The following is a 54,781-nucleotide window of genomic DNA, read 5'->3' as shown; positions in this document are numbered from 1 at the left end:
ATGATCGACGTCGATCGGGTGGACGCCCTGGTGGATGTGCTGGCGGCGCGGCGCCGTACCGGGACGCAGATCGTCCTGGTCTCCTCGGGCGCGATCGCGGCGGGCCTCGGCCCGCTCGGGTTGTCCGCGCGACCGCGCGACCTGGCCACCCAGCAGGCGGCGGCGTCCGTCGGTCAGGGTGTGCTGGTCGCCCGCTACACCTCCTCCTTCGCCCGGTACGGCCTGCGCGTCGGCCAGGTGCTGCTGACCGCCGACGACATGATGCGGCGTGCCCACCACGCCAACGCAGAGCGCACCCTGGCCAGGCTGCTCGACCTGGGCATCGTGCCCATCGTCAACGAAAACGACACCGTGGCCACCGACGAGATCCGCTTCGGCGACAACGACCGGCTGGCGGCGCTGGTGTCGCACCTGATCAGGGCCGACGCCCTGGTGCTGCTGTCGGACGTGGACGCGCTCTACGACGGCCCGCCGAGCCGCAGCGGCTCGCGGCGGCTGGCGGAGATCCGCGGGCCCGAGGACCTGGTCGGCGTGGAGCTGGGCAAGAACGGCGCGGCGGTCGGCACCGGCGGCATGGTGACCAAGGTGCAGGCCGCCAGGATCGCGACCGGGGCCGGGGTGCCCGTCGTGCTCACCGCGGCCGCTCACGCGGCCCACGCGCTCAGCGGAGCCGACGTGGGTACCTACTTCCACCCCGGCGGCCGCCATCCCGGCACGCGCCTGCTGTGGCTCGCGCACGCCACCACCGGGCGCGGCCGCCTCCACCTGGACCAGGGCGCGGTCGAGGCCATCGTGACGCGGCGCAAGTCGCTGCTGCCGGCCGGGGTGACCTCCGTGGAGGGCGAGTTCGCGGCGGGCGATCCCGTGGACCTGTGCGAGCCGCAGGGGCTCGTGGTGGCCCGCGGCCTGGTGAACTTCGACGCCACCGAGATCCCCGGCCTGCTCGGCCGCTCCACCAGGGAGCTGGCGAGCGCCTTGGGTCCGGAATATGAACGCGAGCTGATCCACCGTGACGACATCGTCATACTGGAGGCCGGGCTTCTGGGAACGGCAGGGAGCGGAGTGAAGCGATGAGTACAGAGTTCCTGAAGATCGCCCGTGCGGCGCGAGAGGCCGCCGCCGAGCTGGCCCCGCTGCCGCGGGCGCCGAAGGATCAGGCACTGCGCGCCGTCGCCGACGCCCTGGTCGCGCGTGCGGCGGAGATCGTCGAGGCCAACGCCAAGGACGTCGAGCAGGCCAGGGCGCAGGGCACCTCCGAGACGATGATCGACCGGCTGCGGCTCGACGAGGCCAGAATCCGGGCCATCGCCGAGGCCGTGCGCGACGTGGCCGATCTGCCCGACCCGGTCGGTGAGGTCGTACGCGGGAGCACCCTGCCCAACGGGCTGGAGCTGCGCCAGCTCAGGGTGCCGCTGGGCGTGATCGGCATCATCTACGAGGGCCGTCCCAACGTCACCGTCGACGCCGCCGCCCTGTGCCTCAAGAGCGGCAACGCGGTGCTGCTGCGGGGCTCGTCCAGCGCCTACTCCTCCAACACCGCCCTGGTGCGGGTCATGCAGGACGCGCTCGAAGGCACCGAGGTCCCGGCCGGCGCCGTGCAGCTCGTGCCCGGGCAGACGCGCGACTCGGTCAAGGAGCTCATGCGCGCCCGCGGCCTGGTCGACGTGCTGATCCCGCGCGGCGGCGCATCGCTGATCAACTCGGTGGTCGAGGAGTCGTCGGTGCCGGTGATCGAGACCGGCGTCGGCAACTGCCACGTCTACGTCGATGCCGAGGCCGACGTGGAGCTGGCCGTGCAGATCCTGGTCAACGCCAAGGCGCAGCGGCCGTCGGTGTGCAACTCCGCCGAGACGTTCCTCGTACACGAGGACATCGCGGACGCGTTCGTGCCGGTGGCGCTGCGCGCGCTGGCCGAGGCGGGTGTGACCGTGCACGGCGATGCGGCGATCGCCCGCTACGGCGAGGTCGTGCCCGTCACCGAAGACGACTTCTACACCGAATACCTCTCGCTCGACATCGCCGCCGCCGTCGTCGGCTCGCTGGAGGAGGCGGTGGCGCACATCAGGAAGTACGGCTCCGCGCACACCGAGGCCATCGTCACCAGGTCGCAGCGGGCCGCCCGCAGGTTCGTGTCGCTGGTCGACTCGGCGGCGGTGGCGGTGAACGCCTCGACGAGGTTCACCGACGGAGGCGAGTTCGGGTTCGGGGCGGAGATCGGCATCTCCACGCAGAAGCTGCACGCGCGCGGGCCGATGGGGCTGCCCGAGCTCACCTCGACCAAGTGGGTCTTTACCGGTGAAGGGCATTTGCGCACGTCAGAGGGCACGGTGGTGGCCGGTTAGTCGGCGTGTCGGCCTGACCGGGGCCGCACCCCGTGGGTTGACTGGGAGGCATGGAAATTGTCGTCGCCCTCGTCTTTTCCGCCGTGGTGTTGTTCGGCGCCGACCGGCTGCTGCTCTGGCTGGAGCGCCGGGGCCACGTCAACTGGCGCAGGAAGGGCCGCAGGCAACTGTCCGAGGAGCCCACGACCGAGCTCGACAGCATGCTCTCCGACCACACACGCCGATAAACCTTCGGCGTGCCTCAAGCGTCGACTCGCGTCCCGGCGCTAGGGTTGTGTCCCTTATGGGCGCGCCCGGCGGGGAGGGACGGTGAGCAAGCTCGGCAAGGTCGGGCCGTACACCCTGGTCGAGCGGCTCGGCCGAGGCGGTATGGGTGAGGTCTACCTCGCCGCCACTCGCCGTGGTGAGCATGTCGCGCTCAAGGTCCTGCACGACCTGGCCGAGGACGAGACCTCCCGCATCAGGCTCGAGCGCGAGGTCCGCGCGCTGCGCAGGGTCGAGAGCCCGTACGTCGCCAAGGTGCTCGACGCCGACCTGAACTGCGCCCGCCCCTACCTGGTCATGGAGCACATCGAGGGCGCCACGCTGCTCGACCGTGTCCGCCAGAGCGGTCCCCTCGACGTGTCCCAGCTCGTGGACCTGGCCCAGGGCATCGCCACCGCCCTGGCGATCATCCACGCGGCCGGGGTCGTGCACCGCGACCTCAAACCGGGCAACATCATCATGGGCGCGGATGGCCCGGTGCTGATCGACTTCGGCATCGCGCAGGTGCTCGACGCGACCCGGCTCACCATGACGGGCACGTTCCTCGGCACGCCCGGCTACACGGCGCCGGAGATCTTCGCCGACGAACACGTCGACTCGTCCGCCGACGTGCACGCCTGGGCGGCCACGGTGGCGTTCGCGGCGACCGGGCGGCCGACGTTCGGGCGGGGGACAGCCGAGGCGCAGATGTACGCGGTGCTGAACGGGCAGGCGGACCTCAAGGGCGTGCCGGTGCAGTTGTTGCCGCTGGTTCGGGCCGCACTCAACCGGGAGCCGGGCAAGCGGCCCACCGCGGCGTTGCTGGCCGATCGGCTGTCCCGGCTGGCCAGGGCGGCCACCAGTGCCCCCGAGCCCGAGCCGGCCGCTGGGCGTTCCGCCGCCGCGGTGGAGGAGGGCAAGGGTACGGCGGTGCGCAGCCGTACCGCCGAGGAGGCCGCCAGGAGCCGGTCGAACACCCCGAATCCGGAAGGGAAGGCGCCCGCGCGAAGCCGGGCGAACGTCGCCAATCCGGACGGTAAGGTGCCTGCGCCGCGTTCTCGGACGAACGCGGAGGGTAAGGCCGCCGCGCGCGGGAAGGTGCCCGCGCCGCGTTCGCGGATGAATGCGGAGGGAAAGAGCACCGCGCCGCGCCAGCGTACGGCGGCGGCCGTCAGGAGCAGGGCGGCGGCCAAGCCGCAGGACAGAAGGAAGGCCGGGTTCAGAGCCGAGTCGTCCACCACGCTGCCGGCGGGCAACGGCGCCCTGCTGCTGCTCGCCGTGCTGGCCGTGCCGTGCGTGGTGACCTCGGTGATCTGGCCGATCGCCTCCATCGCCATCACGACGGTGTTCGTGGTGCTGACCAGGACGCTCTGGATGAGCCACTGGCTGGTCAGGAAACGCAGCGCGCGGCGTACGCGGGTGACGCTACGCGTGTTGCTCTTTCCGCTCGCCCTCACCGGGGCGGCGGCGACCGCCGTCGTGTGGCCGGGCGTGCCCGTCGCGGTGGCGTCGGGCGGAGCGCTCTGGGTGGCCGGTGGCGGTCAGATCGACTCCGACTGGTGGCAGCAGCCGGCGCCCGTGACCGTGGCGGGCGTGGTGTTCGGGATGTTGTGCGGCGGCATCACCGGGCGCGAGATCGAGCGGATCGGCCATCGGCTGCCGGACCTGCGCCGGGAAGGATTGCGCGCACTGGCCGTGCTGGGCGGGTTCGTCGCCCTGTGCGCGGCCGCCGTGCGCGCCATCGCTCTTCTGATCTGATCCGCTGCCCGTCTCCGCAGCGGACCAACGCGGCTGATCAAGCGGATCGGTCGCGTATAAGCTGGTCCGGCTAGCCCTGGCCGCCGTCGCGGCGGGAGAAGCGGTTGAAGATGCGCTCGCCCGCGTTGACCGCGCCCTCGGCCACGTCGCGCAGCACGCCGATGAACGGGTCCTGCGACTGCGACCAGGACGCGCGGTAGGACTCGGCCGCCGCCTTGATCTCGTCGGTCACTCGTGCGTTGGAGTCATCCTCCCTGCGGGGGTAGTCCCCGCCGAGGATCCGCTCGTATTCGCCGCTGCGCTGCCACTTGTCCAGCTCTGCCACCCGCACCACCGCGAACGGGTGGGTGGTGCCGAGCAGGTTGAGCACCTTGAGGAAGCCGTCGCGAAGGTCGCCGGCGGTGTCGTATTCCTGGTATTGCTCCAGGAACGCCTCGATGTTCATCTCGTGGGTGTAGTCGCCGCCGGCCAGCTTCATCAGCGCGCGCTTGGCCGCCTCAGGGTCCTGGCCGGTGAGCAGGCCGCCGCGGTCGGAGGACAGCTCGGACTTGCGGTACCACTCCTCCAGGCCCGCGACGATCGCGCGCAGGCCGATGTAGCCGAGCGGGATCCAGGCGACGCGGGTGGCGAGGCGGGTGAGGATGTCGAGCATCGTCCGGTAGACCGCGTGCCCCGACAGGATGTGCGAGGTCTCGTGGCCGATGACGAAGCGCTGCTCCTCCTCGTTCATGAGGTTGAGCAGGCCGGTGGTCACGACGATGAACGGGTCGTCGAAGCCGATGGCCTTGGCCTGGACCTGCGAATCCTGCTGGATGTAGATCTCGGGGATCCGGTGCAGGTCAAGGGTGTAGGCGGCGTCGCGGCCCATGTCGTAGATGGAGCGGAACTGGGTCTCGCTCACGCGCACGGCCGACGCCAGGTACATCAGGCGCAGTCGGCGCTCGCTGATGAGGCCGGACATCTGCTTGAGAACCGTGTCGAACCCACTCAACTTGCGCAGAGCGACCAGGGCGGACCGGTCTGCGGGGTGTTCGTAGGCTCGGGACGAGATGCCGGGCAGTTGGACGCGGTTGCGGTCCGGGGTGGTCGTCATGCCCGGCATGCTACGTCCGCAACGGAAGTGATGCGCGGTCATCACCAAGGGGGGTCCCATCATGTTGTGGTACGCCGTCCGCGTAAGGTCCGTTTCATGATGAACGCGCCTGGTATGCAGGGGAAGCGCAGAGTGGGAGTGATGGGTGGGACGTTTGATCCCATCCACCACGGTCACCTCGTCGCCGCCAGCGAGGTGGCTCACCATTTCGATCTGGACGAGGTCGTCTTCGTGCCGACCGGACGGCCGTACCAGAAGTCGGGGCGCGAGGTCTCCGCGGCCGAGGACCGTTATCTGATGACGGTCATCGCGACCGCGTCGAATCCCCGTTTCTCCGTCAGCAGGGTGGACGTGGATCGGCCGGGGCCGACGTTCACGATCGATACTTTGCGGGATATTTCGGAAATTTACGGTCCTGAGGTTGAGCTGTACTTCATCACCGGGGCCGACGCGCTCGGCGCCATTCTCGGCTGGCAGGACGCGGACGAGCTGTTCGAGCTGGCCCATTTCGTCGGCTGCACGCGACCTGGGCACACGTTGCACGACCCCGGGCTGCCGGAGGGCAGGGTGACGTTGCTGGAAATTCCCGCGCTGGCCATTTCGTCGTCGGAGTGCCGGCAGCGCGTGGCCAAGGGGGAGCCGATCTGGTACCTGGTGCCGGACGGGATCGTCCAGTACATCAACAAGCGGGGGCTTTATCACGGCGAAGGATGATGGTTGTCGTGCCGGAGGTGCGCGGTAGATGTCGTGCCGGAGGCGCGCGTTAGATGTCGTGCCGTGCGTGAGGGGTTTCGGGCTGGAAGGGTACCCTCAACATATGGGCATGCTGCCGACACAGGAGGACAGACCCGCATCGTGACCGCATCCGACAGATCCGTCCAGCTCGTGCGCATTGCCGCGGAGGCCGCGGCCGACAAGCTGGCCGATGACATCCTCGCCTATGACGTGAGCGACCAGCTCGTCATCACCGACGCCTTCCTGCTCTGCTCCGCAACCAACGACCGCCAGGTACGCGCCATCGTCGACGAGATCGAAGACCGGCTGCGCACCGAGGCCGACGCCAAGCCCGTGCGCCGCGAGGGCGAACGCGAGGGCCGCTGGGTGCTGCTCGACTACATCGACATCGTCGTGCACGTGCAGCACGAGGAAGACCGCACGTTCTACGCGCTCGAGCGCCTGTGGAAGGACTGCCCGGCCATCTCACTGCCGGAGAGCGTCATGCAGGCCAATCTCCAGCGGGCGCGCGCGTGAGCGAACCGACTCCCGATATTCCGGCTGGTTCCGAGCGTGCCAGCGAGGAAACTGCATGAGCAAGAGGATCGTCTGCCTTCGTCATGGGCAGACCCTTTGGAACGTCGAGCAGCGGTTCCAGGGGCACTCCGACATCGCCCTCGACGAGACCGGAGTGGCGCAGGCCGCCAGGGCCGCGTCACTGCTGGCTTCGCTGCGACCCACCCTGATCGTCTCGTCCGACCTCCAGCGCGCCAACGACACCGCGCTGGCGCTCGCTCGCGTGGTCGGGCTCGACGTGGCGGTCGACAAGGACCTCCGCGAGCGCGGCGGCGGGCAGTGGGAGGGGCTGACGCGGGAGGAGATCGCCGCGCGCTGGCCCGAGGAATACGCCGCCTGGGAAGCCCCCGACGGCGAGCCGGTCGGCGACGTGGCCGTCAGGGTGGCGGCCGCCATGCGCCGGTGGGCGGCCCGGCTCGAGGACGACGGGCTGCTGGTCGTGGCCTCGCACGGGGCCGCGCTGCGGCTCGGGATCTGCGAGCTGCTCGGGCTGCCCGAGCCGTTGTGGCCGGCGTTGGGCGGGCTGGGCAACTGCTCCTGGTCCGTGTTGCAGGAAGGGCGTCGAGGGTGGCGGCTGCTGGAGCACAACGCCGGGACCCTGCCGGAGCCCGTCCACAGTGACGACAAACCCGACAACGAGATTTAGACAGCGCGTACGGCTCGGGGGCCGTACGTCGCGATTAGGCGAATAGGCGCGGATGGCTATATGCTCTCGGAGCGCCGCAACGGGTGGACTCGGAGCGGTGACCAGGGGCTATAGCGCAGTTGGTAGCGCGCCTCCATGGCATGGAGGAGGTCTGGGGTTCGAATCCCCATAGCTCCACTGGCATTCCGTCTTCGATCATGCGGAACAGATCGTCGAAGGGCGGTAGGTAGGCGACATCGCTGACCGGCCGCCCTTGATCTCTATGGGATGCCGAGATGGCGATTCCCCCGGATTACCGCCACGGGCCTAACAGGACCCTCTCGTACCGGGGAGCGGTGAGGGGGAGTTTGGTGAGCGAGCCGGTTCTGATATCCGCGGCGTAGTAGCCGTTGTCGGTCCTGGCCAGGAGATGATCGGCATCGAGCCATTGCTTGGTTGCCGGGATCGGGAAGTTTCGCACCGCCTCACCGGTCGCGAAGTCGATGAGCGTGAAGCCTCGAACCGCGATGAACTTGCCGTCAGGCGAGAGCGAAGGCCCGTCGTTGCGGTTGAGATACTCGAAGACGCGCGGTTTCTTGCCTGGAGAGACCCAGCGCAGGTCACTGTCGCCCTCGCAGTGTCGTGTCCCGAGTACTCCGGAAGAGGTCACGCCGTAGAGGCGGCAGACGTTCTTGATGATCCTGGTTTCGCCGGTGGCAAAGTTGGTGATCGTGGTTTCCGCGACCGCCTCTGGCGAGGTGGCGAAGAGCGTGCCGTCGCCCGAGACGGCCAGGTGCGGCTCATCCTCGCGGACCCGGCCTGCCGGTTTCGCGTTGAGCTGCCGGATCTGGCCGGTACGCACATCGAGCGCGACGTAGTGGTCAGAGGCGTCGTCGACGTAGGCGATGCGGTGGCCGTCGCGGCTCACGCCCACGATCTTCTTGACATTCTAGATCGCCATGTCCTGGCCGGATGCGAGACGGGCGATACCTGATTCGCTGATCCAGCGGACGGGGGACTGAGTGGGCGCGAACGGGCGCGGCCCCTCGGGAGCGGGGGAGGAGCAAGCCGTCAGCAGGAGTGCCGCCAGGGCGAGTGGGACCTTCATACCGCTCCGATCGTGATGTCGTCCCCGGCTACCTCCGGAGCGTACGGCACCGGCCGGGTCGCACCGCTGAGCACGTTCATGAGGTAGACGGCGGCTGAACGGTACCCAGGCGCGTACAGCAGCACCTCGCCAGGCCCCGTCCACCGGTAGATGCGCCTGAGCTCTGCGGTCGGTGGCAACTGCGCGTCGACCTTGCGCAGCACCCCGCCGTTCTGGCCCAGGACCAGGACACGCCCGCCGGAGGCTACGGCGATCTCCTTGCCGTCCGGCGATACGGCCGGCCGCCGGTCGGATTCCAGTTCCGCGGCCTGTGCCTTGGCGATCACTGAGCCGTCCAACGCCACGATCTTGACCCCGTTGTAGGAGTGGCTCATCACCAGATGGCCGCCCGCCCATCCCAGGAGAGACTCGTCGTCCTCGATGCGTATGACGGTGCCCGACCGCGTGTCGGTGACGACCACTTCCTCTGTTTGTTCCATGGCCAGATAGCGGCTGTCGGGAGAGAAGGACAGGCGGACCTCGTAGAAGGCGGTCGGAACGGGAAGGATCGCACCGGTCGTGACGTCGTGGATCACCACCTGCATCCGGGCGAAGCTGTAGTAGGCGAGTTTGCGGCCATCCGGGCTCACCTGCACGTCGGTTTCCGGCAGCGCGTCCGGTAGCCGCCAGCGCCATCCCGACGTGTCGACCACGAGCCATCCTTCGGACGGACCTGCTGAGGCGAACGGCTCGATCCGATCGGGAAACAGCTCCTCCACCCCTGCCACCTATTTCCGGATGTTTCGCCGCTTCCTGTCTCCGCTGCGCGTCTGGGATGCGCCCGCCTGGGGTCGGGGATTGTCCCGGCGGCAGCGGGCAGTGCTGGTGGCGACGCTGCATGAGGGATGGGACGAGCAGGACACGGCCGAGTTGTGCGGGTTGAGCCAGGCCCAGGTCCGAGCGCTTGCCGTACCGGAGCAGGAAAGGGCGGCACTCGCCGCCCGGCTTCGGGAGGCAGCCACGACACCGGGACCGGCGCCGACGCGTTTCCCGAAACTCGTCGCCTGCCTCTGCCTGCTCGGCGTGGCCGGCTCGGCTGCCGTGGTCCCGCTCACAGCTCGAAAGCCACCGCTGCTGCCGGTTCTGCCTGCTGCGGCAGCCGAGCCCATCCGGTACGGCATGCGTGTGCGGCCGCTGCCCTTGGCGAGTCTCGCCGCCGATTGACCGGCGAGCAGGGAAGCGGCCCGTGCCTGCCGTTCAGCCCAGCCAGTCATTACCCGCTCCGGGCCACGCGATGTAAGGGATCCATTCGTCTGGCAACGCCGGGTCGGGGCGCGTGTCGCCCGTCCTCACGTCAACGAGCTGGTACGGCGATGTCTCGACGATGACCTCGTGATCGTTGAACCAGGCGATGATGTTGGGATTCTCTCTCCTGATCAATTTGATCTTCGTACCGGACGTGGCTTCGCTGATGAGGACTCCGTCGATGTCGTATGAGGCCACAAGCCGAAGATCGGGCGAAACCAGCCCGCCGGTCAGTTTGCCGACGAACGCGCCCGTACCATCGCGCCGAACGGTCAGGAGCCGGGCTTCCTCCCCATGGCGTGCGCAGCCGGGCACACCCCAAACGACGGTGTCGGACAGTCCGTACACCTTGCAGATATCGGTGATCGTGCGCCGCTCGCCGGTCCGGAGGTTCGCGATCAGCGTGCGATCCCGATAGGAGACCGTGACGTCCCGGCCGTCGAAGGAGGTGTGCAGGCTGGTGATCCGGCCCGCGTCGGCGAGGTCGTGCACCGTTTCGTCCCGCAGGTCGCGTGCCCGAACACGGCCGTCCTGAACGTAGACGATCGTGTGACCGTCGCCGCTGACGATGAGGGGGTCGTCTGCCTGGATCTCGTCGAGCATGAGCGTCTGTCCGGATCGCAGGCGAAGCGCCCAACCCTGGTCGTCGATGGGATCCCCGTACAGGATCGGCTCAGTCGTGAGGGCCTGCGGCCACAGGATGTAGACGCCGTAGCCGACGATGAGCAGGAAGGCCGCGGCGAGGCGGCCGGTTCGGTCGCGACGCGCGCGGCATGCTAATCGGGTCCAGATGCCAGGCATAGGGCTGATCGTAGGGAAGGAGATACCGTGGTGGAAGCCAGGGCCTGCAGAAGGGTGTCCTCACAGACACCGCCGTTCTGTGTGCTCACGGGCCTGGGCCGGTGCCCAGCAGATGGGTTTGGAATTCCGCGTGCCTGAACAGGTAGAGGGGGCCGACCACACGCAGGACAACCAGGTGGTGGGCGTGGTGCCGCCCGATGACGAACACGGCCGCTCGGGCAAGGAGCATCCCTGGACGATGCGCATCGCCAAGGACCTGTCGATCGCCAAGCGCCGGGCGGGCCTCATCGACGACGCGCTCGGGATCGCCCAGGAGACCTTCGAGCTGCAGAAACGCGGCACCGGCCTGGACCATCCGGACACGCTGGCCGCCGCGCTCTGCCTGGCCAACGCGCAGCGGGCGGCCGACCAGGTCGAGGAGTCGCTGGAGGTGCTGAAGGACCTCGTCGATCGGTTCGCGGCCATGTACGGTGACGATCATCCCTTCAGGTACGGCTGTGACAGCAACCTCGCCCTCCTCCTGCGGGTCAGAGGCAGCGGCGGGAGCGCGCGGGAGATCGATGAGAGGGCGCTGGCCGGGTTCGACCGGCGGCTCACGCGTAAGCACTACTTCTCCCTTACCTGTGCCATCAATCTCGCCAGTGACCTGGCGGGCGTGGGTGACGTCGAGGAGGCGCGGCAACTGGGGGAGCAGACGCTGGGCGAGCTGCGAGCCCTGTTCGGTGACGATCATCCGGTCACCCTTGCCGCCGCCGCGAACCTCGTGATCGATCTGCGGGCCACGGGGGCCGAGGAGGAGGCCGACGCGCTGGGCGAGGACGTGCTCGATCGGTATAGCCGGGTGCTCGGTGTTAACCATCCCGACGTGCTGGTGTCGAGCCGGGGCAGTCGCCTGGACTTCGACTTCGATCCGCCCGTTCTCTAGGTCCTGGTCTCTGAGGAGGCGGTCAGGGCGGACGTCCGGGTGCAGGCAGCTCGGACTGCGGTGGTGGGGTGGGCTTGATGAGCTGCTCTTGGCATGGCTAGCGGCCTTTCTCGTAGACGACGAGGCCGCGGGACAGGCGCAGGGGGACCATGATCAGCTCGACCACCAGGGCTTTCCAGGCGTAGTAGAGGTTGACTGCCTTGTTCAGGTAGACGAATGGGAGGTTGAACAGGACGCTGCCGATGGGGAGGTGGCGGCGTTTGGCGGCGTAGAGGAGGGCGGGGACGGTGAGGAGCAGCTCGCCGCCGGCCCACCACATCAGGGTGCGGGACACGGGCTCGTGCATGGCGAGCGTGAGGATCAGTGGGGTGGCCCACCACAGCGGGGCCAGCAGGATCTCCAGGAGGGCCACGATGATCCAGGTGGCCAGCATGGGCTTGCGGGTGAGGAGGCGGGGGAGGTGGAGGCGGACATTCTGCATGAAGCCCGCCATCCAGCGCCACACTTGTTTGCGCAGGTAAGTGAGGTTTTCGGGGTCTGCGGCCCAGGCCATGGCGTCGGCTACGTAGACCGCTTTGCGGCCCTCGAGTTGCTGGCTCCACGTGAAGTCCATGTCCTCGACGATGGTGCGCTCGGGGAAGCCGCCGAACTCCGCCAGGGTCGTGCGCCTGAACACCGAGCAGCAGCCTGAGCAGACCATGGGGCTGTCGGCCAGTTGCTGGATCGGGCGGTGCCAGTGGAAGCCGAAGAGGTATTCGGTGGATCTGCCGCGTTCCCAGGGGGTGCGGGCGAAGCGGGTTTGCACGTTGCCCGCGGCCACGCCCACTTCGGGGTTGTCGAAGGCGGGTTTGATGCGCTCGATGTAGTCGGGGGCGAGCACGGTGTCGGCGTCCACGGCCAGGACCAGGTCGGTGCCGCAGTGGGGGAGCGCGTGGTTTTGGGCCTTGGCCTTGCTGCCGAGGTGGTGGGGTGGGCGCAGGACGGTTACGCCGTAGCTCGCGGCCACCTCGCTGGTGCGGTCGGTCGAGCCGTCGTCGACCACGATGATCTTTTCTGGTGGGGTCGATTGGGCTTTGATGGAGCTCAAGGTGGCGGGGAGGCCGCTCTCCTCGTTGTGCGCCGGGACGATGACGGTGAGGGTGGGGCTCGGGCCCCGAGCTGGGCGCGGGCCGTGACTTGGGCTGGGGTTCACCTGCGCCTCCTCAGCTTGAGGGCGATCAGGGTCACCAAGCCGACCGTGGCGTAGATGATCAGGCTGAATCCCAGTGTGGGCGGGCCTCCGGGCATCCTGTGCTTCCTCTCGGTGGTGTTGGCCGATGTGGGAACGAGGATGCTTTGGCTGGTGGGGTTGCGGAGGAGGCGAATCGGGTTCTGTGGATGAGGCGGAGCGTGTCCAGGTTGTCCTGTGGATAGGCCGACTCCGGAGTCGGACAGGGGATCAGGGCTTGGTGGCCTGAGGTGACGGGGTCGGTCGGGATGTGGCCCGGGACTCGGGCGCAGACACGAGCGCGCCGACGTCGAGGCGGCGTACATGCGAAAGGGCCGGGCCATCGGCGGCCCGGCCCCACTGAGTGACTGCTAGTGCTGGATCGCCTGGCCGTGTGCCGCCCGGCTGGCGGGGACCGCTGTCAGGCTGAGTGCGACCGTGATGACCCCGACGACCCAGGACGTCCACGACGCCCCCTGGCCCTGCGTGTACGTGATGGCCCACGGCGCGACGAACAGCAGCACGCCCCACAGGGCGTTCAGCCACTCCGTCGCCACCACGCCCGGGTTCGCGAGCGAGACGAGTGAGGTGATCGCGGTGAGGGCACCGAGGATGATGAGCGACGGCGTCGCGCCTGAGGAGCCGTCGACCCAGATCGGGGAGAGTGCCGCGTAGAGGCCGGCGACCAGGAGCGCCCAGTCTTGCCAGCGTGACCATGCCTTCATGAGAACCTCCGCCAATGGCGTGTGCGAGGCTGGCCTGTTTGGTCAGTCGATCACCTGGAACTTCTGGTGACGAGCGGTCATTCCCCTCTTGACTTGTGATGTTGCACACACTTGCTCAAGTTGCACACACCCATACCGGTCGCGAAGGAAATTTTCTAGAGGAGCAATGAAGAAGAAAATTACTTCCGAAACTTCTTGACCTGGGCGGCCGGCACAGGTGAAAGGAACCTGATGGTCACTGTCCGCGCCTTCGCGTCCGGCGACGAGCTCTCCCTGGTGGAAGCCTGGAACCGCAGCATGCCAGGCGATCCGGCCAGCTCTGCCTGGTTCCGCGACTGCGTGCTGCTCGACCCCAACTTCGACCCCGAGGGCCTGCGCGTGGCCGTGGTGGACGGGCGGGTGGCAGGCTGTGCGTAGCGGGCTACGAGATCACCAGGCGGTTCCACGTCATGAGGAGAGCGTGACGCACGTCTTGACCATCGGCGCGCGGGCATTCGCCGGCAAGATCGGGGCGGGCGGGCGTTCGGTGCTCAGGTCGTGAGGGTCGCGGGCGGGCGTCCTCAGGCCGTGAGGGCTGACTCGGTCAGTTCGCGCCACCAGCGCTCGCGGTGTGTGGAGCGGAGCAGGCGGTTGTGCAGGCGGTGCAAAGTCGTGGCGTTGTGCGTGTTCACCTCGAGCTCCCCGGCCTCCGCCAGGCGGCGCAGCGGGCGGCCGTGGCAGGTGGAGCAGCCGCACGTGCCCTCTCCGAGCCGCTCGACCGGCACGAACTCCAGCCGCTCCGGCACGAACGCGCTGCGCGCCCCGCCCCGCCGCCAGCCGCCGCGCGCCTCGTGCGGCTCGGGGTAGAGGTGGCGCAGCACCTCGCGTACCCCGACGGCGGCCCAGGCCGCGCCGTGCGCCAGTGCTCCCAGGCACTCGATCCCGGCGCTGAGCAGGGGGAACGGCAGCGGCCTGTACGGCGGCCCGTCCTCGACGACCAGTGCTACCGATGCCCCGTAGTCGGTGACCGTCCGCATCAGGCTGGTTCTGTCCTCGGCGACCCAGCGAGCGTGTACGGGGAGCACCGCGATCACGTCTTCCCACTGGGCGGCCTGTTCGAGGATGGTGTGCAGGGCTTCGTGGTCCCCTTTGCCGATATATCCGGAATCGGTGAGTGGGGCCGTCGCGCCCGACTCCACCTGGTCCGCGATCCAGTCGGGCGATAGCCGTGCCGTCCCCCGTACCCTGGCCGAGCCCGCATACCGGCGGCGGTCGGCCAGGAGCGGGCCGTCGTAGCCGCGGCGGCGCACCATGCGGACCGCGTCGTGCCCGGCCTGGCCGGTGAAGACCAGGCCGGAGCCGGGGTGCCCGGCCAGCGCCACCGCGTCGTAGACGTCCCTGGCGCTGACCTGGACCAGCAGGCGCTCGTGGAGGTCCATGGCGCGCTCTTCGGGGCCGGGGGAGTCGTTAACACGAAATATCCCCACAAAACGGCGGTTCAGGCGGACCGGGACGCTGGTGTGGCCGGTCAGGCGGGCTGGTAGCGGTTGACCAGCTCCTTTGCGGTGGCGGCCAGGCGGTCGCGCAGCTCCGCCGGGGCCAGCACCTCGGCGTCCGAGCCCAGCCTGAGGAACTCGCCGAGCGCGTGCTCGATCGACTCGATCGGCACCGTGACCCGCGTCCAGCCGGCCTCGTCCGGCGGCTGGGCGGTCTCCTTCGCCGCCGTCACCACGCCCGGGGTCATGAGGTGGGCCAGGCGTTCCAGGCCGCGCGGTGACAGCCGCACCACCGCCTCGCCCCACCTCAGCCTGGCCTCGAACTCGGCCAGGTACCCCTGCCAGTAAGCCGCCAGGTCGAACCCGTCCGGCCTGGTGAAGCCCTCGGGGAGCTGGTGCAGGCCGAGGATCTGGGAGACGCGGTAGGTGCGTACGTCCTCGCCCGACCGCGCGACGAGATACCACCGTCCGGCCTTGACGACCAGCCCGTACGGGTCCAGCCGCCGTTCCACCTCCTCGGGCGCCTTCCAGCGGCGGTACCTGACCTGGATGCGGCGTTCGTTCCAGACCGCGTCGGCCACGGCGGGCAGGTAGGTCACCGGCTCCGGGTCGCGGTACCAGGTGGGGGCGTCGAGGTGGAACCGTTCCTGGATGCGGCCCGCGCGGTCGCGGAGCTCGACGGGCAGCGCGGCCATGAGCTTGAGCTGCGCGGCCGTCACCACCGCGCCCAGGCCCAGCTCGGCCGCCGGACCCGGCAGGCCCGCCAGGAACAGGGACTCGGCCTCGTCCGTGGTCAGGCCGGTGAGCCGGGTGCGGTAGCCGTCGAGCAGCTGGTAGCCGCCTTTGGGGCCGGCGTCGCCGTACAGCGGTATGCCGGCGGTGTGCAGCGATTCGACGTCGCGGTAGATGGTGCGTACGGAGACCTCCAGCCGCTCCGCCAGATCCTGCGCGGTCATCCGGCCGCGGGTCTGCAGGAGCAGGAGAATCGAAACCAGGCGAGAGGCGCGCATATTCACTGACACTACCTGTCAGTGATCCCGGCATATGTTCGGGCGCATGAACGACTTCGACTTTCTCGCCGGTCACTGGAACGTGGCCAACCGCAAGCTCGTGAAGGCACTCGCCGGTAGTGACGAATGGGAGGAGTTCCCCGGCCATTCGGTCGCCACCCGGCATTTCGACGGGGCGGCGAGCTTCGACGAGATCACGTTCCCGACCAAGGGGTTCAGCGGGCTGACCGTGCGGGTGTTCAACCAGGAGACGCGTACGTGGTCCATCTACTGGGCCAGCAGCGCCAGGGGTGTGCTCGATCTGCCGCCCATGATGGGTGGGTTCGAGGGGAAACGAGGCGAGTTCTTCGGCGACGAGCTCTATGAGGGCAGGACGGTACGGTGCCGGTTCGTCTGGACCGTCATCGACGCGGACACGGCCCGGTGGGAGCAGGCGTACTCGGTGGACGGGGAGCGGACCTGGGAGACGAACTGGACCATGGACCTCACTCGATCGTGACGCCCGTTCCGGTCTGGAGGGCCCGCGGATTGTCGCCGGCGTTGCCGCGTACCCACAGGACCGCCGCCACGGCCAGGGCCGCGATCAGCAGCACCAGCCCGCCGGCCAGGATCACCCACCACCAGCCGGACTTCGGCGGCTTGGCCTCGTAGAGGGGCACGTCGGGGAGCATGTCCGGGGTGTACGGGAGGCGCTGCGTGTAGGGCGCCTCCGGGGGGCCTTGGCCGGGTGGCGGGGCTTTGGGCGGCTGGGCCGGGTGGGGGTAGCGGTGCCTGATCGTCTCGTTGGGATCAGGTTCCTGGCCGGCAGGCTGATCTCGAGTCATGATCCCCTCAGGCGCCGCTGCGGAAATATACGCCCACATTGTCACACTTCTCCTGGCAGTCCCGTCCATGTGGCATGACAGCTGTACTCGTGACGGGCGGCAGCGGGCGGCTCGGTCCTACCGTGCTGGAGAGGCTGGTCGAAGCCGGATTCGAGGTACGGGCGGCCAGCCGTAGCGCCAGGCCTCCGGTTGGCGGCGTGCGATGGGTGGTCATGGATCTGGCCACCGGTCAGGGCGTGACGGAGGCCGTGGCGGGGGTGGACGTGATCGTGCACCTCGCGTCGGCGCCCTACAAGGGCCGCTACACGCTCAAGGTCGAGCTCGGCGGGACGTCCGTGCTGCTCGCGGCGGCCCGCGAGGTCGGGGTGAGGCACCTGATCTACACCTCGATCGTGGGCGCGGACCGGGTGCCATGGGGATATTTCACTACAAAAGTGCGCGCGGAGCGGCTCGTTCAGGAGGGCGGGGTGCCGTGGACGATCTTGCGGGCCACGCAGTTCCACGGGTTCGTGGACGAGGCGTTGCGCGGGCTCGCCCGGCTCGGCGTGCTGATCGTCGACGCGGGGATCCCGGCTCAGCCGGTGGCCGTCGCGGACCTGGCCCGGCATCTCGTGTCGCTGGTCGGGCGCGGGCCCAGCGGCGAGATCGAGGAGTTCGGCGGGCCCGAGGTGCTCACAATGGGCGAACTCGCCGAGACCTGGTTGCGGGTCCGCGGGCTGCGGAGGAGGGTGTTATGGGTCCGGCTGCCCGGCAAGCTGGGCCGGGCGTTCAGGGCCGGGCACCTGACCACGAAGGCTCAGCCCACGGGCAAGATCACCTGGGCCGAGCAGCTGAAGCGGCCGTAGCGTCAGCCCCGGCCTTCGCCGAAGGGCGGCCGCGGCGGCGCCTGCCAGCCGGGCGGTTGCTGGAACGGCTGCTGCTGCTGCGACCACTCGGGCTGCGGGGGCTGCTGCCAGCCCGGGCCCTGCGGCTGGCTCGGCTGCGGCGGGTTCCGCCGGGCGACCACGGCCCAGATGAGCAGTCCTGTGCCGCCCGCGTTGAAGATCAGCGAGATCAGGTTCGACATCGCGATCGTCCCCGTGAGACCGATGCCGGACGAGCGGATCAGCGTCGGCGCGAAGTAGCCGAATAGCGTGTTGTACACCACGCCAAGCAACAGCAGGATGCAGCCCACCATCCCCAATATCGCGGCTCGCCCGTGGTTTCGCCTGTTCATCGCTGTCAGGACGATGCCGACGAGCAGCAGGACAGCCATCACGACAAGGGGAACGAGGCTAATCATAAGGGAGGACGTCGACACGGGAGACTCCTGCGGGGTCGGAAAGGACGTGTTGACGTTACGGGGATTCGCGCAGGTCTGCCACTGCCTTGCTGATCGAGTCCAGGTTGAGGGAGCCCTGGTAGCGGACGCCGTTCAGGAAGAGGGTGGGGGTGCCGCGCACGCCGCTGTCCTGGCCCGACGACTCGTCGACGGCGATCCTGGAGTTGTGGCCCGGCACGTCGGACCAGGGGGCGACGTCCAGTTCGGCGGCGTAGTGCTCCAGGTCGGCGTCGGTGAGGAAACGCTGGTTGTCGTAGAGGATGTCGTGCATCTCCCAGAACCTCCCCTGATCGGCTGCGGCCTCCGACACGATCGCGGCGGCCGCGGCCCGCGGATGGATGGTCCGGAGCGGAAAGTGCCGGAACACCACCCGCACGTCCTGATTCTTCTTACGAAGCTCCTCCAAAATCGGATGTAGCCGCCCGCAGTACGGGCACTCGAAGTCCCCGTACTCCACGATCGTGACCCTGGCGTCCGCCGCGCCCCGCACATGATCTCCGGGCCCGACGGGTACGGAGAGAGTCTCGGGCAGTTCCTCGGCGGGCTCGGCCTCGGGTGGCGCGCAGACCCCGCCCCGATCCCACGCCAGCCTGAAGATCACCCACCCCAGCACGGCGGCCAGCAACGACCCCGCCAGAATGCCGATCTTCGCCTGATCGTGCAGAGCCGGGTCTTCGAAAGCCAGATCCACGATGAACAACGCCACCGTGAACCCGATCCCGGACACGGCCGCCCCACCCAGCAGCTGCCCCCAGACCAGATTCCCCGGCAGAGTCCCCCACCCGAACCGAAGCGGTATCCACGTGCCAAGGGAGATCCCGATGAACTTCCCCGCCAGCAACCCCAGCGCCACTCCGATGGCGATCGGCGAGGTGAGCGCGGCCCGCAGGGTCTCCCCGTCGAGCCGCACCCCGGCATTGGCCAGGGCGAAGACCGGCACGATCACGTAGCTGCTCCACGGCTGCAACCGCAACTGCAGGCGTTCGTTCACGGAGACGGCCCGCTGCACCCGCCGCGCGGCCACCCGGGCGGCCTGCGCGCTGGGCTCGCTGGTGAACTCCTGCACGGCCTCCCCGGCGAGCAACAGTTTGTGATCGGTGGGCACGTACACGAAGACCAGAATCCCCAGCGCGATGCCGACGAGCGTCGGGTGGATCCCGCTCTGGAGCGTGGCCACCCAGAGCGCGAACCCCAGCACGATGTACGCCGGCGCCCGCCAGATCTTCAACCACCGCAAGGTCAGCACGGCGGCGAGCAGCACGGCGGCGATGAGCAGGGCGGGAACGGAAAGGCTGGCGGTGTAGAAAAGCGCGATGATCATGATCGCCAGCACGTCGTCCACGATGGCCAGCGTCAGCAGGAACGCCCGCAGCGGATCAGGACACCGGGCCCCGACCACGGCCAGCACGCCCAGCACGAAAGCGGTGTCGGTGGCGATGGGCACCCCCCACCCACCGGCGCCCGGCCCGCCGAAGTTGAGCAGCAGGTAGATGCCGGCGGGCACCAGCATCCCACCGAGCGCCGCCACCGCCGGCACGGCGATCAGCCGCCGGTCACGGAGTTGGCCGAGTCGCACCTCGTAGGAGGCCTCGAGGCCGATGAGGAAGAAGAAGACGGTCATGAGCCCGTCGTTGACCCAGTGCCGCAGATCCAGCGTGAAGAGGGCATCGCCGAAGGAGATGCCCATGTGCGTGTGCCAGAAGGCCTCGTAGGTGTGACCCCACGGTGAGTTCGCCCATAGCAGGGCCAGCACCGTGGCGATGAGCAACACGCTGGTGCTGCCGGCCTCGGTCCTGAGGAACGCCCGCAATATCACAGATCTCCCCCCGAAGATCTGATCCCCGTAGGGGACGTGGTGCCCACTTAGTGGCGGTTTATCGGCTTTCGGTCCACGCACAGTATGCCTGGTCGAACAGCCTCAAACGTCCCTCAGGTCTTTGGTGCCTGAGTCGCGGGCATCCAGCCAGGCGGCGGCAGGACGCCCTCAGCCGGGCAGGGGGTGAGCCGCTGGGGGGCCGCGCGGCCCCCCAGCGGCGTGATCTCACAGGTTGCGCAGGTAAGCCAGGGACGGCACGAAGAAGTACTCGCCGCCCTTCATCGTGACCGTCTGAGCCACCTGAGCCTGTGGCACCGACAGCTCAGGCTTCCCCCAGACCTTGGGGTACGTGACCTTGACCGCCCGATCCCCCTGCCCGATGACCGGATCGTGGCCGGTCGCCGGGTTCTGGAAGTCGGGGTTGTTCGCCCACTGCTGCTGCGTGAACTCGAACTGGCTGACCAGGCTGCCGTTGAACGCCATGAACAGCAGCCCGACCTCCCCGCTGGGTCGGTGCTCCGGCGGGGAGTCGTCCCAGGGCTCGTCGGTACGCTCCCCGTACGTCTGGCCGCGCCTGGCCATGAGCACTTCACGCCCGAACGAGCGGGGATTCGTCTTCCTGATATGCCCACTGAACGGGCATTTGGTCCCGTCGTCGGCGTCGAACGTGAAGTCGTTGCTCACCGGCCCGCCACCCGCCTTGGGCTTGCTGGTCAAGGGGGTGCCGTCCTTGAAGCGGCCGACGAGCATGGCGCCGGCCCGGTCGCGGTCGGCGCCGGCCAGGCCGAGGCTGTCCGCCAGCTCCTGCTCGAGCCCCTTGAACGCCCGGACGTTCTGCTCCAGCTTCCTGAAGACCAGGTAGCTGCCGTGGTGGCGGACCGGGTTCGGGGCGAAGGGGTCGGGAACCAGCACGTTGCTCAGCGGGAACGCCGGGTCCCAGTGCTTCTTCGGCTCCTTGTCCACCTCGTCCTTGACGAACAGCGGCTGGCTGCGGCCGTCCACGTACCCGAAGTGCTCGATGCCGTCACCGGCGGGGTTGCGCATGCCCTGCCCGCTCTCCTCGCCGAGCAGCCTGGCGCTCTCCGGCAGCTCGCCGATGATCTCCTCGCGCAGCGCCGCCACCGTCTCCGGCTCCGCGTCGCCGATCAGGATGACGGCGTGGATCTCCCGCTGGTAGGTCCGCTCCCACTGGTCCACGGGCGGGTCGTCGACCTCGGCGATGCGCCGCTTCATGCCGTCGCGGAACACCTTGTCGCCGAATTTGCGCACGTCCTCGACCGAGTGGCCGAGGTCGCGGTATCCGGCCTTGCTGATGCCGACGCCCACGTACGGCGTGCCGCGCCGGCCGCGGGCGGCGAAGTCGCGCACTTCTTCCAGGTGCTTGCGCGCGGACTTCATCTTGGTGGTCGCGAGGTGGCGCAGGAACGCCTTGCCCTCGGCCACGTCGTTGAATCGGATGAACAGCACGGACAGGTGCTCGCGCACGTGGGCGCGCAGGATGTTCGGCTGAAGGTTGTCCAGCATCGCCTTGGTGTCCGCATTGAGCGTGGCCGAGTCCCAGGCCAGGGGTAGTGCATTGGTCAGGTCGACAGGCATTGTCGAGTCCCTTTCCCCGTTTCCGAAATGAAATCGGGCCCCCTGGCGCGCCGCGAATCCCCCCAATTCCAACGCGCCCCACCTGTACGACTCCTGGGAAGGCGAGAAAGTTTCCCGAAATGCGGTCGGCTCAATTTCCCGAATGCCGTCTTCCGCTACCTGCCCGTCGCTCCCCGTGCGCCGCCGTACATAATTCCTCATATGACGACGAGCCGCCGCTGGGGCAGGTCGAGCGAAACCCGTGACACCCTCCTGCGCGCGGCCCGCGAGGTCTTCCTGGCCAAGGGGTACGCCGAGGCGACGGTCGCCGACCTCGTCGAGGCGTCCGGCATCAGCGTCGGCAGCCTCTACCACCATTTCGGCGGCAAGCCGGGGCTGTTCCTGGCGTTGTGGGAGCAGTTCATGCGCGACCAGGAGGAGCGCACCCACAGGGCGGCCAAGGCCACCGAGGGGACCGGCGAACGTTTCCTGGCCGGCGCCCGCGCCTACCTGGAGGGCTCGTGGGAGCAGCGCGAGGTGGCCAGGTTGTTCCTGGAGAACGACGGCCCGGCGGAGTTCACCACGTTGCGCAGGCAGCGCGGCTGGGACTGGATCGGCGGAAACAAGCGCCTGCTCGGCCTGGCGGACACGCGGGAGAGCCACGTGCTCGTGGTCCTGCTCACGACCATGATGGGCGAGGCGGGCCGCGAGGTGGCCGCGTGCGAGTCCGACGAGGAGGCCAAGGTGACGATCGACGAGGTGATCCGCCTGGTGAGGCGGCTGGTCCCTACTGCGGAGGGCGTACCGGCGCCGCCTACCTAGGGACGATTCCGCGGCGCCCGCCGGGTGCGACCGTGGGAGGCATGGACGTACTCCGCCGAGCCCTGGGCACGCTCTCGCTGCTCTACGCGCTGATCTTTCTCTGGTTCGGGCTGCAGCACGCCGGGATCGGGCTCGGTCCCGAGCCCGTGATTGTCCCGGCCGCGATCGTGGAGACGCTGTGCGCCGCGGCCATGCTCATCGGCGCGTACGGGGCGCTGACCCGCCGGGCGTGGGCCTGGGACGGGCTGATCTACACGCACGCGACCGCGCTGGCCGGGGTGCTGCTGGGGATCCTGGCGCTGGCGTTGGGGAGGTCCGAGGCGAGCCCGCTGCTCAACGGGTATCACAGCTCGATGGCGGCCGTGCTCGCCGCCGGGCTGGCGGGCGCCTTCTACGTCTCCAGAGTGCGCAGGTAGCCGGCGGCCTCGGCGAGGTGGTCCTCGCCGAACACGCGGATGCCGTTCAGCTCCAGCAGCGCCGTCGTGACGCCCTGCCCGGGGGTGCGCTGCCCCCGGAACGTGCCGTCGTAGATCGACAGCGCGCCGCACGAGGGGCTGCCCTCCTTCAGCACCGCCAGCCGGATGCCGGACGACCGCGCGACCGCGAGCGCCGACCGCGCGCCCGCCAGGAACGCGGCCGTCACGTCCGACCCGTTCGTCGCCAGCACGCGGGCTGCGCCGGACAGGACGGCGGCCCCGCCCGCGCCGCCCTCGATCTCGGCGGCGGGACGGGGAATCGGCAGCCCGCCCTCCACCTCCGGGCAGAACGGCACCAGCCGCCCCTCCTCCCGCCACGCGGCGAGCCAGGCGTCCGAGCTGGTCTTGGCGCCGCCGTCGTAGCGCACCCGGCGACCCATCAGGCAGGCGCTGACGAGGATCCTTTCCACGCCTTCGATCCTATGAGCGCGATCGGTACCAGTGAGACCGCCGCCAGCACGATCGCGCACCAGAACGCGTACGTGAACGGCCGCCCCGCTCCCGCGAACACCTGCAACAGCGTGGTGAGCACCGCGACGCCGAAGGGCGCGGCGAGCCGCACCGCGATGGTGCTCAGCGTGGTCGCGGCCGGGATGGCGGCCCGCTCCAGCGTCTTGAACGCGGCGGCCATCACCGACGCCGACACCAGCCCGTGCCCGAGCCCGAGCACGAACATCGGCACCGGCCCCCCGACCGCCACGAACGCCCCGATCCCCGCCACCGCCACGACCACGCCGGCCGCGCCGACGCCGCGCGGCCCCCTGCTGTCGGTGAGCTTGCCCGCGACCGGCATCGTGATCGCCGCGCCGATCCCCATCGGGGCCAGCAGCAGGCCCGCGTCCAGCGCGTTCCCGCCTTCGGCGAGCTGGCTGTAGAGGGGTACGAGCACGGTGAAGCCGAACATCGCGGCCGAGTAGCACACGAGCGCGGCCACCGCCGCGGCGAACGTGCGGTCGCCGAACAGCCGCAGGTCCAGCAGCGTGCCCGAGGCCCGCAACGCCCGCACCACGAACGCGACGACCAGGACGACGCCGATCCACAGCGCCGGATGCAGCGGCGATGCCCCGTTGCCCACTTCTGACAACCCGTAGACCAGCGCCGCCAGCCCGGGGGACAACACCGCCAGCCCGACCACGTCGAGCCCCTGCGGGTTCGCGCCGGGCTCGCGCGGCAGCAGCACGTACGCGGCCAGCAGCGCCACCGCGCAGAACGGCACGTTGATCAGGAACAGCCACCGCCAGCCGAGGCCCTCCACGATCACCCCGCCGAGCGGCGGCCCGAGCACGGGCACCAGCATCGCGGGGACCGAGATCATGGCCATCGCGCGGCCCATGCGCTCCCTGCCCGCCGCCTGGGCCAGCATCATCTGGCCCACCGGCAGGAGCAGGCCCCCGCCCAGCCCCTGCACGGCGCGGAAGGCGACCAGGCTGCCGATCGACCAGGCGGCGGCGCTGAGCGCGGAGCCCGCGACGAACAGCACGAGCGAGACCAGCCAGACGTTTCTGCCGCCGAACCTGCCCACCGCCCAGCCGGTGACCGGAACCGTCATCGACAGGGCCAGCAGGTAACCGGTGACCACCCACTGCATGGTGGCGAGTGTCGTGTCGAAGTCGCGGGCCAGGGTGCCGAGCGCGACGTTGACGATCGTGGTGTCGAGCATCGTCATGACGACGCCCAGGAGAACGACCAGGCCCGTGGTCCAGAGAGGACTTCGTACGCTGTATCGCATATCGTACACTGTATCACCTCGCTACGCTCGGAGGGTGAGCTCTGTCTGGTCGCGTCCGCCGCCGCCGCGCCGCCCGGTGCTGACCAGGGAGGCGATCGTGGCGGCGGCCATCGCGATCGCCGACGCCGAAGGGCTGGGCGCGGTCTCGATCAGGCGCGTGGCGGCCGAGCTGGGCGCGCGTGCCATGACGCTCTACTCCTACATCGAGCGCAAGGAGGACCTGCTGGCGCTGATGCTCGACGAGATCGCCGCCGAGGTGCTCATCGACGGACCGCTGCCGGCCGACTGGCGGGAGGCGTTGCTGCTGATGGCCTGGCGCGAGCGCGAGCTGGTGCGGCGCCACCCCTGGCGGGTCGAGCTGATCTCGCAGCGGGTGGCCGTGGGGCCCAACGCGATGCGGCACGTGGAGCAGAAGCTGTCCGCGTTCGACGGGCTCGGGGTCGACCGGTTGACGGCCTGGCGGTTCCTGGCGGCGTTCAACGACTACATGACCGGGTTCGTGGTCAGGGAGTCGCTGGAGCGCGGGGAGCCCAGGGAACTGGGGATCAGCGACGCCGAGCGGGCGGCCGTGGCGGAGCCGTACATCAAGGAGCTCGTCGACAGCGGTGAGTTCCCCCGGCTGGCGCCGATGATCGAGCAGGGTGTGCGGGGGGCGGACGACAACTTCGAGCGCGGGCTCAACTGGGTGCTGGACGGAATCGAGGGCGACCTACCCGGGCGATAGCCTTTGTCCCGATGAACACCACCGTCTCCACGATCGTCATCGCCGGCTCGCTGTTGCTCATGCTGGCGAGCCTGGTCGTCGCGATCCGCAACCGGCCGATGGGCATGGTCCTGCTGGTCGGGTTCGCCGTGCTCGAGGTGGCCGTGCTGGTGCAGGCGGGTTTCGTGATCGCGGCGGTGGCGGGGGGCGAGGGGCCTGCCGAGAAGGCCACGCTGTTCGGCTACGTCGGGGGTCAGGTGCTGATCCCGCCCGCCGGGGTGTTCCTGGCGCTGGCCGAGCGGAGCCGGTGGGGGTCGGCGATCCTGGTCGTGGCCGGGTTCGCGATCGCGGTGATGACGGGGCGGCTGCTGCAGATCTGGCAGGGGGGCGCGTGACCACCTCCATCGGCACCGGTCCAGGGCGTGCCCTGATCGCCGTCTACGGGCTGTTCTCGCTGGCCGCCGGGGCACGGGCGGGCGTGCAGATCGCGACGAAGTTCGGCGAGGCGCCGCTGGCGTACTCGTTGTCGGCCTTCGCGGCGCTCGTCTACATCCTGCTCACCGTCGCGCTCTTCCGTGGCGCCCGCCGCCTCGCGCTGGTCGCGCTCGGCGTCGAGCTGGCGGGAGTGCTGGTCATCGGCACGGCCAGTCTCGTCGACGCGGCCGCCTTCCCCGACGAGACGGTCTGGTCCGCGTACGGCAAGGGTTACCTGTTCATCCCGCTCGTGTTGCCCATAGTGGGTTTCTACTGGCTGCTGCGCAGGCGTTAGCCTCCTTCGGCCGGCCAGGAATAAACCTACATTTCACTCCTGTTAGGCTGGTGATTCATCCCATGATTTGATGAATGGAGGATCTTCCCCCGCATGAGCGTGCTCGCGCAAGAGTCCCGAGGCAGAACCGGCCCCCTCGGCTGGCTGCTCGTGCTGGGAATCGTCCTCGCCGCGCTGAACCTGCGTACCGCCGTCACCAGCGTCGGCCCGCTGCTCGACCAGCTCGCCGGGGCGCTCGGCATGTCGAGCGTAGGGACCGGCCTGCTCACCACGCTTCCCGTGCTGGCCTTCGCCAGCGTCGGCGCGGTCACCCCGACCCTGGCCAGGCGGATCGGCGAGCACCGGCTGCTGCTGCTCGCCCTCGTCACGCTGGGCGCTGGCCTGCTGGTCAGGTCGCTCGTCGGCTCGGCCCCGGTGTTCCTGCTGAGCAGCGCGGTCGCGCTGTCCGGCGGCGCCGTCGGCAACGTACTCATCCCGACGCTGATCAAGCGTCACTTCCCGGCCAGAACCGGGGTCATGACCACCGTCTACACCACGGCCCTGGCGGTCGGCACCATGCTGGCCGCCGCCGCGACCGTGCCGATCGAGCGCGCGTCAGGCAACTGGCACATCGCGCTCGGCGTGTGGGCGGCCCTGGCCGCCGTCGCCGCCATTCCGTGGCTTGCGCTGCTGCGCAGTGAGCCGGAGCGGGACACGGGCGGCCGGGACGAGGGCATCCGGCAGATGCTCAGGAGCAGGCTGGCGTGGACGGTCGCGATCTACTTCGGCACCCAGTCGATGATCGCCTACATCATGTTCGGCTGGCTCGCCACCATCCTCACCGACCGGGGTTTCAGCACGTCGCAGGCGGGGCTGGTGCTGGGCGTGTTCACCGCGCTGAACATCCCCGTCTCCATCCTCGTGCCGCTGGTCGCCTCCCGCCTCCGCGACCAGCGTCCCGCCGTGGTCGGGCTCGTCGCCTTCTACATGGCCGGGTTCATCGGGCTCTGGGCCGGGCCCGCGCCCCTGGCGCTGGTGGGGATGGTGCTGGTGTCCGTGGGGATGGGGTCGTTCCCGCTGGCGCTGATGATGCTGGCACTGCGCACCCGTACGCCGGAGGCCACGGCGGGGTTGTCGGCGTTCGGGCAGAGCACCGGGTATCTCATCTCCGGTGCGGGTCCGCTGCTCGTGGGGGTGTTGCGGCAGGTCACCGGGGGGTGGGCGCTGCCGTACACGCTGATCTTCGTCGTGCTGGTCGTCCAGCTTCTCGCCGGCCTGTACGCGGGCCGCAACCGTTACCTGGAGGACGAACGTCTCCTGAAGACATGACCTGCCGGTGATCGACTGCGTAACAGGGGCCCAGTCGAACTCCGGTGAGGTCATGCGCACGTCCGTCAGCATGTGTTGACAAGCGGGGGCTTGTCAGCACATGCTGACACCATGGACGTAACCGCGCTGGCCGAGGCGGCCACCGATCGAGAACCGGGGACGGGGCTGGCGGCGGTGGCCGCGCTCAGGGCCCTGCTTGAGGAACTGGAGGCGATGCACGTGTCGAACGCCCGGGCCCAGGGATGGTCATGGGAGCAGATCGCCGATGCACTGGGTGTCCGGCGGCAGTCCGCTCATCGCAAGCACGCTCGCAGGACGGGGAGGTAGCGCGTGTTCGCCAGGTTCACGGCGGGCGCCCGCCGGGCGGTGGTCAGAGCGGGGATCCTCGCGCTCGACGCGGGGCGGCCCACTCTCGACGCCGATCTGATGCTGCTGGGAGTGGCCGAGGTGCGGCCGTTCTCGTTGTCGTCGTTCACCGCCTCCGAGGCCGAGGTGCGGGAGCGGGTGGGCGTCTGTGACGCGCGGGCGCTGCTGGCCACGCTGGGGATCGACCTCGACGCGGTGCGTCGCACCACCGGATCCGGCGCCGACGCGCCCGGGTCGTGGCGCCTGCGGCGCTCCCGGGTACGGCCGCTGCGGGTCACCCTGTACGGGCCGCTGGGGGAGATCCCGCTGGCCATGCACGCCAGGAAGGTGATCGAGGTGGCGAAGTGGCGGCCAGGACCCGTCACGGGGGAGCGGCTGTTGTGGGGACTGCTCGCGGACCACGCCAACGGCGCCGCCAGGATCCTGCGGGACACCGGGGTGAACCTGCCCGAGCTGGTACGCGAGGCCGGAATCCCGGCCCGCCGCACCGCCTGACTCAGGGTGCGCCGCCTGGGCCCGCGGTGGGCTCCAGGTGGGCGATCTTCTCGGGGTTCGCGATGAGGTAGATCGTGTCGATCTTGCCGTCCGTGATCAGCAGCGAGATGACCGTGATCACCTGACCTCTGGCCGAGATGACCATCGCGGGAGCGTTGTTCATCACCGCCACCCCAAAGGACAGATCCGGAATGTCCGCCATGCCGATCGAGGCAAGGAAACGGGCGATGTTCGCCGGGGTGTTGATCGACAAGAGGTAGCGGCTGACGTTCTCGGCGCCGGTGATGACCCGCAGCGCGGCCCTGGCCTTGCCGCCGCCGTCGCTGACCATCGTGACCTCACCCGCGAACAGCTCGATCAGCCCGTCGAGGTCGCCGTCGGCGGAGGCGCTGATGAACCGCTCGGTGATCCGCCGGCGTTCGTCCCTGTCCACGTCGAACCGCGGCCGCCTGTCCCGCACGTGGTCCCGCGCCCGCCGCGCGAGCTGCCTGGTCGCCGGCTCGGCCCGCCCGATGACCTCCGCGATCTCGGAGAACGGCAGGTCGAACGCCTCCCGTAACACGAACACGGCCCGCTCCAGCGGCGACAACGTCTCCAGGACCAGGAGCAGCGCCATCTCCACCGACTCGGCCAGCTCGGCATGCTCGGCGACGTCGGGCGCGGTGCTGATCGGCTCGGGCAACCACGGCCCCACGTACGACTCCCGCCGCGACTTCGCCCACCGCAGCCGATCGATGGCCAGCCGCGAGGTCACCCTGATCAGGTACGCCTTGGGATCGTCGACGGTCGCCTCGTCCACCCCTGACCAGCGCAACCACGCCTCCTGCACGACGTCCTCGGCGTCGGCGACGCTGCCGAGAATCCGGTACGCAACCCCGATCAGCAGGCTCCGGTGATCCTCAAAGGTCGGCATAAACCCTAGACGTACCACAGGGCCCGAGGTGTGACACGGGGGCTCCCGAACTCCGATACACTTGCGGATCGCAAGGGGCTATAGCGCAGTTGGTAGCGCGCCTCCATGGCATGGAGGAGGTCTGGGGTTCGAATCCCCATAGCTCCACAGTTTGGGTGTTCACCGATCGCGTGTGGCCCGATAGCCGTCCCGTTCAGGTTTGTCGAAATGGCTTATCTCGTCGGGTGTGGGGGCCTCGAAAAGTGTCGCCCATTGTTCGAGCTGCTCCCTGTTGATCGGGTCCGGGGCCTCGTTGCGCGATTCCAGGCGGCGGCACAGCTCGTCCAGTGGCGCCGCCAGATAGCGCAGCTCGACGGCGGCGCCGAGGGCGTGGGCGGCGCGCCGCAGCTCGTCCCGTTCCGCCCGTGACCAGAAGCCGAACTCCAGGATGACGGTCTGGCCGAGTTTCAGCAGGTCCTGCGCATGTAGCCAGAGCAGCTGCTCGAGCCGGTCGCGCGCCTCCTCGTCGTAGAGGTCGATGCCGAGGTGCGCCAGCCATTCGTCCGGACACAGCCGTACGGCCGGGAGCTCGGCGGCCAGGCGCTTGGCCGGCGTCGTCTTACCCGACCCCGGCAGGCCGCACAGGAGTATCAGTCGCATACGTCTTCCAACATGAAGGTCACCCTGACAGCAGGTGCCTCAGGGTCTCCGGGAGGTCGTCGCGGTTCTGCGGGGTCACCGTGACCAGCTCGGCCACGATGCGGGCCTTCAGCGCCGGGTGGCTGCGCTGGTGGATCGTGGCCACGACCGGGATGTCGGCGTTGAAGAGCGCCACGCAACGCGGCAGGAACGCGGGCGACAGCAGCTCCATGGGCCCGATCTCGTCGATGAGCGCGACCGCGCCCTTCGTGCTCACTGCCCGGTCCATGGCGGGCAGGGCGATGCGCTCGAACGCGGGTACGTTCACCCCATATCGCCCGATCCTGGGCCCGGAGACCCAGGAGACGTGGGCCATGACCGCCTTCCGCCCCCCGAACTCCTCCACGGTGAAGCCCACCCGCTGCCCGTGCTCGCGTACCTCGTCGCTGAGGAAACCGCAGACCGGCACGCCCGCCGCGCGCAGCAGCTCGGCGAGGCGGCGGACGACGGTGGTCTTGCCGGTGCGGGGCGGGGCGGTGAGCAGGATGTGCGGCCGGGACACGGGTCCAGGATCGCAGACGGACCCGTCACTTGCCGAGCACGGCCAAGTAGTGCGGGTTGCGCATGATGCCGAGAAGATTGCCGAAGGGATCGACCACGACGGCCGTGACGAATCCGGTCCCCTCGCCGCGTTCCGTGATCGGCTGGTATTCCTTGGCTCCCAGGGTGAGCAGCCTGTCGAGGGTGGCCTCCAGGTCGTCCACGTGCCAGTGCATGATCGAGCCCGCGGACCCGCTCGTCGCGCCCGGCGGGGCGTAGCGGCTGTCGATCAGGCCGAGCTCGTGCTGGTAGTCGCCGACGCGGAACTCGACGTAGCCCGGGACCTCGTAGTACGGCTGGATGCCGAGGAACTCGGCGTACCAGGCCTTGGCCGCCGCCAGGTCGGCCGCGTAGAAGCTGATCGTGGCGAATCCTCGCAACATGTCGATGTTCCCTTCGCTGGGTTGTGTCGACGATTCTTCCGGTCAAAGTGCTCATCAAATGAGCACTTTTAGCGGGAGAATTCTTCTCATGCGAGCCGATCGTCTGGTGGCCGTGCTGCTGCTCATGCAGGCCCGTGGCCGGGTGACCGCGGCCGAGCTGGCCGGGGAGCTGGAGGTGTCCGTGGCCACCGCGCGCCGCGACCTCGAAGCGTTGTCCGCGGCGGGTGTGCCGGTGTATCCACAGGCGGGGCGCGGTGGCGGCTGGTCGCTGCTGGGCGGCGCCAGGACCGACCTCACGGGGCTCACCGCGAACGAGGCCCAAGCGCTGTTCCTGCTCGCCGGTCCGGCCGCGGCCGTCGCGCCCGAGCTCAGGTCCGCGCTGCGCAAGTTGCTGCGGGCCCTGCCCCAGACGTTCCGGGCCGACGCCGAGGCCGCCGCAGCCGCCGTGGTGATCGACCCCGCGCGCTGGGGCGAGCGCGATCGGGAGCGGCCCGAGCTGGTGGCGGCCCTGCAGCGCGCCACCGTACGCCGCCGCAAGGTCAGGCTCGGGTACGAGGGCCGCTCCCGGGAACGTTCGCACCGGCTGGTCGATCCCTGGGGCCTGGTGGACAAGGACGACGTCTGGTACCTGGTGGCCGGGACCGAGAGCGGGCAGCGCACGTTCAGGGTGGACCGGATCGTCGAGGCCGCGGTGACCGACGAGCCCTTCGAACGGCCTGAAGGCTTCGAGTTGTCGCAGGCGTGGGGGCAGGTCGTGGACGAGATGGAGCGGCGGCGCTCGCTGGTCTCGGCGACCGTGCTCATCGCCAAGAGGTTCCTGCCGGTCCTGCGCTCGCATTTCGGGCGGCACTGCGAGACCGAGGGGATCGAGCCGGACGGGCGGGTCAGGGCGCGGGTGGCGGCCCCGATGCCGCGGACGATCGCCGAGCAACTCGCGGGGTGGGGATCGCTCGTGGAGGTGGTGGAGCCGGAGCAGGTCAGGGCCGAGCTGGCCAGGATCGGCGCCGAGCTCGTCGGCCGCTATCGGTGACGTCTAGGGCAGCGTGGTGGACAGGGCCGCGAGTTCCCAGCGGATCTGCTCCCACGCCTGCTCCACATGCCGCCGCTCGGTGGCCGCACCTCCGATGGCCAGCCGCAACACCACCCGGCCGGCGATCCTGGCGTGCGTCATGTACACGGACCCGCTGGCGTTCAGCAGTTGCAGCAGCCGCATCGTGGCCGCATCAGCCTCGGCCGCCGCCAGCCCCGGCCACTCCGGGCGGAAGCACACGAGCCCGAGCGGATGCGGCTCGTGCACCTCGAACCCGGGATCCGCCGAGATCCACGACGCCAGCTCCTGCGCCAGCCCGACGCCCTTGCGGATGTGCGCGCGCAGCCCTTCGGCGCCGTACCAGCGGATCACCGACCACAACTTCAGCGCCCTGAACCGCCGCCCCAGCGGCACCTGCCAATTGCGGTAGTCGACGACGGAGCCGGCGGAGGTGGCCGGATTCCTGAGGTATTCGGGCAGGATCGACAGGGCGCCCAGCAGCGGGGCACGGTCGGCGGTCCAGAGCACGGCGCAGTCGAAGTTCGTCAGCAGCCACTTGTGCGGGTCCGTCGAGTAGGAGTCGGCGTACTCGGCCACCCCGTCGTTCAGCCAGCGGAACTCCGGGCAGACCGCCGCGACCCCCGCGTAGGCCGCGTCCACGTGCAGCCAGAGCCCGCGTTCGCGGCACACCTCGCCGATCTCCCGCACGGGGTCGACGGCCGTCGTGGAGGTGGTGCCGACGGTGGCGCACACCATCGCGGGCACGGCCCCCGCCGCCTCGTCCTGAGCCAGCAGGGTACGCAGGTGGCCGGGGTCCATCGCCAGGGTGCGCGGATCGACGTCCACCACCCGTACGCCCGACGTCCCCAGCCCCGCGATCCGTGCCGCCTTCTCCAGGGACGAATGCGTCTGGGACGACACGTACAGCGTGTACCGCCGTTTGATCCCGTCCGACGTGACCTGGCCGTCGCTCGCCCGGTGCAGCGCGGCCAGCAGCGCGACCAGGCACGCGCTCGACGCCGAGTCCTGGATGACGCCGCCGCCCTTCGCGTTCGTACGGAAATGTTCCGGCAGGTCGAGCAACTCCGCGAGCCAGTCGACCACCACCGTCTCCAGCTCCGTACAGGCCGGGCTGGCCACCCACAACATCCCCTGCACGCCGAGCCCGCTGGAGAGCAGGTCGCCCAGGACGGCCGGGCCGCTGGCGTTGGAGGGGAAGTAGGCGAAGAAGCCGGGATGTTGCCAGTGCGTGATGCCGGGCAGCAGGATCCGCCCCAGATCCGACAGCACCGCCTCGAACGGCTCCCCGCGCTCCGGCGGCCCCGACGGCAGGGCGCTTCGGATCTCACCCGGCTTGACCTGGGACATCACCGGATAGGACTCGATGCCGGCGAGGTAGTCCGCGATCCAGTCGACGACCTGTTTGCCGTGGCGGCGGAACTCCTCCGGGCTCATATGATCGCTCATCCGCCCACTCTGTAGGCACGGGCGGGTGTTGCGAAAGGGAACGGGCCGGAGGCTTTCGCCCCCGGCCCGTTCTATCTCAAGCGGTCGATGACCGCCGAAGGTCAGTAATGTCTGGGATAGCGCCGACTGCCGAACGTCTTGCCGACCTGGAAGCCGCCGGGCAGGCGCACGGTCACGTGGCGCCGGCCGTCAGGAGTGGTCGAGACGTGGAAACGCCGGTTGCCGTAGCTGTGGCCGACACCGTGCCGCGACAGGTTGATCCGGAACGGACCCACTTTGATTGACTTTCGGTAGTGCCAGCCCATGTCCCTCCTCCGCCGTCGTGCGCTCAGTCTGGAAAACGACCGGCACGTTCGCCGAGTTCCCGTTCACCCGGCATACCGTAGGTGGACTGGCAGCACCCGGAAGGACCACATCCATGATCGTGATCGCTCACCTGAGCGACATCCACATCGGCGCGACTCCCCAAAGCGCCGGCCGCGCCGACGCCGTGCTGCGCTACCTCGACTCGCTCCCCTACGACTTCGACGTGGTGCTCGTCACCGGCGACATCGCCGACCACGGGCTTCCCGGGGAGTACGAGGAGGCGGGCAAACTGCTCACCTCGCGCCATCCCGTCCTGGTCGGCCCCGGCAACCACGACCGCCGCGAGGAGTTCCGCAGGGTGCTGCTCGGCGAGCGGCCGTCGTCCGGGCCGATCAACCAGGTCCACCGCAGTGCCAAGGCGATCTACGCGATGTGCGACTCGTCCATCCCCGGCGAGGACGCGGGCCACCTGGACGAGGAGACGATCGCCTGGCTCGAAGGCGTGCTCGAAAGCGCCGACCTGCCGGTGTTCGTGGCTTTCCACCACCCGCCCGCGCTCCTGCACAGCCCGCCGATCGACGGGATCAGGCTGCACCGGCCCGAGCCGCTGGAGGAGTTGCTCGCCGCGCACCCGAACGTGCCTGCCGTCCTGGTCGGCCACGCGCACATGGCGGCCGCCACCACGTTCGCCGGTCGCCCGCTGCTGGTCGCCCCGGGCGTCGTGTCCACGTTGAAACTGCCGTGGGAGGGCGGGACGTCGTTCGACAACTGCGTCGACTACGACCTCCCGCCCTCCGTCGCCTTCCACGTCCTGGACGGCGAAGGGCGGGTGACCACCCACTACCGAGTGGTCGTCACCGCTCGGTGAGGCGGACGAACGTCACCGAGTTCCCGGGGAAGTCGTAGGTGAAGGCCGAGGAGAAGCCGTTCATCCGCGACTCCACCGGAGCCACCTTGTCCGGTTCGGAGATCGAGTTCACGTCGGACGGCGCGCCGGTCAGCGAGGTCACCGTGGCGGTCGGCCTGACGCGGGCCGAGCCCAGGTCCACGCTGCCGCGCACGGCCGTGTCCTGCGCGTTGACGACCTTGAGCGTCACGGACTTCCCGTCCCTGGACACCACCTGGTACAGCGGCTCCACCGTCGCGTTGTCCACGAACTCGTTGATCTTCTGCCCGTCCACCCAGGTCGTGATCTTGCGCCCGCTGACCTGGATCTTGAGGCGGTAGTCGCGGCCGGTCTCGACCGTCGTGGCGGAGGTGGCGATCGAGGACTTGCCGCCGTTCACGGCCTTCTCGATGGCGGACTGGGTGTTGCCCCAGCCGCCGATGTTCCACCAGTAGAAGTTGCCGGTGTCACGCACCCCGAACATCACCAGGAAGCCCTCCGCCCCAGCGGTCTTGCGGGCGGTCACCTCCATCGTGTAGTTCGACCAGTCGGCCGAGCCCGCCGTGGACCTGGCGTCCTCGACCCGCGCGGTCTGCAGATAGGCCCCGTCCTGTACGGCCCACGTGCCGCGACCGGGCGTCCACTTGCCGGAACCGGCCGAGAAGTCGTCCGACAGCAGCACGGTCCCGTCCGCCGCGGTGACCTGCACGTCGTCGTACCTGACCTGGGTGTTCCAGGCGCCCAGCCCGACCGCGCCGCTGATGTCCTCGACCGGCCTGGCCGCGCCCTCGAAGGTGCTCGGCAGGACCCGGTCGCCGACGTTCGTGGAGAACAGCCGCTGTACGTGGTAGCTCGGCGAGCCGTACACCTGGTCGTTGTCGAACCAGATGAGGTCCGGCGTCCAGTCCACGTAGTCCACGTTGGCCAGCAGCGGCGCGTACGAGGCCAGCTCCACCACGTCGGCGTTGCGCTCGATGCCCGTCAGGTACGACGCCTCCGTCAGGGCGTTGTAGAACGTGTTGCCCCTGGAGGCGTACTCGCCCACGAACACCTTCGGGCCGCCCCGGTCATAGGAGTCGTAGCGGTGGTTGTTGGCCAGGAACCAGTCGGGGTTGTTGTAGTAGTGCTCGTCGACCAGGTCCGCCTTCTGGTCGCGGGCGAACTGCCACATCCGGTCGAACCAGGCGCCCTGCGACGTCTGCCCGGAGTTACTGATGATCTTGATCGAGGGGTACTTGGCCCTGATCGCCTGGGCGAACTTCGGGTAGTTCGTGAAGAACTCTTGGTAGATCTCCTCGTTCCCGAGCCCGATGTAGTCCAGCCCGAACGGCTTCGGATGCCCGAGCTGCGCCCGCTTCTTACCCCACTCCGACGTCACGGGCCCGTTGGCGAACTCGATCAGGTCCAGCGTGTCCTGCACCCACCTGGCCAGCTTGGCCTCGTCGGTCAGCGGGCGGTTCTCGCCGCAGCCGTTCACGCCCACCGACAACACCGGCAGCGCCTCGGCCCCGACGTCCTCGGCGAACTGGAAGTACTCGTAGTACCCGATGCCGTACGTCTGGTTGTAGCCCCAGAAGTTGAAGTTGGTGGGCCGCTCCTCGATCGGGCCGATCGTCTCCTTCCACTGGTAGATGCGGCGCCTGTCCTGCTTGTCCGAGTACGGGTCGTACGTGCCGACGTTCGTCACGCAGCCGCCGGGGAAGCGCAGGAACTGCGGCTCCAGATCGGCGATCATCTTCGCCAGGTCCGTCCGCATGCCGTGGCCCTTGAACGTGTCATGCGGGAACAGCGAGACCATGTCCAGGTCGGTCTGCCCGCTGGGGGCCTGGACGACCAGGCGGCCCGCGTCGGTGGTGCCGGAGGACTTGAACGACCCCGTGTACTTGGCCCAGCCGCCCGCCTTGACCTGCAGCGTCGCCTTGCCGAGCACGGTGGCGCCGCTCTCGGCGGTGATCGTCAGCGGGCCGCTCTCCGAGCGCCTGGCCCACAGTGACAGGTCGTAGCGCTTGCCGGCCTTCAACGGCAGGCCGCGGTTGAACCCCGTGTTGCTCGCGCCCGCCGTGCCATCCCCGGTGACGTCGAGCCGCAGGTAGTTACGGTTGTTCGCGTTCAGCGGCTGGTCGGAGGAGACCGTCAGGGCGGCGGTCGCGCCGCGCTCGGCCTTGGTCCACGCGGTCAGCCCCGTGTAGGAGCGCTCGTCGGTCGCGTTGAACTCGAACGAGCGGTTCTGCACCAGCTCGGCGTAGAGCCCGCCGTCGGCGGCGTGGTTGATGTCCTCGTAGAAGATCCCGTAGAGGTTCGGGCCGACCTTCGTGCCCTGCGCCTTGGTGTCCACGGTGAGCTTGCCCGAGCTGTAGTCCTCGACCCCGAACTTGGTGGCCTCCGTCCCCATGACCAGCTTCCCGTCGCTGATCGAGACGCTCCTGCCGCCGGAGGACACCGTGACCTTGCCGCCGCCCGCGTCCTTGAGCTGGAAGACCGACGCGGTCCCGCTGAGCCGCACCCTCTCCGTGGCCTGCAGGTACTTGCCGGTCGCCAGGTCCTTCAGCGTCACCCCATCGCCGCTGGGCGCGGCGGTGACGGCCAGGCTGGTCATCGACGCCTTCGCCGAGGCCCGCACCACTCCCGACTGATCGACGGTCAGGTACGGCTGCGCCACCGCCCGCAACGTGAACGGCCCGGGCGGAACCACGGCCTGACCCTCGGCCGCCTTGATCGCGACGTAGTCGAAATCGGCTCGCATCGACGTGCCGTTCTGCGCCGACAGCCCGAACAGCCCGACCTGCCGGACGTCGAGCCGGGCCGTCATCCTGGCCGCCTGCACCCAGGCCGAGCCGTCCCAGTAGGAGGAGACGAACTCGTCACCGGTCCTGGCCAGCTTGACGATCTCGGCGGCCGAGCCCGGCCGGGCCGCGAAGTTCGAGGTGAACGCCGCCCCCACCTCGGTGGCCGTCTCGATCACCGGCCCGCCGGCGAGCCCGACGTGGGCCAGCCCGGCGCGTACGTAGTTGTCCCAGTCCTGCCAGGCCAGCAGGCCCGCGCTCTGGTAGTCCAGCGCGACCGGCGCGCTGAGTTTGGTGACCACCTCGAAGTCGCCGTCGGGGATGTCCACGAGGAAGAGGTTCCTGGCGTTGTTGGTGCCCTGATGGGTGTCACCGGTCAGCGTGTCCAGGTGGAGCGCGCTGCCCGACACCGACCAGCGGGAGTTGTCGGGCGACAACACCGTCCAGTCCTGGCCGAGCGCCGTGCCGTCGAACTGGTCGACGACCGCGCCATCAGGGATGGGATCCGCCATCGCGACGGCCGGGGGTGCCACCAGCGAACCCGCTAAGAGCAGGGCCGATAAGGCGATTCGCGTCATGAGTGGGGGGCTCCTCAAGCATTGTTAGCGTTAACATTGGAGTGAGCGTTAACAACGGCGATTCGCGACAAGTTAAGGACTGCCCGCAGGGCTCGTCAAGGGGGGCGCCGCGTAACCCGACCGTAATCCGGCGGGTCTTGACGAGACCGGTTGTTAACGTTCACAGTCAGGCCAAGCCAGGAAAGGAGCACGGCCGTGGGATCCACCCTGGGGCGCCGCCTGCCGGTCATGGCCGATGTGGCCAAGGAAGCCGGCGTGTCGCATCAGACGGTCTCCCGAGTGCTCAACGATCACCCGAACGTGCGCGGCGAGACCCGCACCCGGGTGCTCGAAGCGATCGACAAGCTCGGCTACCGCCGCAACCTCGTCGCCCGCGCCCTGGTCACCAAGCACTCCAGAACGCTCGGGGTGGTCAGCTTCGACACCACGCTGTACGGCCCGGCCAGCACGGTCTACGGCATCGAGCGGGCGGCCAGGTCGGCCGGCTACTTCGTCAGCATCGTCAGCCTCAAGTCCATCGACAGGGCCGGCGTCCGCGACGCGCTCGACTACCTGGCCGACCAGGCCGTGGACGGCATCGTCGTGGTCGCGCCGCAACGCTCGGCCGCGCAGGCCCTGGCCGACGTGCCGCTCGGCGTGCCCACCGTCGCCGTCGAGGGCGGCGAGGCTGGGGGCGTGTCCGTGGTCTGCGTCGACCAGGTCGCGGGTGGCCGGCTTGCCACCGAGCACCTGCTGTCGCTGGGCCACGAGACGGTCTGGCACGTCGGCGGGCCCTCCGACTGGCTGGAGGCGGAAGGGCGCGTGTCCGGCTGGCGGGCCGCGCTGGAGCAGGCGGGCCGCGAGGCCCCGCAACCGCTCGCAGGGGACTGGAGCCCGCGCTCGGGGTATGAGGCGGGGCGCAGCCTGGCGAGCATGAGGAACGTCACCGCGGTCTTCGTCGCCAACGACCAGATGGCGCTCGGCGTGCTGCGGGCGTTCACCGAGCAGGGGGTGAGAGTGCCCGAGCGGGTGAGTGTGGTCGGCTTCGACGACATCCCGGAGTCGGAGTTCTTCTCGCCGCCGCTCACGACCATCAGGCAGGACTTCGACGCGGTGGGCAGACACAGCATCGAAGTGCTCGTACGGCAACTCCAAGGCAGTCCTCAGGAACGGGAGCGGCTCGTGGTGCCGCCCAGGTTCGTCGCCAGGGCCAGCACGGCCCGGGCGGCCGGATAACCGATGGGGCCGTACAGGAAGGCAGACAGTGCTGGCGTCCGTCCGGGGATGTTAGCGCTCACATAGGAAGGGAAACCCCCCACGTGTTAAAGAGGATCTCGGCGTTGGTGCTCGCGGGGCTCACCGCGATGTCGATGGCGGCCTGCGGCAGTGGCGGCTCAGGCGGTGGCGGCGACTCGATCACCATGGGCTTCTCCCAGGTCGGCGCGGAGAGCGGCTGGCGCACCGCGAACACCAAGTCCGTGCAGGACTCGGCCAAGAACGCGGGCATCTCGCTCAAGTTCTCCGACGCCCAGCAGAAGCAGGAGAACCAGATCAAGGCCATCCGCTCCTACATCCAGCAGAAGGTGGACATCATCGCCTTCTCGCCGGTGGTGGAGTCGGGCTGGGACACGGTGCTCAAGGAGGCCAAGGACGCGAAGATCCCGGTCATCCTGACCGACCGCGCCGTGGACTCCAAGGACACGACCCTCTACAAGACCTTCCTCGGCTCCGACTTCATCGAGGAGGGCAAGAAGGCGGGCCAGTGGCTGGTGGAGGAGTACAAGTCCAGCACCGACCCGGTGAACATCGTTGAACTGCAGGGTACGACCGGCTCGGCGCCGGCCAACGACCGCAAGGCCGGGTTCGCCGAGGTCATCGGGGCCGACACGAAGTTCAAGATCATCGCCTCGCAGACCGGCGACTTCACCAGGGCCAAGGGCAAAGAGGTCATGGAGGCCTTCCTGAAGTCGAACCCGGACATCGACGTGCTTTATGCGCACAATGACGACATGGGTCTGGGCGCGATCGAGGCGATCGAGGGCGCGGGCAAGGTGCCCGGCAAGGACATCAAGATCATCACCGTGGACGCGGTCAAGGACGGCATGCAGGCGCTCGCCGACGGGAAGATCAGCTACATCGTCGAGTGCTCGCCGCTGCTCGGCCCGCAGCTCATGGACCTGGCCAAGAAGGTGCTCAAGAACGAGCAGGTGCCGGCCCGCGTGGTGACCGAGGAGACCACGTTCACCCAGGACCAGGCCAAGCAGGCCCTGTCCACCCGCCAGTACTGATCGAGCGACCGGGCCGGCCTGGCCGGCCCGGTTTCGGCACAAGGGGAGAAGGCGAATGGCCACACCCGCGCCGGTCCTGACGATGAGCGGGATCGGCAAGCAGTTTCCTGGCGTGAACGCGCTGGACGGCGTGGACCTGCGGTTGCTGCCCGGCGAGGTGCACGCGCTCATGGGAGAGAACGGCGCGGGCAAGTCCACCCTGATCAAGGTGCTCACCGGCGTCTACCCGGCCGACGCGGGCACCGTCGAGCTGGGCGGGCAGGCCATCGCGTTCGGCAGCCCGCTGGAGGCCCAGCAGGGCGGCATCAGCACCGTCTACCAGGAGGTCAACCTCTGCACGAACCTCTCGGTCGCCGAGAACATCTTCATCGGCCGCGAGCCGCGCCGCCGCGGGCGCATCGACTGGAAGCGGATGCGGACCAGGGCCGGTGAGCTGCTGTCGCGGCTGGAGCTGAGCCTGGACGTGTCGGCGCCGCTGTCGTCGTACTCGCTGGCCATCCAGCAGATGGTGGCCATCGCACGGGCGATCGACATCGACGCCAGGGTGCTGATCCTGGACGAGCCCACCTCGAGCCTGGACGCGGACGAGGTGGAGCAGCTCTTCAGGGTCATGCGCAGGCTCAAGGAGGAGGGCATCGCCATCCTCTTCGTCTCGCACTTTCTCGACCAGATCTACGAAATTTCGGACCGTATGACGATTCTTCGCAACGGTCGGCTCGTCGGCGAGTACCTCACCCGCGAGCTCCCCCAGGTCGAGCTGGTCGCCAAGATGATCGGCCAGGAGCTGGCCGCCCTCGAACGGCTGCACGGCGAGGCCAAGGTCTTCGACCGCCCGCTGGTCGAGGCGCGCGAGCTCGGCAGGTCAGGGGCCATCGAGCCGTTCACGCTGACGATCCACGAGGGCGAGGTCGTGGGCCTGGCGGGGCTGCTCGGCTCAGGACGTACGGAGATCGCGCGGTTGTTGTTCGGCGCGGACCACGCGGGCACGGGGGAGATCGCGGTCGGCGGGACGCCCGCGTCGTTACGCACGCCGCGCGCGGCGATGACGCACAAGATCGCGTTCTGCTCGGAGAACCGCAAGTCCGACGGGCTCATCCCGGACCTGACCGTGCGCGAGAACATCATCCTGGCCCTCCAGGCCACCAGGGGCTGGACCAGGCCGGTGCCGCGCGAGCAGCAGGACGAGCTGGTCGGCAGGTACATCAAGGCACTGAAGATCAACCCGCCCAACCCCGAGCACCTCGTACGCGACCTCAGCGGCGGCAACCAGCAGAAGGTCGTGCTGGCCAGGTGGCTCCTCCTGGAGCCGCGCCTGCTCATCCTGGACGAGCCCACCCGGGGCATCGACGTCGGCGCGAAGGCCGAGATCCAGCGGCTGGTGGCGGAGCTGTCCGACGGCGGCATGGCGGTGCTGTTCATCTCCGCCGAGCTGGAGGAGGTGCTGCGGCTCAGCCACAAGGTGGAGGTGCTGCGCGACCGGCGGCTGGTGGCCGAGCTGCCGAATGACGACGAGCTGACGACGGACGTGCTGATGGAAACGATCGCGAGCGGAGGCCGGGCCTCATGAGACGGCTGCTGTGGCCGGTGGTGGTCCTCGTACTGCTGCTGGTCCTGAACGTGTTCTTCACGCCCAGCTTCTTCTCCGTCCAGGTCAGGGACGGCCACCTGTACGGCAGCCTGATCGACATCCTGCGCTTCGGCGCGCCGCTGATCCTGGTCTCGCTGGGCATGACGCTGGTCATCGCCACCGGCGGCATCGACCTGTCGGTGGGCTCGGTGGTGGCGATCTCGGGCGCGCTGGCGTGCCTGCAGATCAGCGAGGACGCGAGCGTGTTCACCGCCGTGGCCCTGGCGCTGGGGTTGTGCCTGGTGCTGGGGGCCTGGAACGGGTTCCTGGTCGCGGGCATCGGCATCCAGCCGATCATCGCCACGCTGATCCTCATGGTGGCCGGGCGCGGCCTGGCCCAGCTCATCACCGACGGCCAGATCATCACCGTGAACAGCCCGGCGTACAAGGTGATCGGCGGCGGCTACTGGCTGACCGTGCCGTTCGGCATCCTGATCGTGCTGGCGGTGCTGGCGATCACCGCGTTCCTGACGCGCAGGCTGGCGCTGGGCATGCTGATCGAGTCCGTCGGCGGCAACGCCGAGGCCAGCAGGCTCGCGGGCATCAGGTCACGCGGGATCGTCATCATGGTGTACGCCTTCGCCGCCCTGTGCGCGGGCGTGGCCGGGCTGATGATCAGCTCGAACGTCTCCAGCGCCGACGGCAACAACGCCGGCCTGTGGATCGAGCTGGACGCCATCCTGGCCGTCGTGATCGGCGGCACGTCGTTGTCCGGCGGCCGGTTCTCGCTCGGCGGGACCGTGCTGGGCGCGCTCATCATCCAGACGCTGACCACGACGATCTACTCGATCGGCGTGCCGCCGGAGACCACGCTGCTGTTCAAGGCGCTGGTCGTGACCGCGGTCTGCCTCATCCAGTCGCCGTCGTTCCGCGAGAAGGTGTTCCGCCGCCGAGGGCGGGCGGCGCCGCCCAGCCCGGCGGCCGAGGAGAAGGTGCGGGTGCGCGAGGGAGCGCCGCCGCCTGGACTGAGGAGCGGCGGGAGCGTAGCGACCAGAGCGACGAGGGAAGGCGGCGGATCCCCAGCGACCGAGCCGCCTCACGGAGTGAGGCCATGAACACGAGCATGACCACGTTGACGCTCGGCCGGACGGCCGTGCCCGCCAAATACCTGCCGGTCCTGGTGACCGGGTGCCTGTTCGTGGCGATGTTCGTGGTGGGCGGGATCCGCTACGAAGGGTTCGCCAGCGGGCAGGTGATCCTCAACGTCTTCATCGACAACGCCTTCCTGCTGGTGGTGGCGGTCGGGATGACGTTCGTGATCCTGACCGGGGGCATCGACCTGTCGGTGGGCTCGGTGGTGGCGCTGTCCACGATGATCTCGGCCAGTCTCATGGCGGGGCCCGGGTGGCCGCCGTACCTGGTGATCCCGCTGGTGCTGGTCATCGGGTCGGGGCTGGGGCTGGTGATGGGGTACATCGTGCACGCCTTCGACATCCAGCCGTTCATCGTGACGCTGGCGGGGATGTTCCTGGCCAGGGGGTTGTGCTACACGATCGGGACCGACTCGATCCCGATCGAGGACGCCACGTTCACGGCGTTCGCGCAGACCAGGATCGACCTGTTCGCCGACATGTGGATCTCACCGAGCGTGATCATCGCGGTGGTTGTGGTCCTGGTGGCGGCGTACGTGTTGCACTACACCCGCCTGGGCCGGTCCGTGTACGCCACCGGCGGCAGCGAGCAGTCGGCGCTGCTGATGGGGTTGCCCGTGGGCCGGACGAAGATCGCGGTCTACACGATCAGCGGGTTCTGCTCGGCGCTGGGCGGGGTGCTGCTGTCGTTCTACATGCTCTCCGGCTACGGGCTGCACGCCGTGGGCATGGAGCTGGACGCGATCGCGGCGGTCGTCATCGGCGGCACGCTGCTCACCGGGGGTAGCGGCTTCCTGTTCGGCACCGTGCTCGGCGTGCTCGTGCTGGGACTGATCCAGACGATCATCAGTTTCGAGGGCACGCTGTTGTCCTGGTGGACGAAGATCTTCATTGGTTTGTTGTTGTTCGTCTTCATCCTGCTGCAGCGCCTGTTCTCAGCGCGGTCGCGCCGCTGACCTGCGTCTGGAGGCAATCATGGAGGTTACCTAACGATTTCGGGGAGGTAAGTTTCTATCGTTGACAAAGCCGTTGTTAGCGATAACAATCGGCGGAAGCGAACGCGAACTTTGTTCTGATTCGTCACGTTCTGTGATCGAATCCCCCACCCTATCGGCAATTGCCGTAACCCCCATTGCTAGGAGTTCACCATGAGGTTGGGACGAATCGGGGGCGTGGTGTCGATCATCGCGCTCGCCGCGACCATGACGGCCTGCGGCTCAAGCCAGAAAACGGTCGATGCCCAGTCCTCCGCGTCGGCCGGCGCCGGCAGCGCCGGTGCCCTGATCGGCGTCACCATGCCCACGAAGTCGTCGGAGCGCTGGATCCACGACGGTGACAACGTCAAGCAGCAGCTGGAGCAGCTGGGTTACAAGGTCGACCTCCAGTACGCGGAGAACGACATCCCCACGCAGGCCAACCAGATCGAGAACCAGATCACCAAGGGTGCCAAGCTCCTGATCGTGGCCTCCATCGACGGCACCGCGATCACCTCCCAGCTGCAGCAGGCCGCCGACAACAAGATCCCGGTCATCGCCTACGACCGGTTGATCCGCAACAGCCCGAACGTCGACTACTACGCCACGTTCGACAACTTCAAGGTCGGCGTGCAGCAGGCGACGTCGCTGCTCAAGGGCCTCGGCGTCGAGGACGGCAAGAAGGGTCCGTTCAACGTCGAGCTGTTCGGCGGCTCGCCCGACGACAACAACGCCACGTTCTTCTGGAACGGCGCCATGTCGGTGCTCCAGCCGAAGATCGACGACGGCACGCTGAAGATCAAGAGCGGCCAGACCGACTTCAAGGTCGCCGCCATCCTGCGGTGGGACCCGGCCACGGCGCAGAAGCGCATGGAGGACATCCTCACCAAGACCTACACCAGTGGCGCCAAGGTCGACGGCGTGTTGTCCCCGTACGACGGCCTGTCGATCGGCATCCTGTCGGCGCTCAAGAGCTCCGGCTACGGCACCAGCGGCCAGCCGTACCCGGTCGTGACCGGCCAGGACGCCGAGCTCGCCTCGGTCAAGTCGATCATCGCCGGTGAGCAGTACTCCACCATCTTCAAGGACACCCGCAAGCTCGCCGAGCAGACCGTGAAGATGGCCGACGCCGTGCTCAAGGGCGGCACGCCCGAGGTGAACAACACCAAGGACTACGACAACGGCAACAAGGTCGTGCCCTCGTACCTGCTCGACCCGGTGATCGTGGACAAGAGCAACTACAAAGAAGTCATCATCGGCGGCAACTACTACACCGAGGACCAGCTCAAGTAAGGGCCTGCCCCCGGGGACGTGGCCGCGTCCCCGGGGCTTTCCCTGAGCGAGGGGCATCATGACCGAAACCATCTTGCGGATGAGCGGGATCACCAAGACGTTCCCCGGCGTGAAGGCGCTGCAGGACGTCAACCTGTCCGTCCGGCGGGGCGAGATCCACGCCATCTGCGGTGAGAACGGCGCCGGCAAGTCGACGCTGATGAAGGTCCTGTCCGGGGTCTACCCGTACGGCGACTACGAGGGCGAGATCACCTTCGAGGGCGGGAAGGGCGAGTTCGGCGGCATTCGCGACAGCGAGCGCGCCGGCATCGTCATCATCCACCAGGAGCTGGCCCTCAGCCCGCAGCTGTCGATCGCCGAGAACATCTTCCTCGGCAACGAGCGCGCCAAACGCGGCTTCATCGACTGGAACCGCACCAACTACGAGGCCGGCGAGCTGATGAAGCGGGTCGGTCTGCGCGAGAACCCCACGACGCCGATCTCGGACATCGGCGTGGGCAAGCAGCAGCTCGTCGAGATCGCCAAGGCGCTGTCGAAGGAGGTCAAGCTCCTCATCCTGGACGAGCCGACCGCCGCGCTCAACGACGACGACTCCGCCCACCTGCTCGACCTGCTGCGCGGGCTCCGCGACGAGGGCATCACCTGCGTGATCATCTCCCACAAGCTGAACGAGGTGATCGCGATCGCCGACTCCGTCACGATCATCCGTGACGGCCGGACGATCGAGACGCTGGACATGGCCGGCGACCACGTGACCGAGGACCGCATCATCGCCGGCATGGTCGGCCGCGCGCTGGACAACCGCTTCCCGCCGCACGAGCCGACGGTCGGCGAGGAGGCGCTGCGCATCGAGGACTGGACGGTCTACAGCCCCAGCCAGCCCGGCCGGAAGGTGGTCGACGGGGCCGCCCTCACGCTGCGGCGCGGGGAGATCGTCGGGCTCGCGGGGCTGATGGGCGCCGGGCGTACCGAGCTGGCGATGAGCGTGTTCGGGCGTTCGTACGGGGTGCACATCTCCGGCAAGGTCTTCAAGGACGGCAGGCCGATCGAGATCCGCCACGTGCAGGACGCGATCAGGCACGGCATCGCGTACGCCACCGAGGACCGCAAGCGGTACGGCCTCAACCTCATCGAGGACATCAAGCGCAACATCAGCGCGGCCGGGCTGGGCGGGTTGTCCAAGCGCGGCTGGGTCAACGAGAACGAGGAGTACCGGGTCGCCGAGCAGTTCCACCAGAGCATGAACATCAAGGCGCCCAGCGTCAACAGCGTCGTCGGCAAGCTGAGCGGCGGCAACCAGCAGAAGGTCGTGCTCTCCAAGTGGATCCTGACCGAGCCTGACGTGCTCATCCTCGACGAGCCCACCCGCGGCATCGACGTCGGCGCCAAGTACGAGATCTACACGATCATCAACCGCCTGGCCGACGAGGGCAAGGCCGTGCTGGTGATCTCCTCTGAGTTGCCTGAGCTGCTGGGCCTGTGCGACCGCATCTACACGCTCTCCGAAGGCCGCATCACCGGCGAGGTTCCCCGCTCGGAGGCCACCCAGGAAAGCCTCATGTATCTCATGACCAAGGGACAGCAAAAATGAGCAGCATCACGCCCGCCGACGTGGAGGTCGGCGCCAAGGGCGACGGGGGAGCGCCACGGCAGCCGGGCCGGGTGTCGCTGGGCGGCCTGTCGCTGAACCTGCGTTCGAGCGGTATCTACATCGCCTTCGCGCTGATCGTCGCGCTGTTCTCGGTGCTGACCGACGGCGCGATGCTGCAGCCGCAGAACATCTCCAACATCATCGTCCAGAACTCCTACGTCCTGATCCTCGCGATCGGGATGATCCTGATCATCATCGCCGGGCACATCGACCTGTCGGTCGGCTCGGTGGTGGCGGTCACGGGAGCGCTGGCCGCGGTGCTCATGGTCAACATGGGCCTGCCGTGGCCGCTGGCCCTGCTGATCACGCTGGTGGCCGGGGCGCTCATCGGGGCCTGGCAGGGGTACTGGATCGCGTACTTCGGCATCCCGGCGTTCATCGTGACGCTGGCCGGCATGCTGCTGTTCCGGGCGCTGACCCTGACCGTCCTGGGCAACCAGGGCATTGGCCCGTTCCCCGACCAGGTACGCACGCTGGCCAACGGCTTCACCAACGGCTACCTCGGTAACATCGGCCTCGGCCCGCTCGGCGGCGCCGACCTGTTCAGCCTGCTGATCGGGATCGTCGCCATCGCGGGCATGGTCGCCGCCCAGTGGCGCACCCGCAACGCCCGCCGCGGCTACGGCCAGGCGGTGGAGTCGATGGCGCTGTTCGTGCTGAAGATGGTGGCCGGCGCGGCGCTGATCCTCTTCCTCGTGGTGCAGCTGGCCCGCTTCAAGAACCTGCCATGGGTGCTGGTGCTGCTGGCGGTGCTGGTGCTGGCGTACTCGCTGATGGCCAACCGCACGGTCTTCGGCCGGCAGATCTACGCCATCGGCGGCAACCTCCAGGCGGCCGTCATGTCCGGCGTGAAGGTCAAGTCGGTGGTCTTCTGGATCTTCGTGAACATGGGCGTCTTGTCGGCCATCGCCGGCATCATCTTCGCCGGCCGGCTCAACCAGGCGGGTCCCACGGCGGGCAACAGCTTCGAGCTGGACGCCATCGCCGCGGCCTTCATCGGCGGCGCGGCCGTGCAGGGCGGTGTCGGCAAGATCGTCGGCGCGATCACCGGCGGCCTCATCATGGCGGTCATCAACAACGGCATGTCCCTGATCGGCTCGCCCAGCGAGCGGGTGATGCTCGTCAAGGGCGCCGTCCTGCTGGCCGCAGTGGCCTTCGACGTGTGGACCAAGCGCAGGGCGGGCGCCGCCCGCTGATCAGCCGCCCCCTCACCGCCTGAAAGGAGAGACCGTGACGACACCCAAGCGCCGCCTGCCGGTCATGGCCGACGTGGCCAAGGAGGCCGGCGTGTCGCACCAGACGGTCTCCCGGGTGCTCAACGACCACCCGAACGTCCGGGCCGACACCCGCGCCCGGGTCGAGGAGGCGATCACCCGGCTGGGCTACCGGCGCAACCTGGTCGCCCGCGCTCTGGTCACCAAGCGCTCCAGGACTCTCGGCGTGGTGAGCTTCGACACCACGCTGTACGGCCCGGCCAGCACGATCTACGGCATCGAGCAGGCGGCCAGGACCGCGGGCTACTTCGTCAGCATCGTCAGCCTCAGGTCCATCGACGCGGGCAGCGTGCGCGACGCCATCGACTACCTCGCCGAGCAGGGCGTGGACGGGGTCGTGGTGGTCGCGCCGCAGCGCTCGGCGGCGCGCGCCCTGGAGAACCTGCCGTCAGGGCTGCCGGCCGTCGCGGTCGAGGGCACGCACCGGGCCAACGTGCCGGTGGTGTGCATCGACCAGATCGAGGGCGCCAAGCTGGCCACCCGGCACCTGCTGGAGCAGGGCCACGAGACCGTCTGGCACGTCAGCGGCCCGTCCGACTGGCTGGAGGCCGAGGGCCGGCTGGAGGGCTGGCGCGCCGCGCTGGAGGAGGCGGGCCGGCCGGTGCCCGAGCCGCTGGCCGGCGACTGGAGCCCGCGCGCCGGCTACGAGGCGGGCCGGAGCCTGGCCGCGATGGACGGCGTCACGGCCGTCTTCACGGCCAACGACCAGATGGCGCTGGGCGTGCTGCGCGCGCTCAGCGAGGAGGGGGTGCGAGTGCCCGACCAGATCAGCGTGGTGGGCTTCGACGACATCCCGGAGTCGGAGTTCTTCTCCCCGCCGCTCACCACGGTCCGGCAGGACTTCGCCGTGGTGGGCAGGCACTGCATCGAGGTGCTGCTGCGGCAGATCGACGCGGGACCCACCGTGTACGAGCGCCTGGTCGTGCCGCCCAGCTTCGTCGTCAGGTCCAGCTCCGCACCCGTCCGGTAGATGATTGGCATGCCGCAGAAGAAACCCCTGGAGAGCAATGTGAACGCTAACAGTTATGTGGTCGGAGTGGACTTCGGCACGCTGTCAGGGCGTGCCGTCGTCGTCCGGGTGCACGACGGCGCCGAGCTGGGCAGCGCCGTCCACGAGTACGCGCACCGCGTCATCGAGCACCGGCTCCCCGGCTCCGACGTGCGCCTCGGCCCCGACTGGGCGCTGCAGTCGCCGCAGGACTGGATCGACGTGCTCAAGATCGCCGTGCCCCGGGCGATCGCCGCGGCGGGCGTCGCGCCCGAGGAGGTCGCCGGCATCGGCACGGACTTCACCGCCTGCACCGTGCTGCCCACCACCGCCGACGGCACGCCGCTGTGCTTCGAGACGCCCGCGGAGCCGCACGCCTGGCCCAAGCTGTGGAAGCACCACGCCGCGCAGCCGCACGCCGACCGGATCAACGACCTGGCCGCGCGCCGGGGCGAGAGCTGGTTGCCGCGCTACGGCGGCAAGATCTCCTCCGAGTGGGAGTTCGCCAAGGGCCTGCAGGTCCTCGAAGAGGCCCCCGACGTGTACGCCAGGGCCGAGCGCTGGATCGAGGCCGCCGACTGGATCATCTGGCAGCTCACCGGGGTCGAGAGCCGCAACATCTGCACCGTCGGCTATAAGGGGATTTTTCAGGACGGAAGCTACCCGTCCGAGGAGTTCCTCGCCGAGCTCAACCCCGGCTTCGCCGGTTTCGTCGGCAAGCTGGCCACGGGCGAGGTCGGTGACAAGGTCAACGGCACCACCGTGGCGCCGCTGGGTGGCCTGGCCGGGCGCCTGACCGCGCAGGCCGCCGAGTGGACGGGCGTGCCCGAGGGCGTGGCCGTGGCCGTCGGCAACGTGGACGCCCACGTCACCGCCGCCGCCGCGGACGCCGTCGCGCCCGGCCAGATGGTGGCCATCATGGGCACCTCCACCTGCCACATCATGCCCAGCGATCAGCTCGCCGAGGTGCCCGGCATGTGCGGTGTCGTACGCGACGGCATCGTGCCGGGCCTGTGGGGCTACGAGGCCGGGCAGTCGGCGGTCGGCGACATCTTCGCCTGGTTCGTGGACAACTTCGTGTCCGACTCGGACCATGAGCGCCTGACCGCGCTGGCCGAGCAGCAGGCGGTCGGCGAGCACGGGCTGGTGGCGCTGGACTGGTTCGGCGGCAACCGCTCGGTGCTCGTGGACCACAACCTGTCCGGCGTCATCGTCGGCCAGACCCTGGCCACCAAGCCGGAGGACGTCTACCGGGCGATCATCGAGTCCACCGCGTTCGGGGCCCGGATGATCGTGGAGACGTTCGAGAAGTCGGGCGTGCCGGTGCAGGAGTTCGTGGTCGCGGGCGGGCTGCTGAAGAACCGCTTCCTCATGCAGGTCTACGCCGACGTGCTGCGCCGCCCGCTGTCGGTCATCGGCTCCGACCAGGGGCCCGCGCTCGGCTCGGCCATCCACGCGGCCGTCGCGGCCGGGGCCTACCCGGGCATCGAGGAGGCCGCCGCGGCGATGGGCAAGCGCACCGAGGCCGCGTACGTGCCCGACGAGGCCAGGGCGGACGCGTACGACCGGCTCTACGCCGAGTACCGCAGGCTGCACGACTTCTTCGGAGACGGACGGATGCTGCACACGCTGCGCGCGATCAGGAACGAGGCAAGCGCATGAGAAGAACGGTCTGCGATCTGCATGCCGAGCTGGTCCGTTACAACCTGGTGGCATGGACCGCGGGCAACGTCTCGGGGCGGATCCCGGGCGAGGACCTGTTCGTCATCAAGCCGTCCGGCGTCTCCTACGACGAGCTGACGCCGGAGAACATGGTCGTGTGCGACCTCGACGGCAACCTCGTGGAGGGCGAGCACTCGCCGTCCAGCGACACGGCCGCGCACGCGTACGTCTACCGCAACATGCCCGAGGTCGGCGGCGTCGTGCACACCCACTCCACCTACGCCTCCGCCTGGGCCGCCCGCGGCGAGGCCATCCCGTGCGTGCTGACCGCGATGGCCGACGAGTTCGGCGGCGAGATCCCGGTCGGGCCGTTCGCGCTGATCGGCGACGACTCCATCGGCCAGGGCATCGTCGAGACGCTCAAGGGCCACCGATCCAAGGCCGTGCTCATGCAGAACCACGGGGTGTTCAGCATCGGCACGGACGCCAGGGACGCGGTGAAGGCCGCCGTGATGTGCGAGGACGTGGCCCGTACCGTGCACGTGGCCAGGCAGCTCGGCGAGCCGCTGCCGATCCCGCAGGACGACATCGACCGCCTGTACGACCGTTACCAGAACGTCTACGGACAGAGGAGCCCGCGTTGAACATCTGGTTTCTGACCGGCAGCCAGGGACTGTACGGCGAGGACACGCTGCGCCAGGTGGCCGAGCAGTCTCAGCGCATCGCCGAGCAGCTGCCCGTGCCGGTGCAGTGGAAGCCCGTGCTCACCGACGCCGCGGCGATCAGGCGCGTCATGCTGGAGGCCAACGCAGACGACGAGTGTGCCGGCGTGATCGCGTGGATGCACACGTTCTCCCCGGCCAAGATGTGGATCGCCGGGCTCGACGCGCTGCGCAAGCCGCTGCTGCACCTGCACACGCAGGCCAACGTGGAGTTGCCGTGGAGCTCCATCGACATGGACTTCATGAACCTCAACCAGGCCGCCCACGGCGACCGCGAGTTCGGGCACATCCAGACCCGGCTCGGCGTGCCGCGCAAGACCGTGGCCGGGCACGTCAGCGACCCGTCCGTGGGCGAGCGCATCCTGACCTGGGAACGCGCCGCCAAGGGCCTGGCCGAGGTGCGCACGCTCAAGCTGGCCCGCTTCGGCGACAACATGCGCGACGTGGCCGTCACCGAGGGCGACAAGGTCGAGGCGCAGCTGCGCTTCGGCGTCTCGGTCAACACCTACGGCGTCAACGACCTGGTCGAGGTCGTGGACGCCGCCTCCGACGCCGACGTGACGGCGCTGGTCAAGGAGTACGCGGAGCAGTACACCGTGGCGCCCGAGCTGCTCGGCGAACGGCACGAGTCGCTGCGTTACGCGGCCAGGATCGAGCTGGGCCTGCGGAGCTTCCTGGAGTCCGGCGGCTTCAAGGCGTTCACCACGAACTTCGAGGACCTCGGCGGCCTGCGCCAGCTCCCGGGCCTGGCCGTGCAGCGGCTGATGGCCGACGGGTACGGCTTCGGCGGCGAGGGCGACTGGAAGACCTCGGTGCTGCTCCGCACGCTCAAGGCGATGTCGCCCGGCGGCACGTCGTTCATGGAGGACTACACCTACCACCTGACGCCCGGCGAGGAGCTCATCCTCGGCGCGCACATGCTGGAGGTCTGCCCGTCCATCGCCGCCGGCACCCCGTCGTGCGAGATCCACCCGCTGAGCATCGGCGGCAGGGAGGACCCGGTCCGGCTCGTGTTCGACGCCGAGCCCGGACCCGGCATCGTGGTGGGCCTGGCGGACATGGGCGACAGGTTCCGGCTGGTGGCCAACGAGATCGACGTCGTGGCGCCGCCCCACCCGCTGCCCAAGCTGCCGGTGGCCCGCGCGGTCTGGAGCCCCCGCCCGAACCTGCGTACGTCCACCGAATCATGGCTCACCGCCGGGGCGCCGCACCACACCGTGCTCTCCCAGGCCGTCGGCCGGGAGGAGCTGACCGACCTGGCCGACATGCTGGGCGTGGAGCTGGTGGTCATCGACGCCGGCACGACCACCGAGCGCTTCGCCAAGGAGCTGCGCTGGAACCAGGCGTACTACCGTCTGGCCCAGGGCTTCTGACCGTGTTCCCGTGCCGCCCTGTCGGGGGCGGCGCGGGGTTCACATAGGATTTGGGGCCGTGATGCTCACCAACTGGGCGGGAAACACCGCATTCCGGGCGCGAGACGTCCACCATCCGACCTCGCTCGACGAGCTCCAGCAACTCGTCTCGGCCACCGCCCAGGTGCGGGCGCTGGGGAGCGGGCACTCGTTCAACGACGTCGCCGACACCACCGGCGACCTCGTGGTGCTGGACCGGATGCCGGACACCGTGGAGATCGACAGCGCGGCGGCCAAGGTACGGGTGGGGGCGCGCATGACGTACGCGCGGCTCGCGCCGTTGCTGCACGAGGCCGGGTTCGCGCTGGCGAACATGGCCTCGCTGCCGCACATCTCAGTGGGAGGCTCGGTCGCGACGGGTACGCACGGCTCCGGCGACGCCGTCCAGAGCCTGGCCGCCGCCGTGTCCGGGCTCGACCTCGTCACCGCCGACGGCTCGATGTTGTCCCTCTCGCGCGGGGACGCCGACTTCCCCGGGGCGGTGGTGGCGCTCGGCGCGCTCGGCGTCGTCACCACGCTGACGCTCGACCTGGTACCCGCCTTCGAGCTGCGCCAGTACGTCCGCGAGGGCCTGACCGTCGGCGCCCTCGCCGACTTCGACACGATCATGTCCTCCGGCTACAGCGTCAGCCTCTTCACCGACTGGCGCGACACCCGCGTCTGGCTGAAGCGCACCGACGAGCTGACCACCCCCGACTGGTACGGCACCCGCCCGGCCGACGGCCCGCGCCACCCGCTGCCGAACATGTCGGCGGAGAGCTGCACGGTCCAGCTCGGCATTCCCGGGCCGTGGCACGAGCGGTTGCCGCACTTCCGCCCGGACTTCCAGCCGAGCAGCGCCGGCAACGAGCTCCAGTCCGAGTTCCTGGTGCCGAGGGAGCACGCGGTCAAGGCGCTGCGCGAGCTGTACACGATCGGCGACCGGATCCGGCCGGTGCTGCACATCTCGGAAGTGCGCTCGGTCGCCTCCGACGACCTGTGGCTCAGCCCGTTCCACGGCCGCGACAGCGTGGGCATCCACTTCACCTGGGTCAAGGATCCCGCCGCGGTGCTCCCGGTGCTGGAGCTGGTGGAGGAGACGCTGGCGCCGTTCGAGCCCCGGCCGCACTGGGGCAAGCTGTTCACCCGCTGGCCCTCCTGCCCCGACCGCTTCCGCTCGCTGGTGCGCACGCTCGACCCCGAGGGCAAGTTCGCCAACGACTTCACGGGGATACTGCTGCGGGAGTAGTACTCGCCGGAGCGCTTGCGCCCCCGGACGTAGGAGGCCACCGGTCCGGGGGACGATGCGCCGGTCCTGCGCGTCCGCGATCGTTGGGGGCATGACCGATCACCCGTTCAGGTTCGGCGCGGTCGCCGGACAAGCCCCTGACTCCGACGCGTGGGCCGGCCTGGCCCGCAGGGCGGAGAGCCTCGGCTACTCGACGCTGCTGGTGCCCGACACGCTCGGCACCCTCTCCCCGTTCATCGCCGCCGCCGTCGCCGCCACGGTCACGACGACCCTGCGCGTCGGCACGTACGTCGTGAGCGCTCCCTACCGCACTCCCGAGACCGTCGCGTGGGAGACCTCCACCCTGCACCGGCTCACCGGCGGCCGGTTCGAGCTGGGCCTGGGCGCCGGGCGGCCGGACGCCGAGCAGGACGCGGCCGCGCTCGGCGTCACGTTCGGCACGCCGGGCCAGCGGATCGAACGGCTGGCCAAGACCATCGACGCCGTCACGGACGTGCGGATCATGGTCGCCGCCGCCGGGACCAAGCTGCTCAGGCTGGCCGCGCGAAAGGCCGACACGGTCGCGCTCGGGGTGCCGCCGACCTACACGGAGGAGCAGGTGGCGGCCAAGCTGGACGAGCTGTACGAGCTGGCCGGCGACCGCTTCAACGACCTGGAGCTCAGCATGAACCTGGTGGCCGTCGGCGACGAGCCGCCCGCGTGGTTGCGGGGCCGGCTCGGCCGCATCGACAGCACCTCGACCGGGCTGCTCTCGGGCACGGTCGAGGAGATGACGGAGACGTTGCGCCGCCGCCGGGACAAGCTCGGGATCTCGTACGTGTCGGTGAACGCCCAGTTCATGGACGAGCTCGCGCCGGTGGTGGAACGGCTCGCCGGTACCTGACGGGATCTGACAGGTACGCCCGGCACGATGGGGCCATGACCGCAAAGGGAACCTT

Annotated in this window: 58 protein-coding genes and 2 tRNA genes (2 of these 60 running past the window's edge); 39 read left to right on the top strand and 21 right to left on the bottom strand. The window is 69.2% G+C overall.

Going from position 1 to position 54,781, the window contains the following annotated elements; genetic code table 11:
* The 4 genes from proB to ACFLIM_RS23095 form a co-directional block, all read left to right on the top strand.
* On the top strand, positions 1-1,074 hold the 3' portion of the coding sequence (proB, locus tag ACFLIM_RS23110; protein ID WP_393168619.1) for a glutamate 5-kinase. Its footprint begins 75 nt before the window's first position; 1,074 of the gene's 1,149 nt are visible here — the last part of the coding sequence; its start codon lies beyond the left edge, outside the window; the stop codon is at positions 1,072-1,074.
* A complete protein-coding gene (locus ACFLIM_RS23105; RefSeq protein ID WP_393168617.1) occupies positions 1,071-2,342 on the top strand; it encodes a glutamate-5-semialdehyde dehydrogenase in 1,272 nt (423 codons plus the stop codon). Before proB ends, ACFLIM_RS23105 begins: the two co-directional genes overlap by 4 nt.
* A 50-nt stretch (positions 2,343-2,392) precedes the next feature.
* Positions 2,393-2,569, top strand: coding sequence for a hypothetical protein (locus ACFLIM_RS23100; RefSeq protein ID WP_393168614.1), 177 nt, complete (start codon positions 2,393-2,395; stop codon positions 2,567-2,569).
* Between the two features lie 82 nt (positions 2,570-2,651).
* Positions 2,652-4,343 carry a serine/threonine-protein kinase gene (locus ACFLIM_RS23095; RefSeq protein WP_393168612.1) on the top strand — a complete coding sequence of 564 codons (1,692 nt, stop codon included), beginning with the start codon at positions 2,652-2,654 and terminating at the stop codon, positions 4,341-4,343.
* 70 nt (positions 4,344-4,413) lie between these two features.
* Here the strand turns inward: ACFLIM_RS23095 and ACFLIM_RS23090 are convergent, their stop codons facing one another.
* Positions 4,414-5,445 (bottom strand): M48 family metallopeptidase, encoded by a 1,032-nt coding sequence (locus ACFLIM_RS23090; RefSeq protein ID WP_393168610.1) that lies wholly within the window; start codon positions 5,443-5,445, stop codon positions 4,414-4,416.
* Between the two features lie 87 nt (positions 5,446-5,532).
* On the opposite strand from ACFLIM_RS23090, the gene nadD reads away from it, so the two are divergent.
* The 4 genes from nadD to ACFLIM_RS23070 all read left to right on the top strand — a co-directional run bounded on the left by nadD (position 5,533) and on the right by ACFLIM_RS23070 (position 7,549).
* The gene (gene nadD, locus ACFLIM_RS23085) at positions 5,533-6,150 is read left to right on the top strand and encodes a nicotinate-nucleotide adenylyltransferase (protein WP_393168608.1); all 618 of its coding nucleotides are present in this window, start codon (positions 5,533-5,535) and stop codon (positions 6,148-6,150) included.
* Positions 6,151-6,291: 141 nt separating this feature from the next.
* Positions 6,292-6,687, top strand: a complete 396-nt coding sequence (gene rsfS / locus ACFLIM_RS23080) for a ribosome silencing factor (RefSeq protein WP_393168606.1) — start codon at positions 6,292-6,294, stop codon at positions 6,685-6,687.
* Between the two features lie 55 nt (positions 6,688-6,742).
* Positions 6,743-7,372: a histidine phosphatase family protein gene (locus ACFLIM_RS23075; RefSeq protein WP_393168604.1), complete on the top strand. Its 630-nt coding sequence runs from the start codon at positions 6,743-6,745 to the stop codon at positions 7,370-7,372.
* Positions 7,373-7,476: 104 nt separating this feature from the next.
* Positions 7,477-7,549 (top strand) — tRNA-Ala (locus tag ACFLIM_RS23070).
* Between the two features lie 115 nt (positions 7,550-7,664).
* Here ACFLIM_RS23070 and ACFLIM_RS23065 read toward each other — a convergent pair.
* Both ACFLIM_RS23065 and ACFLIM_RS23060 read right to left on the bottom strand, forming a co-directional pair.
* Positions 7,665-8,279, bottom strand: a complete 615-nt coding sequence (locus ACFLIM_RS23065) for a hypothetical protein (RefSeq protein WP_393168602.1) — start codon at positions 8,277-8,279, stop codon at positions 7,665-7,667.
* Positions 8,280-8,455: 176 nt separating this feature from the next.
* Positions 8,456-9,151: a hypothetical protein gene (locus ACFLIM_RS23060; RefSeq protein ID WP_393168600.1), complete on the bottom strand. Its 696-nt coding sequence runs from the start codon at positions 9,149-9,151 to the stop codon at positions 8,456-8,458.
* Here ACFLIM_RS23060 and ACFLIM_RS23055 point away from each other — a divergent pair.
* Positions 9,141-9,662 (top strand): hypothetical protein, encoded by a 522-nt coding sequence (locus tag ACFLIM_RS23055; protein WP_393168598.1) that lies wholly within the window; start codon positions 9,141-9,143, stop codon positions 9,660-9,662. The two genes, ACFLIM_RS23060 and ACFLIM_RS23055, sit on opposite strands and share 11 nt — an antisense overlap.
* Before the next feature lie 33 nt (positions 9,663-9,695).
* Here the strand turns inward: ACFLIM_RS23055 and ACFLIM_RS23050 are convergent, their stop codons facing one another.
* Positions 9,696-10,544 (bottom strand): hypothetical protein, encoded by an 849-nt coding sequence (locus ACFLIM_RS23050; protein WP_393168596.1) that lies wholly within the window; start codon positions 10,542-10,544, stop codon positions 9,696-9,698.
* Between the two features lie 130 nt (positions 10,545-10,674).
* Here ACFLIM_RS23050 and ACFLIM_RS23045 point away from each other — a divergent pair, with 130 nt between their 5' ends.
* Positions 10,675-11,469 (top strand): tetratricopeptide repeat protein, encoded by a 795-nt coding sequence (locus tag ACFLIM_RS23045; RefSeq protein ID WP_393168594.1) that lies wholly within the window; start codon positions 10,675-10,677, stop codon positions 11,467-11,469.
* 97 nt (positions 11,470-11,566) lie between these two features.
* Here the strand turns inward: ACFLIM_RS23045 and ACFLIM_RS23040 are convergent, their stop codons facing one another.
* Both ACFLIM_RS23040 and ACFLIM_RS23035 read right to left on the bottom strand, forming a co-directional pair.
* Positions 11,567-12,661 (bottom strand): glycosyltransferase, encoded by a 1,095-nt coding sequence (locus tag ACFLIM_RS23040; protein ID WP_393168592.1) that lies wholly within the window; start codon positions 12,659-12,661, stop codon positions 11,567-11,569.
* Between the two features lie 386 nt (positions 12,662-13,047).
* Positions 13,048-13,401: an SPW repeat domain-containing protein gene (locus tag ACFLIM_RS23035; RefSeq protein ID WP_393168589.1), complete on the bottom strand. Its 354-nt coding sequence runs from the start codon at positions 13,399-13,401 to the stop codon at positions 13,048-13,050.
* 231 nt (positions 13,402-13,632) lie between these two features.
* On the opposite strand from ACFLIM_RS23035, the gene ACFLIM_RS23030 reads away from it, so the two are divergent.
* Positions 13,633-13,818: a hypothetical protein gene (locus ACFLIM_RS23030; RefSeq protein ID WP_393168587.1), complete on the top strand. Its 186-nt coding sequence runs from the start codon at positions 13,633-13,635 to the stop codon at positions 13,816-13,818.
* A 143-nt stretch (positions 13,819-13,961) separates the two neighbouring features.
* On the opposite strand, the gene ACFLIM_RS23025 is transcribed toward ACFLIM_RS23030, so the two are convergent.
* Positions 13,962-14,819 carry a hypothetical protein gene (locus ACFLIM_RS23025; RefSeq protein ID WP_393168585.1) on the bottom strand — a complete coding sequence of 286 codons (858 nt, stop codon included), beginning with the start codon at positions 14,817-14,819 and terminating at the stop codon, positions 13,962-13,964.
* A gap of 89 nt (positions 14,820-14,908) precedes the next feature.
* Positions 14,909-15,886: a helix-turn-helix transcriptional regulator gene (locus tag ACFLIM_RS23020; RefSeq protein WP_393168583.1), complete on the bottom strand. Its 978-nt coding sequence runs from the start codon at positions 15,884-15,886 to the stop codon at positions 14,909-14,911.
* A gap of 46 nt (positions 15,887-15,932) precedes the next feature.
* On the opposite strand from ACFLIM_RS23020, the gene ACFLIM_RS23015 reads away from it, so the two are divergent.
* A complete protein-coding gene (locus ACFLIM_RS23015) occupies positions 15,933-16,385 on the top strand; it encodes a hypothetical protein (protein ID WP_393168581.1) in 453 nt (150 codons plus the stop codon).
* Here the strand turns inward: ACFLIM_RS23015 and ACFLIM_RS23010 are convergent.
* Complete coding sequence (locus ACFLIM_RS23010; protein WP_393168579.1) at positions 16,372-16,710, bottom strand: hypothetical protein; 339 nt, start codon at positions 16,708-16,710, stop codon at positions 16,372-16,374. The two genes, ACFLIM_RS23015 and ACFLIM_RS23010, sit on opposite strands and share 14 nt — an antisense overlap.
* 74 nt (positions 16,711-16,784) lie before the next feature.
* Here ACFLIM_RS23010 and ACFLIM_RS23005 point away from each other — a divergent pair, with 74 nt between their 5' ends.
* Positions 16,785-17,555, top strand: coding sequence for an SDR family oxidoreductase (locus ACFLIM_RS23005; protein WP_393168577.1), 771 nt, complete (start codon positions 16,785-16,787; stop codon positions 17,553-17,555).
* A gap of 2 nt (positions 17,556-17,557) precedes the next feature.
* Here ACFLIM_RS23005 and ACFLIM_RS23000 read toward each other — a convergent pair whose 3' ends face one another.
* The 3 genes from ACFLIM_RS23000 to ACFLIM_RS22990 all read right to left on the bottom strand — a co-directional run bounded on the left by ACFLIM_RS23000 (position 17,558) and on the right by ACFLIM_RS22990 (position 21,443).
* Entirely contained in the window at positions 17,558-17,965 is a 408-nt protein-coding gene (locus ACFLIM_RS23000) for a hypothetical protein (RefSeq protein WP_393168575.1), read from the bottom strand.
* Positions 17,966-18,047: 82 nt separating this feature from the next.
* A complete protein-coding gene (nhaA, locus tag ACFLIM_RS22995) occupies positions 18,048-19,847 on the bottom strand; it encodes a Na+/H+ antiporter NhaA (protein ID WP_393168573.1) in 1,800 nt (599 codons plus the stop codon).
* A 225-nt stretch (positions 19,848-20,072) separates the two neighbouring features.
* Positions 20,073-21,443: a Dyp-type peroxidase gene (locus ACFLIM_RS22990; protein WP_393168571.1), complete on the bottom strand. Its 1,371-nt coding sequence runs from the start codon at positions 21,441-21,443 to the stop codon at positions 20,073-20,075.
* A gap of 201 nt (positions 21,444-21,644) precedes the next feature.
* Between ACFLIM_RS22990 and ACFLIM_RS22985 the strand changes: the two genes are divergently transcribed.
* Both ACFLIM_RS22985 and ACFLIM_RS22980 read left to right on the top strand, forming a co-directional pair.
* A complete protein-coding gene (locus ACFLIM_RS22985) occupies positions 21,645-22,244 on the top strand; it encodes a TetR/AcrR family transcriptional regulator (RefSeq protein WP_393168569.1) in 600 nt (199 codons plus the stop codon).
* A gap of 41 nt (positions 22,245-22,285) precedes the next feature.
* On the top strand, positions 22,286-22,660 hold the full coding sequence (locus ACFLIM_RS22980; RefSeq protein WP_393168567.1) for a hypothetical protein: 375 nt from the start codon (positions 22,286-22,288) through the stop codon (positions 22,658-22,660).
* Here ACFLIM_RS22980 and ACFLIM_RS22975 read toward each other — a convergent pair.
* Both ACFLIM_RS22975 and ACFLIM_RS22970 read right to left on the bottom strand, forming a co-directional pair.
* Positions 22,636-23,130 (bottom strand): DUF523 domain-containing protein, encoded by a 495-nt coding sequence (locus ACFLIM_RS22975; RefSeq protein WP_393168565.1) that lies wholly within the window; start codon positions 23,128-23,130, stop codon positions 22,636-22,638. The two genes, ACFLIM_RS22980 and ACFLIM_RS22975, sit on opposite strands and share 25 nt — an antisense overlap.
* Positions 23,100-24,449: a DHA2 family efflux MFS transporter permease subunit gene (locus ACFLIM_RS22970; RefSeq protein ID WP_393168564.1), complete on the bottom strand. Its 1,350-nt coding sequence runs from the start codon at positions 24,447-24,449 to the stop codon at positions 23,100-23,102. Before ACFLIM_RS22970 ends, ACFLIM_RS22975 begins: the two co-directional genes overlap by 31 nt.
* Positions 24,450-24,483: 34 nt before the next feature.
* Here ACFLIM_RS22970 and ACFLIM_RS22965 point away from each other — a divergent pair, with 34 nt between their 5' ends.
* The 6 genes from ACFLIM_RS22965 (at position 24,484) to ACFLIM_RS22940 (ending at position 28,090) form a co-directional block, all read left to right on the top strand.
* Positions 24,484-25,173 carry a TetR/AcrR family transcriptional regulator C-terminal domain-containing protein gene (locus tag ACFLIM_RS22965; protein WP_393168562.1) on the top strand — a complete coding sequence of 230 codons (690 nt, stop codon included), beginning with the start codon at positions 24,484-24,486 and terminating at the stop codon, positions 25,171-25,173.
* An 11-nt stretch (positions 25,174-25,184) separates the two neighbouring features.
* Positions 25,185-25,547 (top strand): hypothetical protein, encoded by a 363-nt coding sequence (locus ACFLIM_RS22960; RefSeq protein ID WP_393168560.1) that lies wholly within the window; start codon positions 25,185-25,187, stop codon positions 25,545-25,547.
* Positions 25,544-25,921 carry a hypothetical protein gene (locus ACFLIM_RS22955; RefSeq protein WP_393168558.1) on the top strand — a complete coding sequence of 126 codons (378 nt, stop codon included), beginning with the start codon at positions 25,544-25,546 and terminating at the stop codon, positions 25,919-25,921. Before ACFLIM_RS22960 ends, ACFLIM_RS22955 begins: the two co-directional genes overlap by 4 nt.
* 93 nt (positions 25,922-26,014) lie before the next feature.
* Positions 26,015-27,229 (top strand): CynX/NimT family MFS transporter, encoded by a 1,215-nt coding sequence (locus tag ACFLIM_RS22950; protein WP_393168556.1) that lies wholly within the window; start codon positions 26,015-26,017, stop codon positions 27,227-27,229.
* 111 nt (positions 27,230-27,340) lie between these two features.
* Positions 27,341-27,556: a helix-turn-helix domain-containing protein gene (locus ACFLIM_RS22945; RefSeq protein ID WP_393168554.1), complete on the top strand. Its 216-nt coding sequence runs from the start codon at positions 27,341-27,343 to the stop codon at positions 27,554-27,556.
* A 3-nt stretch (positions 27,557-27,559) separates the two neighbouring features.
* On the top strand, positions 27,560-28,090 hold the full coding sequence (locus ACFLIM_RS22940) for a Clp protease N-terminal domain-containing protein (protein WP_393168552.1): 531 nt from the start codon (positions 27,560-27,562) through the stop codon (positions 28,088-28,090).
* A gap of 1 nt (position 28,091) precedes the next feature.
* Here the strand turns inward: ACFLIM_RS22940 and ACFLIM_RS22935 are convergent, their stop codons facing one another.
* Positions 28,092-29,003 (bottom strand): RNA polymerase sigma-70 factor, encoded by a 912-nt coding sequence (locus ACFLIM_RS22935; protein WP_393168550.1) that lies wholly within the window; start codon positions 29,001-29,003, stop codon positions 28,092-28,094.
* 74 nt (positions 29,004-29,077) lie between these two features.
* Here ACFLIM_RS22935 and ACFLIM_RS22930 point away from each other — a divergent pair.
* Positions 29,078-29,150, top strand: a tRNA-Ala gene (locus ACFLIM_RS22930).
* A 12-nt stretch (positions 29,151-29,162) separates the two neighbouring features.
* Here ACFLIM_RS22930 and ACFLIM_RS22925 read toward each other — a convergent pair.
* Genes ACFLIM_RS22925 through ACFLIM_RS22915 form a run of 3 tightly spaced genes read right to left on the bottom strand, consistent with a single transcriptional unit; the run spans position 29,163 to position 30,604 of the window.
* Positions 29,163-29,642 carry an AAA family ATPase gene (locus ACFLIM_RS22925; protein WP_393168548.1) on the bottom strand — a complete coding sequence of 160 codons (480 nt, stop codon included), beginning with the start codon at positions 29,640-29,642 and terminating at the stop codon, positions 29,163-29,165.
* Positions 29,643-29,661: 19 nt separating this feature from the next.
* Entirely contained in the window at positions 29,662-30,183 is a 522-nt protein-coding gene (locus ACFLIM_RS22920) for a nucleoside-triphosphatase (protein ID WP_393168546.1), read from the bottom strand.
* A 25-nt stretch (positions 30,184-30,208) separates the two neighbouring features.
* Positions 30,209-30,604, bottom strand: a complete 396-nt coding sequence (locus tag ACFLIM_RS22915) for a VOC family protein (RefSeq protein WP_393168544.1) — start codon at positions 30,602-30,604, stop codon at positions 30,209-30,211.
* 88 nt (positions 30,605-30,692) lie between these two features.
* Between ACFLIM_RS22915 and ACFLIM_RS22910 the strand changes: the two genes are divergently transcribed.
* A complete protein-coding gene (locus tag ACFLIM_RS22910) occupies positions 30,693-31,634 on the top strand; it encodes a helix-turn-helix transcriptional regulator (protein WP_393168543.1) in 942 nt (313 codons plus the stop codon).
* Between the two features lie 3 nt (positions 31,635-31,637).
* Here ACFLIM_RS22910 and ACFLIM_RS22905 read toward each other — a convergent pair whose 3' ends face one another.
* Both ACFLIM_RS22905 and ACFLIM_RS22900 read right to left on the bottom strand, forming a co-directional pair.
* Positions 31,638-33,101, bottom strand: coding sequence for a pyridoxal-dependent decarboxylase (locus tag ACFLIM_RS22905; RefSeq protein WP_393168541.1), 1,464 nt, complete (start codon positions 33,099-33,101; stop codon positions 31,638-31,640).
* Between the two features lie 101 nt (positions 33,102-33,202).
* A complete protein-coding gene (locus ACFLIM_RS22900; protein ID WP_393168539.1) occupies positions 33,203-33,406 on the bottom strand; it encodes a DUF4236 domain-containing protein in 204 nt (67 codons plus the stop codon).
* 113 nt (positions 33,407-33,519) lie between these two features.
* Between ACFLIM_RS22900 and ACFLIM_RS22895 the strand changes: the two genes are divergently transcribed.
* Entirely contained in the window at positions 33,520-34,275 is a 756-nt protein-coding gene (locus tag ACFLIM_RS22895; RefSeq protein WP_393168537.1) for a metallophosphoesterase, read from the top strand.
* Here ACFLIM_RS22895 and ACFLIM_RS22890 read toward each other — a convergent pair.
* Complete coding sequence (locus tag ACFLIM_RS22890; protein WP_393168535.1) at positions 34,262-37,654, bottom strand: alpha-L-arabinofuranosidase C-terminal domain-containing protein; 3,393 nt, start codon at positions 37,652-37,654, stop codon at positions 34,262-34,264. The two genes, ACFLIM_RS22895 and ACFLIM_RS22890, sit on opposite strands and share 14 nt — an antisense overlap.
* Before the next feature lie 228 nt (positions 37,655-37,882).
* On the opposite strand from ACFLIM_RS22890, the gene ACFLIM_RS22885 reads away from it, so the two are divergent.
* The 15 genes from ACFLIM_RS22885 to ACFLIM_RS22815 form a co-directional block, all read left to right on the top strand.
* The gene (locus tag ACFLIM_RS22885) at positions 37,883-38,869 is read left to right on the top strand and encodes a LacI family DNA-binding transcriptional regulator (protein WP_393168664.1); all 987 of its coding nucleotides are present in this window, start codon (positions 37,883-37,885) and stop codon (positions 38,867-38,869) included.
* Between the two features lie 83 nt (positions 38,870-38,952).
* On the top strand, positions 38,953-39,921 hold the full coding sequence (locus tag ACFLIM_RS22880; protein WP_393168533.1) for an ABC transporter substrate-binding protein: 969 nt from the start codon (positions 38,953-38,955) through the stop codon (positions 39,919-39,921).
* A 55-nt stretch (positions 39,922-39,976) separates the two neighbouring features.
* Complete coding sequence (locus tag ACFLIM_RS22875) at positions 39,977-41,488, top strand: sugar ABC transporter ATP-binding protein (RefSeq protein ID WP_393168532.1); 1,512 nt, start codon at positions 39,977-39,979, stop codon at positions 41,486-41,488.
* Positions 41,485-42,603, top strand: coding sequence for an ABC transporter permease (locus ACFLIM_RS22870; protein WP_393168530.1), 1,119 nt, complete (start codon positions 41,485-41,487; stop codon positions 42,601-42,603). Before ACFLIM_RS22875 ends, ACFLIM_RS22870 begins: the two co-directional genes overlap by 4 nt.
* The gene (gene yjfF / locus ACFLIM_RS22865) at positions 42,600-43,595 is read left to right on the top strand and encodes a galactofuranose ABC transporter, permease protein YjfF (protein WP_393168528.1); all 996 of its coding nucleotides are present in this window, start codon (positions 42,600-42,602) and stop codon (positions 43,593-43,595) included. The genes ACFLIM_RS22870 and yjfF overlap by 4 nt, the downstream gene beginning before the upstream one ends.
* A gap of 192 nt (positions 43,596-43,787) precedes the next feature.
* Positions 43,788-44,906, top strand: a complete 1,119-nt coding sequence (gene chvE / locus ACFLIM_RS22860) for a multiple monosaccharide ABC transporter substrate-binding protein (RefSeq protein ID WP_393168526.1) — start codon at positions 43,788-43,790, stop codon at positions 44,904-44,906.
* Between the two features lie 58 nt (positions 44,907-44,964).
* On the top strand, positions 44,965-46,497 hold the full coding sequence (gene mmsA, locus ACFLIM_RS22855) for a multiple monosaccharide ABC transporter ATP-binding protein (RefSeq protein ID WP_393168524.1): 1,533 nt from the start codon (positions 44,965-44,967) through the stop codon (positions 46,495-46,497).
* Entirely contained in the window at positions 46,494-47,753 is a 1,260-nt protein-coding gene (mmsB, locus tag ACFLIM_RS22850) for a multiple monosaccharide ABC transporter permease (RefSeq protein WP_393168522.1), read from the top strand. Before mmsA ends, mmsB begins: the two co-directional genes overlap by 4 nt.
* A 34-nt stretch (positions 47,754-47,787) precedes the next feature.
* Entirely contained in the window at positions 47,788-48,801 is a 1,014-nt protein-coding gene (locus ACFLIM_RS22845; RefSeq protein ID WP_393168520.1) for a LacI family DNA-binding transcriptional regulator, read from the top strand.
* A 9-nt stretch (positions 48,802-48,810) separates the two neighbouring features.
* The gene (gene araB / locus ACFLIM_RS22840; RefSeq protein ID WP_393168517.1) at positions 48,811-50,481 is read left to right on the top strand and encodes a ribulokinase; all 1,671 of its coding nucleotides are present in this window, start codon (positions 48,811-48,813) and stop codon (positions 50,479-50,481) included.
* Positions 50,478-51,125, top strand: coding sequence for an L-ribulose-5-phosphate 4-epimerase (locus ACFLIM_RS22835; protein ID WP_393168515.1), 648 nt, complete (start codon positions 50,478-50,480; stop codon positions 51,123-51,125). The genes araB and ACFLIM_RS22835 overlap by 4 nt, the downstream gene beginning before the upstream one ends.
* The gene (gene araA, locus ACFLIM_RS22830; RefSeq protein ID WP_393168513.1) at positions 51,122-52,576 is read left to right on the top strand and encodes an L-arabinose isomerase; all 1,455 of its coding nucleotides are present in this window, start codon (positions 51,122-51,124) and stop codon (positions 52,574-52,576) included. The genes ACFLIM_RS22835 and araA overlap by 4 nt, the downstream gene beginning before the upstream one ends.
* A gap of 61 nt (positions 52,577-52,637) precedes the next feature.
* On the top strand, positions 52,638-53,843 hold the full coding sequence (locus ACFLIM_RS22825; protein ID WP_393168662.1) for an FAD-binding protein: 1,206 nt from the start codon (positions 52,638-52,640) through the stop codon (positions 53,841-53,843).
* Positions 53,844-53,934: 91 nt separating this feature from the next.
* Positions 53,935-54,726: an LLM class flavin-dependent oxidoreductase gene (locus ACFLIM_RS22820; RefSeq protein WP_393168511.1), complete on the top strand. Its 792-nt coding sequence runs from the start codon at positions 53,935-53,937 to the stop codon at positions 54,724-54,726.
* A 35-nt stretch (positions 54,727-54,761) separates the two neighbouring features.
* On the top strand, positions 54,762-54,781 hold the 5' end (the start) of the coding sequence (locus ACFLIM_RS22815) for a DUF3224 domain-containing protein (RefSeq protein ID WP_393168509.1). Its footprint extends 373 nt past the window's final position; only the first 20 of its 393 coding nucleotides appear in the window; it begins with the start codon at positions 54,762-54,764; its stop codon lies beyond the right edge, outside the window.

This window comes from Nonomuraea marmarensis (assembly GCF_043197025.1).
Classification (GTDB): Bacteria; Actinomycetota; Actinomycetes; order Streptosporangiales; family Streptosporangiaceae; genus Nonomuraea; species Nonomuraea marmarensis.
This window is presented reverse-complemented; position numbering and strand designations above follow the sequence as displayed.

Bases quoted from the DNA above. Each gene is read 5' to 3' on its own strand.
- mmsA (WP_393168524.1), top strand. From the start codon at position 44,965: ATGACCGAAACCATCTTGCGGATGAGCGGGATCACCAAGACGTTCCCC.
- ACFLIM_RS23050 (WP_393168596.1), bottom strand. From the start codon at position 10,544: ATGCCTGGCATCTGGACCCGATTAGCATGCCGCGCGCGTCGCGACCGA.
- ACFLIM_RS22905 (WP_393168541.1), bottom strand. From the start codon at position 33,101: ATGAGCGATCATATGAGCCCGGAGGAGTTCCGCCGCCACGGCAAACAG.
- ACFLIM_RS22895 (WP_393168537.1), top strand. From the start codon at position 33,520: ATGATCGTGATCGCTCACCTGAGCGACATCCACATCGGCGCGACTCCC.
- ACFLIM_RS23025 (WP_393168585.1), bottom strand. From the start codon at position 14,819: ATGGACCTCCACGAGCGCCTGCTGGTCCAGGTCAGCGCCAGGGACGTC.
- ACFLIM_RS22825 (WP_393168662.1), top strand. From the start codon at position 52,638: ATGCTCACCAACTGGGCGGGAAACACCGCATTCCGGGCGCGAGACGTC.
- ACFLIM_RS23000 (WP_393168575.1), bottom strand. From the start codon at position 17,965: ATGGCTGTCCTGCTGCTCGTCGGCATCGTCCTGACAGCGATGAACAGG.
- ACFLIM_RS22970 (WP_393168564.1), bottom strand. From the start codon at position 24,449: ATGCGATACAGCGTACGAAGTCCTCTCTGGACCACGGGCCTGGTCGTT.
- ACFLIM_RS22950 (WP_393168556.1), top strand. From the start codon at position 26,015: ATGAGCGTGCTCGCGCAAGAGTCCCGAGGCAGAACCGGCCCCCTCGGC.
- yjfF (WP_393168528.1), top strand. From the start codon at position 42,600: ATGAACACGAGCATGACCACGTTGACGCTCGGCCGGACGGCCGTGCCC.
- ACFLIM_RS22835 (WP_393168515.1), top strand. From the start codon at position 50,478: ATGAGAAGAACGGTCTGCGATCTGCATGCCGAGCTGGTCCGTTACAAC.
- ACFLIM_RS23075 (WP_393168604.1), top strand. From the start codon at position 6,743: ATGAGCAAGAGGATCGTCTGCCTTCGTCATGGGCAGACCCTTTGGAAC.
- ACFLIM_RS23020 (WP_393168583.1), bottom strand. From the start codon at position 15,886: ATGCGCGCCTCTCGCCTGGTTTCGATTCTCCTGCTCCTGCAGACCCGC.
- mmsB (WP_393168522.1), top strand. From the start codon at position 46,494: ATGAGCAGCATCACGCCCGCCGACGTGGAGGTCGGCGCCAAGGGCGAC.
- ACFLIM_RS22990 (WP_393168571.1), bottom strand. From the start codon at position 21,443: ATGCCTGTCGACCTGACCAATGCACTACCCCTGGCCTGGGACTCGGCC.
- ACFLIM_RS23010 (WP_393168579.1), bottom strand. From the start codon at position 16,710: ATGACTCGAGATCAGCCTGCCGGCCAGGAACCTGATCCCAACGAGACG.
- ACFLIM_RS22985 (WP_393168569.1), top strand. From the start codon at position 21,645: ATGACGACGAGCCGCCGCTGGGGCAGGTCGAGCGAAACCCGTGACACC.
- ACFLIM_RS22960 (WP_393168560.1), top strand. From the start codon at position 25,185: ATGAACACCACCGTCTCCACGATCGTCATCGCCGGCTCGCTGTTGCTC.
- ACFLIM_RS22875 (WP_393168532.1), top strand. From the start codon at position 39,977: ATGGCCACACCCGCGCCGGTCCTGACGATGAGCGGGATCGGCAAGCAG.
- ACFLIM_RS22915 (WP_393168544.1), bottom strand. From the start codon at position 30,604: ATGTTGCGAGGATTCGCCACGATCAGCTTCTACGCGGCCGACCTGGCG.
- ACFLIM_RS23005 (WP_393168577.1), top strand. From the start codon at position 16,785: ATGACAGCTGTACTCGTGACGGGCGGCAGCGGGCGGCTCGGTCCTACC.
- ACFLIM_RS22820 (WP_393168511.1), top strand. From the start codon at position 53,935: ATGACCGATCACCCGTTCAGGTTCGGCGCGGTCGCCGGACAAGCCCCT.
- ACFLIM_RS22935 (WP_393168550.1), bottom strand. From the start codon at position 29,003: ATGCCGACCTTTGAGGATCACCGGAGCCTGCTGATCGGGGTTGCGTAC.
- nadD (WP_393168608.1), top strand. From the start codon at position 5,533: ATGATGAACGCGCCTGGTATGCAGGGGAAGCGCAGAGTGGGAGTGATG.
- ACFLIM_RS23015 (WP_393168581.1), top strand. From the start codon at position 15,933: ATGAACGACTTCGACTTTCTCGCCGGTCACTGGAACGTGGCCAACCGC.
- ACFLIM_RS23105 (WP_393168617.1), top strand. From the start codon at position 1,071: ATGAGTACAGAGTTCCTGAAGATCGCCCGTGCGGCGCGAGAGGCCGCC.
- ACFLIM_RS22945 (WP_393168554.1), top strand. From the start codon at position 27,341: ATGGACGTAACCGCGCTGGCCGAGGCGGCCACCGATCGAGAACCGGGG.
- ACFLIM_RS22890 (WP_393168535.1), bottom strand. From the start codon at position 37,654: ATGACGCGAATCGCCTTATCGGCCCTGCTCTTAGCGGGTTCGCTGGTG.
- ACFLIM_RS22910 (WP_393168543.1), top strand. From the start codon at position 30,693: ATGCGAGCCGATCGTCTGGTGGCCGTGCTGCTGCTCATGCAGGCCCGT.
- ACFLIM_RS22870 (WP_393168530.1), top strand. From the start codon at position 41,485: ATGAGACGGCTGCTGTGGCCGGTGGTGGTCCTCGTACTGCTGCTGGTC.
- ACFLIM_RS23035 (WP_393168589.1), bottom strand. From the start codon at position 13,401: ATGAAGGCATGGTCACGCTGGCAAGACTGGGCGCTCCTGGTCGCCGGC.
- araB (WP_393168517.1), top strand. From the start codon at position 48,811: ATGCCGCAGAAGAAACCCCTGGAGAGCAATGTGAACGCTAACAGTTAT.
- ACFLIM_RS23100 (WP_393168614.1), top strand. From the start codon at position 2,393: ATGGAAATTGTCGTCGCCCTCGTCTTTTCCGCCGTGGTGTTGTTCGGC.
- ACFLIM_RS23090 (WP_393168610.1), bottom strand. From the start codon at position 5,445: ATGCCGGGCATGACGACCACCCCGGACCGCAACCGCGTCCAACTGCCC.
- ACFLIM_RS22885 (WP_393168664.1), top strand. From the start codon at position 37,883: ATGGCCGATGTGGCCAAGGAAGCCGGCGTGTCGCATCAGACGGTCTCC.
- ACFLIM_RS23030 (WP_393168587.1), top strand. From the start codon at position 13,633: ATGGTCACTGTCCGCGCCTTCGCGTCCGGCGACGAGCTCTCCCTGGTG.
- chvE (WP_393168526.1), top strand. From the start codon at position 43,788: ATGAGGTTGGGACGAATCGGGGGCGTGGTGTCGATCATCGCGCTCGCC.
- ACFLIM_RS22980 (WP_393168567.1), top strand. From the start codon at position 22,286: ATGGACGTACTCCGCCGAGCCCTGGGCACGCTCTCGCTGCTCTACGCG.
- ACFLIM_RS22900 (WP_393168539.1), bottom strand. From the start codon at position 33,406: ATGGGCTGGCACTACCGAAAGTCAATCAAAGTGGGTCCGTTCCGGATC.
- ACFLIM_RS22925 (WP_393168548.1), bottom strand. From the start codon at position 29,642: ATGCGACTGATACTCCTGTGCGGCCTGCCGGGGTCGGGTAAGACGACG.